Source organism: Demequina lignilytica, from assembly GCF_030418375.1.
Lineage (GTDB): Bacteria > Actinomycetota > Actinomycetes > Actinomycetales > Demequinaceae > Demequina > Demequina lignilytica.
In genome coordinates, this window is sequence record NZ_JAUHPZ010000003.1 from 112,933 (window position 1) to 169,252 (window position 56,320).

A 56,320-nucleotide genomic window follows, 5' to 3' on the forward strand; every position below is an offset into this window, starting at 1 on the left:
CTGTCGCACACCCGGATCGGACGGGTCCTGGACCCGGTGGGCCTGGGCGGCGCCACTCTCACGCGCCAGCAGGCCCTGGAGCTGGGGCCGGACCTCGCGGAGCACCTGGGCGCCACGCTCGTCGACTAGCGACGACGGCGACGAAGGCGCCTCAGCCCTTGGTGTGGAACCTCATCTGCGCCGCCTCGAGCCCGGAGGCGAGGATCGCCTCCACGGCGTCCGCCGCATCGTCCACCAGGAACGGCAGCTCCTTGCGCTCGACCGAGGAGAACGGCTTGAGCACGAACGCGGCGGCCTCCATGCGACCCGGCGGGCGGCCGATCCCGACGCGCACCCGCACGTAGTCGGGGGTGCCGAGCGCCTTGGTGACGTCCTTGAGGCCGTTGTGGCCGCCGGAGCCGCCGCCGCGCTTGATCTTCACGGTGCCGAACGGGATGTCGAGCTCGTCGTGGACCACGACCACGTCGGTGGGGGCGACCGAGTGGTACTTCGCCAGCGACGAGGTGGGGCCGCCGGAGACGTTCATGTAGGACATCGGCACGCCGATCACGACCGCCTCGCCCGCGAGGCGGACCGTCGCGGTGCGGGTATGGGTCTTCTTCGACACGGAGAGGGACGATGCGCCGCGGCGCGCGAGCTCCTCGACCACCATCTGGCCGACGTTGTGGCGCGTCTCGGCGTACTCGGGCCCGGGGTTGCCCAGGCCGATCACCAGGCTGGTCACGTGCGCGTCCTCTCCATGGGTCGAGCGGTGAGACGACGACGCCCGGCCCGCCCACAGTCGGGCGAGCCGGGCGAACATCGGTGAGAACCTACTCCGCGTCGGCCTCGGCGGGAGCCTCGGCGGCGGCGGCCTCGGCCTCCTCCTCCTCGGCGCCGGCGCCACGGGGCACCGAGATGACGACGACGGCGGCGTCGGCGTCGGTCACGAGCTCCGAGCCCTTGGGGAGCTCGATGTCGCGGGCGTACACGCGGGCGCCCTCCTCGAGGCCCTCGATGGAGACCTCGAGCGACTCGGGCAGGTGGGTCGCCTCGGCGAGGATCTGCACGGTGGCGTGCTCGACCACGTGGATGGTGCCGGCGAAGGACTCGCCGACGACGTGCACGGGCACGTCCACGGTGATCTTCTCGCCCTTCTTCACGAGCAGCAGGTCGACGTGCTCGATGATGCGGCGGACCGGCTCGACCTGGACGTCCTTCGCGATCGCCATCTCGGAGCTGCCGTCGAGCTCGATGGTAAGGAGGGCGTTCGAGTGCTTGAGCGCCATCATCGTGTCGTGGCCGGGGAGCAGGATGTGCACCGGGTCCGAGCCGTGGCCGTAGATCACGGCGGGGATCTTGTGGGCGGCGCGGGCGCGACGGGCGGCACCCTTGCCGAACTCGGTGCGCTTCTCGGCGGCGAGCGTGAGCTTGTCGGACATTGCGTACTCCTCTTGCGTCAGATGGGGGGCCAGGGCAAGGCAGGGCGACTCGCATCTGCCGCGTCGATCACGCCAAGACGTCGAAGTCCCAGCCTCGCCGAGGAACCGGACAACTATACCTGCCGCGCGGGCCCGAGCGCCACTCCGCCGGCACCGCGGCGAGGCGGCGCGGAATATCCCCCGGCGCGTCCGCAGTTGGACCTGGCATGGATACCGCATCGGCGAGCAGCGCCCGCGCCGGAACCTCGGGCGACATCTGGGAGACCGCGGCACGGGCAGGCTTCTTCGTGTCGGGGCTCCTCCACCTCATCCTCGGCTACGTGATCGTGCGCATCGGGCTCGGCTCGGGCGGGGAGGCCGACTCCTCCTCCGCCCTGTCGCGCCTCCGCGACGCCCCGGCGGGCCCCGTCATCCTCTGGGGCTCGGCGCTGGCGTTCCTCGCCCTCGCGCTCTGGCAGCTGTTCGACTCGCTGCGCGGGCGCCAGGAGGCGATGGACAGGGCCAAGGCGGGCGGCAAGTTCGTCATGTACGCGGCGCTCGCGGTCTCGGCGGCGTCGATCGCCATGGGCGGCGGCGACTCGAGCGGTGACCAGCAGGCGAGCGGCCTCGCGGCCACGCTCATGGGCGCGCCCGGCGGTCCGATCATCGTGGGCGCGATCGGTCTCGGGATCCTGGCCGGCGGCGTCTACCACGTGATCAAGGGCGCACGGAAGAAGTTCCTCGACGACCTCAAGCCGATGCCCGGCAAGGAGCTCGGCACGGGCGTGAAGACCGTCGGCACGGTCGGCTACATCGCCAAGGGCATCGCGCTCGGCGCGGTCGGCGTGCTGTTCGTGACCGCGGCCATGACGGCCGACCCCGACCAGGCCAAGGGGATCGACGGCGGCATCGAGGCGCTGCTCGGCATGCCGGGCGGCCCGGTGATCGTGATCCTCATCGGCGTCGGCTTCGCGGCGTACGGCCTGTACTCGTTCGCCCGCGCCCGCTACGCGAGGATGCACTCGTGATCGCCGGACCGCGGGCCACCGCGCCCGCTCCGTCCGAGGTCGGCGCGGCCGCCCTCCGGCGCGTCCTGCTGCCCGCCGCGATCCTCTGGGTCACGATCGTGGGCGTGGGCTTCCTGCTGGTCGACGTCGTGCAGATCGATGAGCACGCGATCAGCCAGGCCTTCGTCGAGCTCCGCACCCCCGGGCTCGACTCGATCTCCGCCGTGGTCTCGGAGATGGCGAACACCCAGGTCATCATGGCGACCACCGTGGTGGTGGTCGCGATCGTGTGGTGGCAGTCGCGACAGTGGTGGTTCGCGGTGGTCCCCGCCACCGCGCTCGGGGTCGAGGCGGCCGTGTTCCTCACCAGCTCGCTGGTCGTGGGGCGCGAGCGGCCCGACGTCGACCAGCTGGACCACGCACCTCCCACCTCGAGCTTCCCGAGCGGCCACACCGGCGCGTCGACCGCCGTCTACGTGTCCTTCGCCCTGATGGCGACCCGGATCAGGAACGGCGCGGTTCGCATCACCGTGATCGTCGTGTGCGCGCTGTTCCCCGTCGCCGTCGCGCTGTCGCGCGTGTACCGCGGCATGCACCATCCGACGGACGTGATCGCCGGCCTCGCCGTCGGCACCACGTGCGCCCTGATCGGCTGGACATGGCTGCGGGACGATGCGCGGGTCGCCTCCCGCGAGGAGGTCGCGGCGACCGCCTAGGCACCGCACCGACGCGCCGGGGCCCCCGCATCGTGACGATGCGGGGGCCATGCGTCGCCCGTCGCGCCGAGGTAGCGTGGTCGTATGGGCCTGGGGGCACGGACCATCACAGTCCTCGCGTGCGCGACGTGGGCCATCGCCGCGTGCGCATCCGCCACCGAGCCGGTGGCGACTGCGTCGCCGACGGAGCCGGTGATCGCGTCGCCGATGCCGTCGGCCACACCGACGCTGGTCGTGTACGAGGGTCGCAACCCCGACATGACCGACGATGAGGCCGTCGCCCGTGCCGCGCACCCCGGCACCGGGGAGGTCTGGCTCGACGAGCCGGTGAAGGTCGAGCCGCCCGCAGGACTCGACCTCGCGTACCGTGAGAACGCCTCGTGGTACCACGTGGGGGATCGCGGCTCGACCGAGATCCTGGTGATGGACGACTTCGTGCTGAACGCCGTGGTCGAGGTCGATGACGATGGCGCGCTGAGCGAGGTGACCTCGCCGTGGCCCCACGCGGACGCCGTCGCCGAACCCAGCATTCCGCTCCCCGTGAGCGACGTCTACTATGACTCGCTCGCGCTCCCCCGCACGTGGACCAGTCCCGACGGGGTCACGCTGGAGCTTCGCCCGGATCACATGCTCTCGTGGGACTCCCCTTCAGAGAGCTGGGGTCCGCTGGCGGCCTCGGCCCGGGTGGCGACCGCCGAGGTGGTGCGGTTGACCGACGGTGGCAGCGGTTGGGCCGTCATGGCCGCCGGGCCGCTCGACCCGGCCACGGTCACCGTGCTCGAGTCCGTGGTGCCGGGGCGGGTCGAGGACGTCTCCTACGGGCTCAGGCTGCCCCTCGGCTTCGTCGTGCACCTCGTCATGGATCCCTTCACGGGCATGCGACCCGACGCGGGTTCCGATTCCACCGGCTACACCAGCCTCCTCGACCAGGCCTGCGGCGACACCCCCGACTGGCGCAGCTTCGGTTCCGACGAGGACACGTCGGACTGGGAGCTCGTCGACCCGGGCGACGAGGTCCCTCTGTACCGTGCGCTCGACTCAAATCCACTCGTCCAGGCGTTCCACGCAGCGAGAGTCGACATGGCGGAGCATGGGTTCGTGGAGGCGTCGGATGCGAACGTGAGCGTCGCGGACTTCGCGGCTCTGCCCGCGATCATCGGGACCCCGGCTCCGGACGGCTCGGGGTGGTGGATCGAGATCCGCTCCGATCTCAGCCTGCGGTACGGCTGCTGAAAGCGCCGGGGCCCCCGCATCGTGACGATGCGGGGGCCCCGGCGCGTGGTCGCGGAGGGCTCAGACGTTGCCGTCGAACAGCGACGTGACCGAGCCGTCGTCGAAGACCTCGCGGACCGCGCGGGCGATCAGCGGCGCGATCGAGAGCACGGTGAGCTTGGGGAACTGCTTGTCGTCCGAGATCGGCAGCGTGTCGGTGATGACCACCTCGGACACGCCCGAGCTCTGCAGCCGCTCGACTGCGGGGCCGGACAGGAGGCCGTGGGTCGAGGCCACGATCACGTCCTTGGCGCCGTTCTCGAACAGCGCCTCGGCGGCCTGGACGATCGTGCCGCCGGTGTCGATCATGTCGTCGACCAGCACACACGTGCGGCCCTCGACCTCACCGACCAGCTCGTGGACCTTGACCTGGTTCGGGACCGACGGGTCGCGGCGCTTGTGGATGATGGCGAGCGGCGCGCCCAGGTGGTCCGACCACTGGTCCGCGAGGCGCACGCGGCCCGCGTCGGGCGAGACGATGGTGAGGTTGCCGGGCGAGACGCGGCTCTTCACGTAGTCCGCGAGCATCGGCATGGCCCACAGGTGGTCCACCGGCCCGTCGAAGAAGCCCTGGATCTGCGCGGTGTGCAGGTCGACGGACATGACGCGGTCGGCGCCGGCGGTCTTGAACAGGTCCGCCATGAGGCGGGCCGAGATCGGCTCGCGGCCCTTGTGCTTCTTGTCCTGCCGCGCGTATCCGTAGGACGGGATGATCACCGTGATGCGCTTCGCGGAGGCCCGCTTCATGGCGTCGACCATGATGAGGTGCTCCATGATCGCCTCGTTGATGGGCGCCGCGTGCGACTGCAGGACGAAGGCGTCCGCGCCGCGCACCGACTCGCCGAAGCGCACGTACAGCTCGCCGTTCGCGAACGTGTACGCGGTGGTGGGCAGCAGGTCGATCCCGAGGCTCTCCGCGACCTTCTCGGCGAGCTCCGGGTGAGCCCGGCCGCCCGCGAGGACCAGCCTGCGCTCGCCCGGGTTCGAGATGAACGCGTTCATGCTTCTCCCTTGTCCTGTGCGGTGATCTGCGCGTCCGCGGCGGCGCGCTCCTCCTGTGCCCCCGACGATAGTGCGCCGAGGGTGGCTCCGTCCTGCGCTGCCCGTGCGGCTGCGGCAGAGGGCGTGCCGGGGCGGCGGCGCTCGACCCAGCCCTCGACCACCTGCTGCGGCACCGAGTTGAGGGCGAGCGCGCCTGCGGGCACGTCGTGTCGGATGATCGCGCCCGCGCCGGTGTAGGCGCCGTCGCCGATGTGGACGGGGGCGATGAGCGTGTTGTCGGAGCCGATGCGCACGTGGTCGCCCACGTCGGAGCGCGACTTGGAGACGCCGTCGTAGTTGACGAAGATGGTGCCGGCGCCGACGTTCGAGTGCTCGCCGACGGTCGCGTCGCCCACGTAGGACAGGTGCGGGACCTTCGAGTGCGCGCCGATGGTGGCGTTCTTGGTCTCGACGTAGGCGCCGATCTTGCCCTTCTCCCCCAGCACGGTGCCGGGCCGGAGGAACGTGAACGGGCCGACGGTCGCGCCGGCGCCGATGCGGGAATCGGCGCCGTGGGTCCGGGTGACGGTCGCGCCCTCGCCGACCTCGACGTCGGTGAGGGTCGTGTCGGGTCCGACGGTCGCGCCGGCGCCGATGCGGGTGACGCCCTGGAGCTGGGTGCCGGGCAGGACGGTGGCGTCCTGGCTGAGCGACGCGTCCGCGTCGATCCACGTGGTCGCGGGGTCGACCACGGTCACCCCGGCGCGCATCCATCCCTCGACGATGCGCCGGTTGAGGCTCGCGCCCGCCGCGGCGAGCTGGACGCGGTCGTTGACACCCTCGACGGCGGCCGCGTCGGGGGCGACCATGGCACCGACCCGACCGCCGGCCTCGCGGGCGAGGGCAAGCACGTCGGTCAGGTAGAGCTCGCCCTGCGCGTTGTCGGCGGTGAGGCGGGCGAGCGCGTCGCGGAGGTGCGCGGCGTCGAAGACGTAGATGCCGGCGTTGATCTCGCGGATCGCGCGCTCCGCGTCGGTGGCGTCCTTGTGCTCGACGATCCGGAGCACCGCGCCGGAGGAGTCGCGGACGATCCGGCCGTAGCCCCCCGCGTCGGGCACCTCGGCGGTGAGGACCGTGACGGCGTTCCCGCCGTCGTGGTGCGCCTCGACAAGCGCGCCGAGCAGCGCGCCGTCCACGAGCGGCACGTCGCCGCTGGTGACCACGACCGGGCCGCTGACCTCGGTGTCGAGGTGGTGCTCCCCCGCACCGTCCGCGGCGACCGCGGCCGCGACGGCCGTCGCGTCGAGCACCGACAGGCCGCAGCGCACCGCGCTGCCGGTGCCCGGCACCTCGTCCTGATCCGCGATCAGGGCTCCCGGCGCGACCGCGCCGATGTGCGCCACCACCGCGTCGCGCTCGTGCCGCACCACGACGGCGATGCGACCCGGATCCAGCTCGGCCGCCGCGACGAGCGCGTGATGGAGCAGGGTGCGACCGGCGATGCGGTGAAGGACCTTGGGGGTGGTGGAACGCATGCGGGTCCCGGCACCTGCGGCCAGGATCATCACGGCTGCGGGTGGAGTCGGGCTCACCTGATCCCCTCACGAAGCGGCCCCGGTGGGGGCACGTGGCTGGTTTCGCCCCAGTCTAACGAAGCGCGGACGTCCCGCCGCGCGCGGAACGTCCCGGCGACGCGGCTCCGCCCAGAGGATTCGAACCTCTACCGCAGGGCTCCAAAGGCCCGCATGCTGCCATTACACCAGGGCGGAACGGGACCGCACGGCCCCGCGCGGCGTCCAGTCTGCCAGGATTCACGGCACACTGGTCCCGTGACCGCTGAGCCTCGCCGTGCGCCGCGCGCCCGGATGACCGCCAAGGAGCGCCGTGAGCAGCTCCTCACCGTCGGCCGCGCGCTGTTCGCGGAGAAGGGCTTCGAGGGCACCTCGGTCGAGGAGATCGCGACGCGGGCGGACGTGTCCAAGCCGGTGGTGTACGAGCACTTCGGCGGCAAGGAGGGCATGTACGCGGTGATCGTCGACCGCGAGGTGCAGGCCCTGCTCGGCGCGCTCACCGACGCGCTGTCCGTCCGCGCGCACCCGCGTCAGCTGGTGGAGCGCGCGGCGCTCGCGCTGCTCGGGTACATCGAGGACTCCCCCGACGGCTTCCGGATCCTGTCGCGCGACTCGCCGGTCGCGCAGACGGCCGGCACGTTCAGCAACCTGCTCGGCGACGTCTCGCAGCAGGTCGAGGGCCTCCTGGGTGCGCAGTTCCGCAAGCGCGGCCTCGACCCGTCGGTGGCACCGTTCTACTCGCAGATGCTCGTCGGCATGGTCGCGCTGGCAGGTCAGCACTGGGCGGAGGTTCGCGAGCCGTCGAAGCAGGTGGTGGCCGCGCACATGGTGAACCTCGCGTGGAACGGCCTGTCGACGCTCGAGCGCGACCCCGGCCTGCCCGGCGACTGAGGCACCGTCGCTGCGACGCCGCGTCGGGACTAGGAACCGGCGGGACGACGTTGTAGGTTTCCACCGGGCGCCGCGCGGGCGCCCTCGGACCCAGGGGGGACAGTCGTGATCAAGGGCTTCAAAGAGTTCATCATGCGAGGCAACGTCGTCGATCTCGCGGTCGCCGTCGTCATCGGCGCCGCATTCGGCGCGGTGGTCACGTCGCTGGTCGACAACATCATCAACCCGCTGATCGCCGCGATCTTCGGCAAGCCCGACCTGTCGGGGATCCTGCTGTGGACCTTGAACGACGGCGGCACGCCCGGCGACCCGGCCGACGACGCGGTGCTCGCGATCGGCACGTTCCTCACGGCGATCCTCAACTTCCTCATCATCGCCGCCGCGATCTACTTCGCGATCGTGCTGCCGCTGAACAAGCTCGCCGAGCGGAAGGCGAAGGACGAGCCCGCGCCGGACGAGGCCGTGTCCCCGACCGAGATCGAGATCCTCACCGAGATCCGCGACGCCATCAAGGCGCAGTCCGACCGGTAGCGGCGGCCACGGCCCGGCGAACGGGACGATGCGGGGCCCGGGTCAGTCCTGGACCAGGACCGTGCCGGCGGTGGGGCCGGTCGCCGTCAGCACGGCATCCGCGACGCGCGCCGCCTTGAGGTGGGCCGCGATCGCGAGCGCGTGCTGGCGCGAGCGTGCGAGCGCGACCACGGTAGGCCCGGATCCGGAGACCATCGCGGCGCAGGCCTCGGCCTCCTCGGCCACGTCGAGCACCTTCTCGAGCCGCGGCATGAGGGAGAGCGCCGGGCCCTCGAGGTCGTTGATGACGGCGCGTCCGAGCGCGACCGGGTCACCGGCCATCAGCGCGGTCATGACGGGGGCCTCCACGGCCAGGTCGTTCTGCACCTGCTCGCGTGCGGCGATGCGGCGGTCGTACTCCGCGTAGACGCGGGGCGTCGACAGCCCTTCCGCCTGGGTCGCGACCACCCAGTGGAACTGCCCGTGGCTCATCACCGGCGTCAGCTGGTCCCCGCGCCCGACACCCATGGCCGTGTGGCCGTGGAGGCTGAACGGCACGTCGGACCCCAGCCTCGCCGCTAGCCGCGCCAGCTCGCCGCGGGTCGCGCCCACGTCCCAGGCCTCGGCGCACGCGACCAGCGCCGCTGCGGCGTCGGCCGAGCCGCCTGCCATCCCGCCCGCGACCGGCACGCCCTTGACGATCCGGAGGTCGACCCCGTCCGCGATCCCGTACGACGACGCGACCAGCTCGGCCGCGCGCCACGCGAGGTTCGACTCGTCCACGGGCACCCCGGACGCGTCGACGGGCGAGCCCGCGGCGGCGTCGACGGTCAGCGTGATGCGACCGTCGGTGCGCGCCGTGGCCTCGACGGTCTCGAACAGGTCGACGGCCTGGAACACCGTCACCAGCGGGTGGAAGCCGTCCTCGGCGACCGGGCCCACGGTGAGCTGCAGGTTCACCTTGGCGGGCGCCTTCGCTCGGACGGTCCGGGTCATGGCCCTAGCCTGCCAGACAGTCCCGGTCAGGTGCGGGCGGCGGCGAGCGCCTCGGCGATGCGCACGAAGTCGTCGATGCCCAGCTGCTCGCCGCGGGTGAGCGGATCGATGCCGGCCGCCCGCAGGGCGTCCTCGGAGGCCGCCGGGGAGCCGGCGAGCGTCGCCAACGCGCCCCGCAGCGCCTTCCGCCGCTGCGCGAACGCGTGGTCGATCACCGCGAAGACGTCCTCGCGCGCGACGGCGGTCTCCGGAACGGCGCGCCGGTCCATGAGCACCAGCGCGCTGTCGACGCGCGGGACGGGCCAGAAGACCGCGCGCTTCACGTCGCCCGCGCGACGCGTCGCGCAGTACCACGCGGCCTTCGCCGACGGCACGCCGTACGTGCGGGAGCCCGGCGGCGCCGCGAGCCTGTCGGCGACCTCGGCCTGGACCATCACGAGCACCCGCTCGAGGGTGGGGAAGGTCTCGAGGAAGTGGAGGATCACCGGCACCGACACGTTGTAGGGCAGGTTCGCGACCAGCGCACGGGGCGGCGACGGAAGGGTCTCGACGCGCAGGGCGTCGGCATGGACCACGTCGAAGCGGTCGACGGCCTCGGGCGCGCGCTCGGCGACGGTCGCGGGCAGCGCGCCGGCCAGCACCGGGTCGATCTCGACGGCGGTGACCTCCGCGCCGGTGGCGAGCAGCGCGAGGGTGAGCGACCCGAGCCCGGGACCCACCTCGACCACGCGGTCGCCCTCGCCCACCTCGGACAGGCGCGCGATGCGCTGCACCGTGCCGGCGTCGACCACGAAGTTCTGGCCCCACTTCTTGTGGGGCGCCGTGTTCAGCGACTCGGCGAGTCCGCGGATGTCGGATGGGCCCAGCAGCCGAGCCACCGGTTCAGTACCAGCCCTTGGTCTGCGAGTGGTTCCACGCCCCGCAGGGCGTGCCGTAGCGGCCGGCGATGTAGCCCAGGCCCCACCGGATCTGGGTGGCCGGGTTCGTCGCCCAGTCGGCGCCCGCGGTGGACATCTTCGAGCCCGGCAGCGCCTGCGGGATGCCGTACGCGCTCGAGTACGGGTTGTCCGCGTACTGGTTCCAGCCGGACTCCTTGGTGAACAGCGCCTCGAGGCAGTACCACTGGTCGCCCGTCCAGCCGTACATGTCGGCCGCCATCTGCTGGCCGAGCGCACGGTTGCCGGTCGGGTTCGCCGCGGCGGTGCTGCGCGGCACCGACGGCGCCTCCTTGGTGCCCACCGCGATGACCTCGTCCTGAGCCTCGCTCACCGTGACCGTCATCGACTGCACGCGGGAGACCTCGACGCCGCCGACGGTGGTGACGTCGTAGGTGGTGATCGTCTGGCCGGCGACACCCTCGGTGACGACCTTCTCGGTGCCCTTCGCGAGGTTCGGGTCCTCGGACTTCACCGTCTTCGGCTCGACGGTGCTCTCCTCGGTCTCCGTGGTGACCACGGCGCCGGCCTCGGCGTCGGACTGGATCTCCGGCAGGCTCGCGACGTCGGCCGACACGGTCAGCGGCGCGTCGGCGGTGAGGGCGGGAACGGCGGCCGCGGCGATCGAGCCGACGGCGAACGATGCGGTGGCGAGCCCGATGCCGACCTGCGTCAGCACACGGTTCCGCGTGCCGCGCCGGGCGCGGCGCTCACGGCGGCCTCCCGGCATCGGGGTGGTGCGGCGGTAGCTCACTGAGGTCCTCTCGGTTCGCGCCTCCGAGGGGGTGGAGGCGTGATGTCTGACGACTTTTATCTCATATTGATAACGGTCTGCGCCAACCGCACTTGAGCCCTTGGTCCTGTGAGATCGCCCACATGAGGCGGTCTACCAGGGACCGTACAGGTTCTCCGACGTCTCCGAGATCGTGGTGCAGACGGCCTCCGGATCGGCCTGAAGCACCTCCGCGACCGTCCTGAGGGTGAGCGGCACCAGGTACGGGGCGTTGGGCGCGCCCCGGTGCGGGTGGGGCGTGAGGTAGGGCGCGTCGGTCTCGACCAGGACGCGCCCGAGAGGCGTGACGGCGAGGGCGGCGCGCAGGCCCGCGGCGTTCTTGAACGTCACCGTCCCGGCGAAGCTCAGGAAGTACCCGCGGTCGACGCACAGGCGCGCCATGCCGGCGTCGCCGGAGAAGCAATGGAAGACCGTGCGCTCCGGCGCCCCGTCGCGCTCGAGCACCTCGAGCACCTCGGCGTGCGCGTCGCGGTCGTGGATCTGCAGCGGGAGGCCGAGCTCCTTCGCCAGCGCGATGTGGTCGCGGAAGGAGCGGATCTGCGCGTCGCGTCCGTCCTCCGAGGTCCGGAAGAAGTCGAGCCCGGTCTCGCCGATCACCCGGATCCGCGGATGCCGCGCGAGCGACGCGATCTCGGCGAGCGCATCCTCGTAGCCGACGCCCGACTCGTGGGTCCCGTCCGCGTGCAGCGGGGCCTCGTTGGGGTGCAGCGCGATACCGCCCACCATGGCGGGGTACCGGTCCAGGGCGTCGACCGTCCACCGCGCGGTCTCCAGCTCGCAGCCGATCTGGACCACCCGGTCGACGCCGACCGCGGCGGCGTCGGCCAGGCGCTGGTCGACGCTGCGGCGGTCGTCGCCGGCGTGGTAGTCGAGGTGCGTGTGGTTGTCGACCACCGGCGCGGGCAGCGGCGCGGGCGCCGGCGGCCAGGCTCCGTCGCGCATCGGCTACTCGTCCGCCATCCGTTCGAGCTCGGCGGCGACGATCTCGTCGTCGAGCTTGGTGAACAAGGGCGACGGGGCGGGCACCGGCGTACCGGCGACCAGCGGGCGCCGGGCCCAGGTGCCCTTCACCGCGGTGTAGTCGCCGGTGATGATCGGGTACTTGCGGCCCTCGAGGTCGAGGTCCGCGACGTCGGTCATCTCGGGCATGGGGGCCAGGACGCCCTCGCCGCCGAGCGCCTCATGCACCCGCTGCGACGAATGCGGCAGGAAGGGCGCCATCAGGGTGTTCGCGTCCGAGACCAGCTGTGCGGCGACGCCGAGCACGGTCCGCATGCGCTCCGGGTCCTCGTTCTTCAGCTTCCAGGGAGCCGTGTCCGCCAGGTACTTGTTCGCCTCGCCGACCACGCGCATCGTCTCCGTGATCGCCGCCCGCTGGCGGTGCGAACGGACCAGATCGCCCACGGTGGCGAACGCCGCCTCGGAGGACGCGAGCGCGGCACGGTCGACGTCGGCGAGCTCCCCGAGCTCCGGGATCGATCCGACGTTCTTGTGCAGCAGGGACGCGGTGCGGTTGACCAGGTTGCCCCAGCCGGCCACCAGTTCGTCGTTGGTGCGGCGCTTGAACTCGGACCAGGTGAAGTCGGCGTCCGAGGTCTCGGGACCGGCGACCGCGATGAAGTAGCGCAGGGCGTCGGGCTGGTAGCGCGAGAGCATGTCGCGCACGTAGATGACGTGGCCGCGCGACGACGAGAACTTGGCAGACTCCATGGTGAGGAACTCGCTCGAGACCACCTCGGTCGGCAGCTGCAGGTCCCCGAACGGGCTCAGCTCGCCCCCACGCGCGCCGCGGCCGTTGGCGGCGATGAGCTCACCCGGCCAGATCTGCGAGTGGAAGGTGATGTTGTCCTTGCCCATGAAGTAGTAGGACAGGGCGGCCGGGTCGTTCCACCACTGGCGCCACGCGTCCGCGTCGCCGGTGCGGCGCGCCCACTCGATGGACGCGCTGAGGTAGCCGATGACGGCGTCGAACCACACGTACAGTCGCTTCGACGGGTTCTCCTCCCAGCCCGCCAGCGGCACGGGGATGCCCCAGTCGATGTCGCGGGTCATCGCGCGCGGGCGCACGTCGACCAGCAGGTTCTTCGAGAAGTTGAGGACGTTGGGGCGCCAGCCGTGTCGCGACCCGAGCCAGTCGGTGAGCGGCTGCACCAGGGCCGGCAGGTCGAGGAAGAAGTGCTCGGTCTCGACGAATCTCGGCGTCTCGCCGTTGATGCGGCTCACCGGGTTCTTGAGGTCGATCGCGTCGAGCTGGTTGCCGCAGTTGTCGCACTGGTCCCCGCGCGCGCCGTCGTAGCCGCAGATCGGGCAGGTGCCCTCGATGTAGCGGTCGGGCAGGGTGCGACCGGTCGAGGGCGAGATCGCGCCGCGCGTGGTCTGCTCGATCATGTAGCCGTTCCTGTGCACGGCCTTGAACAGCGTCTGCGCCACCTGGTAGTGGTTGCCGGTCGTGGTCCGGGTGAAGAGGTCGTAGCTGAGGCCCAGCTGGGTGAGGTCCTCGACGATCACGCGGTTGTAGCGGTCCGCGAGCTCCTGCGGGGTGACGCCCTCCTGGTCGGCCTGCACCAGGATCGGCGTGCCGTGCTCGTCGGTGCCGGAGACCATCAGGACGTCGTGGCCGGCCATGCGCATGTAGCGGGAGAAGACGTCCGAGGGGACGCCGAAGCCGGCGACGTGACCGATGTGGCGGGGACCGTTGGCGTAGGGCCAGGCGACCGCGGACAGGATGCGAGACATGCGGACCATCCTAGTGACGCCGGAGGGGGCCCACGGGGCGGGCAGCCGCTCAGGAGTAGTCGGGAGCGGCCGGCAGGCCGAACAGCTCCTCGAGGGTGGTGACGTCCGACTCGTGGAGCACGGTCGCGAGCTCCACGCCCACGTAGCGCAGGTGCCAGGGCTCGTAGATGTAGCCCGTCACCTCCTGCTTGCCCTCGGGATAGCGGATCACGAAGCCGTGCTCCCACGCGTGCTCGGCGACGTAGCGACCGGCGGCGGTGGTGCCGAAGCACGCCTTGAGGTCGCACACGCCGTTGTGGATGTCGGCCGCGAGTCCCGTCTGGTGCTCGGAGAAGCCGGGGCGGGCCGAGTACCGGTCCGCGCTCGCCTGACCCGAGCGGTTCACGTATCCGTAGTAGAGGGAGGACTGGGTCGCGTGGTCGCGGTAGGCGGTCGACACGGTGAACGGGGCCCCCGCCGCCACCGCCGCCTCGTGCAGCGCCGACATCGCCGCCGCGGCCTCCGCGCGCATCGTCGCCGCCGAGCTCATCCCCGCGATCCGGGTGAGGTCCTCCGGCGCGTACTCGGCCGGGTCGATCGGGTTGAGCTTGTTGACGATCACCCACGGCGAGTCCGGGTCGGTCAGCGAGTACGCGGTCATGTCGAACGTGGGTGAGGGCGAGGGCGAGGGCGTCGGGCTGGCGGACGGCGACGATGCGGGGGTCGCGCTCGGCGTGGGGGTGGACGACGCCTCGGGCGTCTCCGTCGGCGTGGGCGACGGGGCCGGCGTCACGGCCGCCTCCGCCTCCGCTCGCGGCCAGACGAGGGCGCCCGTGCCGTAGCCCAGCCCCAGTCCGACGATCGCGACGAGCACGGCGAGCACCACGCGGCGCCGACGCCGGTAGACCGGCGCGTGGGAGACCCTCACCCGCCGCTCCGCGCGGCGAGCACCGCCGCGTACAGCTCGCGGCTCGGCACCCCCGCCGCCGCCGCGACATCGGCGACCGCCGCCTTCGCCCGCTCACCCGCCTCGACCCGCGCGAGCACCTCGGCGACCAGCGCCTGCGTCCCGAGCCGCTCGGCCGGCCGGCCGGCCACCGTGACCACGATCTCCCCGCGAGGCTCCCCTCCCGTGGCCCAGGCGTGCAGCTCCGCGAGGGTGCCCCGGCGCGTCTCCTCGTACGTCTTGGTGAGCTCGCGCGACACGGCCGCAGGCCGGTCCGCGCCGAACGCGCCCGCCATCGCCTCCAGCGTCGCCGCGAGGCGGTGGGGCGCCTCGAAGAACAGCATCGTCCGCTCCTCGAGCGCGAGCGACGCGAGCCGGCCGGCCCTCTCACCCGCCTTGCGCGGGAGGAACCCCTCGAAGCAGAACCGGTCGGTCGGCAGCCCCGACAGCGCGAGCGCGGTGAGGGCCGCGGATGGCCCCGGCAGCACCGTGACGTCGACGCCGGCGCGGGCAGCCGCCTCGACCACGCGGAAGCCCGGGTCCGAGACGGCGGGCATGCCGGCGTCGGACACGACGAGCACGGTGTCGCCCGCCGCCGCCCTCTCCACGAGCCCCGCGGCCGAGGCGGCCTCGTTGTGGTCGTGGTGGGCCACCACCTCGCCGACGGTCCGGATGCCGAGGCGCGCGGTCAGGTCACGAAGGCGACGGGTGTCCTCGGCCGCGATCACGTCCGCGGTGGCGAGCGCGTCCCTGAGGCGCTGCGACGAGTCGTCCACGTTGCCGATGGGGGTGGCGGCGAGCACGATCCGGCCGGTCATGCGCCCACTCTCCCACACGGGTTCGGCGCGGCCGGAGCCCCGCAGGCGCCCATTAGGCTTCGGCTGTGACTCTCGCGACCCTGTGGCGCTGGCGCGCCGCGCTGATGGCGACGGGCGTGGGCATGCTCGCCGCGCTCCTGCGGCTCGGCTCCCTGTCGCAGCCGCACGCGCTGGTGTTCGACGAGGTCTTCTACGCGCGCGGCGCGTACTCGCTCACGGTGCTCGGCTTCGAGGGCGACTGGACCGGCGACGACTCTGCCTTCGTCGACGGCGACTACTCGGGCCTCACCACCGAGGGTGACTTCGTGGTCCACCCCATGGTCGGCAAGCTGCTGATCGCGCTCGGCATCGAGCTGGTCGGCGTCACCCCGGTCGGCTGGCGCATCGTCGGCGCCGTGCTCGGCGTCGCGCTCGCGGTCATGGTCGCCCTGATCGCGCGCCGCCTGTTCCGCTCGACCGTGTGGGGCGCCGTCGCGGGCATCCTGATCGCCGTCGACGGCGAGGCGATCGTGCTCGCCCGCACCGCGCTGCTCGACGGCTTCCTCGCCTTCTTCGTGGTCGCCGGCTTCGGGCTGCTGGTGATCGACCGCGACCGGACGCGCGCCCTGCTCGAACGGGAGGCGGCGGCCGACCGCGCGGCGCTCGGCATGGGGCCCGAGGGCTTCCTGCCGGGAGGCGGGCCGCGGACGGGGATCCGCTGGTGGCGCCTCGCGGCGATCGTCGCGTTCGCGCTCGCCGCCTCCACCAAGTGGTCGGGGCTCTACTTCGCCGCGGCCTTCCTGGTGCTGTCCGTGGTCTGGGACGCGGTCGCTCGGCGCGAGCTCGGCTACGACCGGTGGCTCGCCGGCGCGTTCGTCCGCGCCGTGCCCGCAGCCGTCGCGACGGTCGTCACGACGCTGGTGGTCTACGTCGCCAGCTGGGCGAACTGGTTCCTCACGGACGGCTCGTACGCGCGCCGCTGGGCGGAGGAGCATCCGGGCGAGGGGGCGACCTGGCTGCCCGACGCGCTCAACTCGCTCCTGCACTACCACCAGCAGATGTGGACGTTCCACACCGGGCTCACCACCGAGCACAACTACATGTCGAACCCGTGGCTGTGGCTGATCCAATGGCGGCCCACGGCGTTCTACTTCGAGGACGTGCCCGACGCCGACTGCGGGGCGGAGCGGTGCGTGAGCGCGATCCATGCGCTGGGCAACCCGCTCATCTGGTGGCTCGCCACCGCCGCGCTGGTCTGGGCGCTGTGGCGCGTGCTCCGTCACCGCGACATGCTCGCGCTCACCGTGTCGATGGGAGTCCTGGCGGGCTGGGTCCCGTGGCTGCCCTACGCGTACCGCACCATCTTCACGTTCTACTCGGTCGCCTTCGCGCCGTTCATGGTGCTCACGCTCGTGTGGGCGCTGCGCAGGATCGCGCAGCCGGAGCGGCTCGCGGGCGGGTGGTCGCGCCGCGGCGTGCTGATCGTGGGCATCACGCTCGCGGCGATCCTGGTGGTCGCCGCGTTCTTCGTCCCGCTCTGGGTCGGGTCACCCGTGCCGTTCCGCTACTGGCAGCTGCACATGTGGCTGCCGACCTGGGTGTGAGACGCCGCGCGGACGCTGCTCAGGGCTCGCGGTGCTCGACCAGTCGGGTGAGCACGATCGCGCTGCGGGTCTTGTCGACCTGCGGCGCCAGCCGCACCTTCTCGAGAGCGATCTCCAGGTCCGGCATGGTCGCGGCGCGCAGGCGCACGATCGCGTCGGCCTGCCCGGTCACCGTGAACGCCTCGACCACGTTGGGGATGTCGGCCAGCAGCCGCCGGAGCTCCTCGGGCGCGACGGTGCCGCGGCAGAACAGCTCGACGTACGCCTCGGTCGCCGCGCCGTCGAGCTCCGGGTCGATGCGCACGCCGAACCCGCGGATCACGCGCTCGGCCACCATCCGGTCGACGCGACGCTTCACCGCCGAGGGCGACAGGCCGATCCGTTCCCCCATCTCCGCGTAGCTCGCGCGTCCGTCGATGCGGAGCTCGTCAAGAATCCGTCGGTCCAGGTCGTCCAACGACACATTCCACCCCCGTGCGTGCACGCAACCTGCGTGAACGAAGTTATTCTTGCATGTTTCGAGCGCCTCTTGGACACCTGTCGTCGCGAATCGCCTTCGACCGCGGCCACAGCAGCCGCATCGGAGGCGCGAGCGAGCCGCGGGGGGACACTCGGCGCGCACCCCGTGTCACCAGGCATGTCGCGCGGTAGTGTGCGGATCGGGGGCAACCCCGCATCGACATCCTCGACCAGGGAGCACCACCATGTCCACGCCCTCCGCAGGCTTCGACAGCCTCGGCATCGACCTCGACTCCGTCCCCGAGAAGCTCATCCGCGCCGTCCGGATCGGCCTGGGCCTCGCGAGCGCCGTGGCGCTCATCATCGGCGTCGCGCTGCTGGTCTGGCCCGGGCGCACGCTCATGGTCGGCGGTGCGCTGATCGGCATCAACCTGCTGATCACGGGCCTGGTCCGCACGGCGATCGGCGTCTTCGGCTCGGCCTACTCGGCCGGCATGAGGGTGCTGTCGATCGTGCTCGGCCTGCTGGTGATCCTCGGCGGCATCGTCCTGCTGCGCAACCTCGCGGCCGGCACCGCGATCCTGGTGCTGATCATGACGATCGTGGTCGGGATCGGATGGATCATCGACGGCGTGATGGCCCTCGTCGACTCCGACAAGGCGAGCTCCCGTGGGTGGGCCATCGCGCTGGGCATCATCTCGATCCTCGCCGGCATCGCCGTGGTCGCCGCACCGGCCTGGAGCGCGACCTTCTTCTTCACGTTCGTCGCGATCATCCTCATCGTGCTGGGCATCGTCGGGCTGGTGCGAGCCTTCCGCTTCGGTTCCGGCCGGTCCACGGTCATCGACGCATGAGCCTCGGTCCGATGTCGACGCCGCCCCCTCCCGCCAACCCGCCGAGCGACGTCCTCGCGGCCGCGCGCACCGATGCGGCGCGGCCCACGGGCCCCGAGCGGCCCGCCTGGGTCGACCGGTTCGTCTGGAGCGTGCTCGCCAAGGCTCTCGCCGCGGCCGCCTTCGCAGCCCTCGCGGTCTACTCCTTCAGCGCGCTGGGACACCTGCTCGGCGTCCTCGCGATCGCCCTGTTCTTCGCCCTGGCGATGATCCCGGGCGTCGAGGCGCTCGTGCGTCGCTTCCACATGCGGCGCGGCGCCGCCGTCGGCATCATCTACCTCGCGGCCCTGGTCGCGGTGGTGCTCATGATCGCGGTGCTGATCCCCGGCATCGTCCGCTTCGCGAACGCGGTCGCCGCCCAGGCGTCCGGCTGGTTCGACCATCTCGACTCGTGGGTCAACTCGACGTTCGGCACCTCCGCCTTCGACACCGGTGGCGCGGCCGATGGCACGAGCGCGGTGGCGCGCGTGCTGGGCGAGTGGGGGGACGACGTCCTCGGCTTCGTCACCTCGGGCGTCGGGATGGCGTTCGACCTGCTCACGATCGCGGCCTTCGCCTTCTACTTCGCCGCCGGCTTCCCCGGCCTCATGCGCGCCGTGATGCGCCGCATGCCTCCCGAGCGCCAGCGCGTCTTCAAGTGGATCGCGCTCACCTCGATCGAGCAGACGGGCGGGTACTTCTACTCGCGGCTGCTGATCATGGCGGTGAACGGCGGGCTCGCGTTCGTCGTGATGGCGGCCGTCGGGCTCGACCTGGTCTACGCCGCGCCGCTCGCCCTCTTCATGGGGTTCGTGTCGACCTTCATCCCGTTCATCGGCACCTACCTGGGCGCGATCGTGCCCATCCTCGTGGTGCTCGCGGTGGAGGGCCTCGCGCAGGCGATCATCCTGCTGGTGTGGGTGCTCGTCTACCAGCAGATCGAGAACTACGTGCTGAGCCCGCGGCTGTCCTCCAAGACCATGGAGCTCAACGGGGCCGTCGCGTTCGGCGGCGCGCTCGCCGGCGGCGCACTGGCCGGACCGATGGGCGCGTTCATGGCGCTGCCCGTCGCCGCCCTCATCACCGCGATCGTCAAGAACACGGGCCACACCTACGCGCTCATCGACGAGGAGACGGCGGAAGACGCGGAGCCGGCCGAGGCCGGCGAGACCACCGAGGAGTAGCCCCGCCGCGCCCCGGGCCGGACCTGAGCGTCACGAACGTCGAGCGCTCGCGCACCCATGTCCGGCCACGGTACGGGGGGCGGGCGCGGTCTCCGGGAGCCGGGGCCGGGGCCGGGGTCAGGACAGCTGAAGCGGGCCCTCGGCGGCGGGCGGCGCGCCGTCCACCTGGGCGTCGACCCGCATCGCGGTCAGCTCGACCGCGTCGCCGATCGTGGTGAGGAACGCGGTGTCGGCGGCGTCCCGGCCGGTCGCGATGCGCACCATGGTCTCGCGCGGCGCGAGCCCGGTCGCGTCCACCACCCACCAGCGCCCGTCGACCAGCGCCTCGACGACCGCGTGGAAGTCCATGGGCTCGAGACCGGGCGCGTAGACGGCGACCACCCGCGCGGGCACGTCGCTCGCGCGCAGCGCCGCGACCACCAGGTGCGCGAAGTCGCGGCACACCCCCTGGCGGGACAGGATCGTGGCGGTCGCGCCGTCGGTGGGCTGGCTCGAGCCCGGCGTGTACGCGACGTGGTCGTGCACCCAGGCGCGCACGGCCTCGACCAGCGCGTGCCCCTCGAGGCCCCCGAACTGGTCGGCCACGGTGGGCGCGATCACGTCGGACTCGGCGTACCGGCTCGGGCGCAGGTAGCGCACCGGGTCGGCTCCCGCGACGGCGGGCTCCTCCACCGCTCCGCGCACCGTGGCGCGGTACCGCACGGTCGCCGGTCCCTCCTCGAAGTCGACGGCGTGGAGGCGGGTGCCGTGGTCATCCTCGACCTCGGTCACGGCGAGGGCGCGGCCGCCCTGCTCGACGACGAGCTCCTCGTCGACGGCGGCGCCGCGTGCGACCGTGACGGCGAGGATGGCGCGGGCGGGGCCGGAGGCGTCGAGGTCGAGCTCGGCGAGGACGGTGCGGATCACAGGAGGAATGCTCTCATCCCGGCACCTGCCCGGGAGACGCCGACGGCGCCGACCCCGCGAGGAGATCGGCGCCGTCGGACGGTGCGAGCGCTAGGACGCCGCGAGGATGTCGACCACGAACACCAGGGTCGACCCGGCCGGGATCGAGCCGGAGTCCGTGTCGCCGTAGCCGAGGTCCGGCGGGATCACCAGCAGCACCTGGCTGCCGACGGTCTGGCCCGCGAGGCCCTGGGTCCAGCCCGCGATCACGCTGGCGAGGCTGAACGTCGACGGCGCGCCACGGTCCCATGACGAGTCGAACTGCTCGCCGTCCCACAGCCAGCCGGTGTAGTGGACGGTGACCTGCGACTCGGAGGACACGGTCGCGCCGTCGCCCTCGATGAGCGGCTGGACCACCAGCTCGGTCGGCATCTCGCCGGCGGAGGAGAAGTCGATCGACGGCATGCCGTCCTCGGCGAGGGTGACCGTCGGAAGCCCGTCCGCGGGCTCGACGGTGGTGCCGGTGGCCCGGTCGAGCGGCATGCTCGCGTCCGAGGCGGTGACCGCCATGATCACCGAGCTGCCGTCGGTGGACGTGGTGTCGGGGTACGCGTAGATGAGGGTGGTGCCCACGCCGTTGCCGACCAGGGCGTCGTACAGGTCCTGCAGGACCTGGCCCTCGGTCATCGACACGACCTCGGGGGTGCCCTCGTCGTAGGTCGAGTACATGACCTCCGCGTCGGCGCCTGAGTACACCACGTAGTCGAGCGACACGTTCATGCCGTCCTCGATCGCGTCGCCGTCGCCGTCCGCGATCGGACGCAGCGCGGACGCGCCCACCGACAGCGGCGCCTCGAACTCGAGCACCGGGACGCCGTCGGCGTCGGTCCAGGTGATGGACTCGAGCGCGGCGAGGTCGGCGGCCGAGGTGTCGACCGCGGCGCTGGCCGAGGGCGAGGGGCTCGCGTCCCCGGCGGAGGTGCAGGCCGTCAGGCCCATCAGCGCGACGGCGCCGATCACGGCGGCCGTGAGCACGTTCTTCTTCATGGATCTCCCTGGAGTGGTCCCGCGGTCGTCGCGGCAAGGCTCGGCCGCGGGGCTTGTCCCCCCACCAACCGACGGACGTCCGCGAAGGTTCCCGATCGGGACGCATTCCCAGCGAACTGTGAGCATTGCGCGCGGATGTGCCCCCAGGGTACCTCTCCGCCCACGGGCGCCGACGCGGCCGTCAGGGCTCCCGGTGCACCACCGAGGCGCCGGCCTGCGACCGCGGCATGATCATCATCGTGTCGATGTTCACGTGGGTAGGGAGGCTCGCGACCCACCGGATCGCCTCGGCGACGTCCTCGGCCGACAGCGGCGTGATGCCCTCGTAGACCTTGGCCGCGCGCTCGGCGTCGCCCGCGAAGCGCACCAGCGAGAACTCGGTCTCGACCATGCCCGGGTCGATCTCGCACACGCGCAGCGGCTGCTCGAGCAGCTCGAGGCGGAGCACGCGGGTGAGGGCCGCCTCGGCATGCTTGGCGGCGTTGTATCCGGCGCCGCCCTTGTAGGGCTCGCGGGCGGCGATCGAGCCGATGGTGACGACCAGCCCGTCACCCGACGCGACCAGCTTCGGCAGGAGCGCCTTGGTGACCCGCACCGTGCCGAGCACGTTGACGTCGTACATCCACCGCCACTCGTCGAGGTCGGCCTCGGCCAGCGGCGTGGTCCCGACGGCTCCGCCGGCGTTGTTCACCAGCAGGTCGCAGCGCTCGACCGCGGCGGCGAAGGCGTCCACCGACGCATCGTCCGTCACGTCGAGCGCGAGGGCGGTGCCGCCGATCTCCGCCGCGAGCGTCTCGAGGCGGTCGAGCCGCCGGGCGCCGACCACCACATGCCAGCCGTCGGCGGCGAGGGCGCGGGCTGCCGCGGCTCCGATCCCGCTGCTGGCTCCGGTGACGACGGCGACACGCTGGGTCATGGCTCCTCCGATGGGGAGGGGCTACGGTGTCTCCCCTGCGTCGACAGTAGCGCGCTCCGGAGCCGCCACCGCACCGCGGGGAAGCCCGACCATCGCCTCGACGGCCCGCGCCGCGAGCGCAACCCGCGCATCGTCCTGGCGCCAGCGCACCAGCGCCTGGGCGTTGAGGCCGTCGATCATGCCCAGGACGTGCCAGGCGACCGCATCGGGGTCGGCCACCGTCAGGGAGCCGTCGGCCGCGCCCCGGGCGAGGAGCTCCACGAGCGCGACGTGCCACGCGTCCATCTGGTCGCGCACGGCCGCCGCGAGCTCGGCGTTGCGCCGACCGAGCGCCCACGCCTCGACCCACACGGCGGTGACGTCCTCGCGGCCGCCGCCCAGGAGGGTCCGGAGCAGCGCGCCCAGCGCGTCGGGTGCGTCCCCACCCGCGAGGTGCCGCACCTCGTCGAGCTCGGCGGCGACGATGCCGGCGAAGGTCTCGGCGACCAGCGCCTCCATGCTCGGGCTGTAGTGGGCGACCAGCGCGGGCGCGACGGCGGCCTCCGCGGCCACGCCGCGCAACGTGACCGCGGCGAGCCCGTCGCGCAGGGCCACGGCACGCGCCGCCCCGGCGATCTGGGCGCGCCGCTCGGCGGCGGGGAGTCGGCGACGATCCGTTGACGGCATGGAGGCGATTCTGTACCGTCGAGCGCTAGTTGATCAAGCGATCAACTATTGACCGACCCGCGATCGGAGCGCCATGGCCTGGACGATGCCCCCCGAGACCGCGCCGCACGCGCGGACGTGGATGGCGTTCCCCCGCGAGGGGCTGACGCTCGGCGCGACCGCGATGGAGCGCGACGCCGGATACGCGGCCTGGACGGCGGTCGCGCTCGCCGTGGCCGAGCTCGAGCCGGTGACCATGGTGGTCGACCCCTCGGAGATGTCGCGCGCGCGCCGCATGCTCGGCGGGGCGATCGACCTGCTCGAGGCACCGCTCGACGAGTTCTGGATGCGCGACGTGGGGCCCACGTTCGTGCTGGACGACGCGCGGCCCGGGGTCCTCGGCGCCGTCGACTGGGTCTTCAACGGCTGGGGCGCGCCCGCGTGGGCGGAGTGGGAGAAGTCGGCGCGGCTCGGGAGGGTGGTCGCCGAGGCGGCGGGCGCCGAGCTGGTGCCGTCCGCGCTGGTCAACGAGGGCGGCGGGATCCACGTCGACGGTGACGGGCTGGTGCTCCTGACGGAGACGGTGCAGCTCGACCCCCGCCGCAACCCCGGGCTGGATCGCGCGGCGGTCGAGGCGGAGATGGCGCGGGCGATCGGCGCGACCCGCGCCGTGTGGCTGCCGCGCGGCCTCACCCGCGACTACGACGACCTGGGCACCAACGGCCACGTGGACATCGTCGCCGCGCCGGTCGGCGGAGGCCGCGTGCTCCTGCATGCCCAGACCGACCCGGAGCACCCCGACTACGAGGTGAGCGCCGCGCTGCGCGACCTGCTGAAGACCGAGGTCGACGCCGCCGGGCGTCCGCTGGAGGTGATCGACCTGCCCGCGCCGCGCACGCTGCGGGACGGCCACGGCCCGGTCGACTGGAGCTACGTCAACCACTACGCGGTCAACGGCGGCGTGATCGCCTGCGGCTTCGGGGAGGACGATGCGGACGCCGCCGCCCGCGAGGTGCTCGCCGAGGCGTACCCGGGCCGCACGGTGGTGACGGTCGACGCCCGCGAGATCTTCGCCCGCGGGGGCGGCATCCACTGCATCACCCAGCAGGAGCCGGCGCGATGACCGTCGACGTGGTCGAGGCCTCGATCGCCTCGCTCGCCGCCTCCCTCTCGGCGGGTGAGACGACCGCGGTCGCACTGGTCGAGGCGTACCTCGCACGCATCGCGGCCTACGACGGCCCCGATACCCCGACCGCGCTCAACGCGGTCCCGGTGCTGGACCCGACCGCGCTCGACCAGGCGCGCGAGTCCGACGCGCGCCGCGCCCGCGGCGAGGCGCGCGGCCCCCTCGACGGCATCCCGTACACGGCCAAGGACTCGTACCTGGTGCGGGGGCTCCCGTGCGCCGCCGGCAGCCCCGCGTTCGCCGACCTGATCGCGCAGGACGATGCGTTCACCATCGCGCGCCTGCGCGCGGCCGGCGCCATCTGCCTCGGGCTCACCACGATGCCGCCGATGGCGAACGGCGGCATGCAGCGCGGCCTCCACGGCCGAGCCGAGAGCCCGTATCGCGCCGACTTCCTCACCGCCCCCTTCGCGTCGGGCTCCTCGAACGGGTCCGGCACGGCGACCGCCGCATCGTTCGGCGCCTTCGGCCTGGGCGAGGAGACCTGGTCGAGCGGCCGGGGGCCCGCCTCGAACAACGCGCTGTGCGCGTACACGCCGTCGCGGGGCGTGATCTCCGTGCGCGGCAACTGGCCGCTGGTGCCGACCATGGACGTCGTGGTGCCGCAGACGCGCACCATGGCGGACCTGCTCGCGGTGCTCGACACGATCGTCGCGCCCGACCCCGAGGTCGACGGCGACCTGTGGCGCGCCCAGCCCTGGGTGGACCTGCCCGTTGTCGCGCGGGTGCGGCCCGAGTCGTTCCCCACCCTGGCCGACGGCGCGCGCGAGTCGCTCGCGGGCCTGCGGATCGGAGCCCCGCGCCTCTACCTCGGCACGGATGCCGAGGCCGGGACCAACCCCCAGGGCGGCGTCGGCGGCCCGACCGGCACCCGCATCGTCCCTCGCCCGTCCTCGCTCGAGCTGTGGGAGGCGGCGCGCGCCGACCTCGAGGCCGCCGGCGCGACCGTGGTCGACGTCGACCTGCCGATGATCAGCAACTACGAGGGCGACCGGCCCGGCGCGCCCACCATCGCAACTCGCGGGCTGGTGCCGGCGGAGTTCCTGCACACCGAGGTGCGGGGGCTGTCGGCCTGGGCGTGGGACACCTTCCTGCGCCTCAACGGCGACCCCGGCCTGTCGCGTCTCGACGAGGTCGACGGCACGCGCATCTTCCCCCACCCCGCAGGCGCGCTACCGGACCGGTACACCGGCTTCGAGGACGACATCGCCGAGTACCCGGCGCTGGCGCGCGCGGGGCTGCCCGCGACGCTGGACGGCTTCCCCGCCATGGAGGCCGGGCTGCGTGGGCTCGAGGAGACGCGGCGTCTGGACCTCGAGGAGTGGATGGACTCCCGGGGTCTCGACGCGATCGCCTTCCCCGCCGTCGCCGACGTGGGCCCCGCGGACATGGACGTGAACCCTGACTCCGCGGACCTCGGCTGGCGCAACGGCGTGTGGGTCGCGAACGGCAACCTCGCGATCCGCCACCTGGGCGTGCCGACGGTGACGGTCCCGATGGGGACGATGCGCGACATCGGCATGCCGGTCGGCCTCACCTTCGCGGGGCGCGCCTACGACGATGTGGCCCTGCTGCGGATCGGCGCGGGCTTCGAGGCGCTCGGCCGGCGCCGCACCGAGCCGCCGCGGACGCCGCGGCTCGGATGACGCGCACCGCCCGTCAGGACATCAGCGGCACGTCGAGGTCGTAGGCGAGGACCACTGCGCGCGCCAGCGCGCGCTCCTGGGCTGTCGTGAGGAAGCCGACGGTCCGGCCGAGCGCGCTCGCCGGCACCGTGAGGACGTTGTCGAGGGAGACCGCCGACTCGTGGTCCAGGCCGTTGGCACGCCCGACCGGCAGCTCGCTCGACAGACCTGTGACGGTGCTCGTGATCGGAGCGACGGTCACCTTGGTCATGGCACCCCGCGCCGCCTCGCGCGTCAGGATCAGCGCCGGGCGGGTCTTGTCGAGCCGCACGAGCCTGATCTCACGCGGCCGCTCAGTCATCGATCCCGGCGTGCTCGACCGTCCACGCCACCACGGGGTCGAGGTCGTCGCCCGGCCCCGCGTCGCGCAGGATCACTGCATCGCGCTGGGCGAGCGTGCGCCTCATCTCCCGCTCGAGCGCGGACGCCACCAGCGCGGCCCGGCTGGGCGCCTCCCCGGCCGCGACCGCCTCGTCGAGGAAGGCGACCATCTCGTCCGGAAGCCGGACCGCGATCTGGGTGCTCATGGTCGCCATCGTACGCCGCTGCATCCCACAATGGGATGCAGTTCGCGCGCGTGTGGACAGGCGGGCCGACGGCACCCACGCGCGCACGGGATCCCACCAGCGGACATGACGAAAGGGGCCCGCCGGACGGCGGGCCCCTTCTCACTCGTGGAGCTGAGGGGATTCGAACCCCTGACCTTCTCATTGCGAACGAGACGCGCTACCAACTGCGCCACAGCCCCAAGTGCTGGAATAGATTAGCACCTCCGCGCGGGGCGACGCGACCACCGTGCGGCTCGTCGACGGTCAGTCGCGCGGGTCCTCCGCGTACGCCATCCGCCGCACGGTGGCCGCGCCGCCGAGGGCCTCGATCGCGAGCATCCGGCCCGTGAAGCCGCCTGCGACCTCCGTCGACACGTAGCGTCCGTCGACCGAGCCGAGCGCCACGAACGCCCCGTCGCGGACGATCCCAGGCTCGAGCAGATCGGGGCCCAGGCGGCCGTAGAGCTCGCGCGACGGCGACGAGCGGACCGCGAGCAGGTCGCCGTCGCGCAGGTCCAGCTCCGACAGGGCCTGGTCGAACGGCCCGGACACGGCGCGCCCGCGGACCCGGTCGCCCACGCGCTCGACTCCGACCCAGCTGCGCGCGTCCATGCGCACGCTCAGGCACGCGTCGCCCGCCGCGACCTCGGCCGTCGCCAGGAACCCGATCGCGGGGATGCGGGCGCACAGCAGGTCGAGCTGCTCCCCCGCGTCCGCGTCGCGACCGACGGAGAGCTCCAGGCCAGCGGCGGTCACCGTCGCGATCTGCGCCGGCGCCTTGCCGGGAGCGAGCCAGCGCGCGTCGAGCGTGTGGCTGACGAACGGCTCGTCCCACGAGCCGTCGCGGTCGGGCACGTCGAATCGGCCCTCGTCGACAACGGGCCAGCCGTCGATCCAGTCGACGCCCGCGATGAACGTCTCGCGGCCGTTCACATGGAAGCCGGGGTAGGCGCCGGTCGGGCGCATGCCGAGGTACACCATCGCCCAGGAGCCGTCGGACAGCTCGACCAGGTCGGGGTGCCCGGTCGCCTGCACCGGATGCGGCAGGCTGCGGTGGGTCAGGATCGGGTTCGCGGGGTTCGACTCGAACGGCCCGTGGGGGCTGCGCGACCGCGCGATCGACGCGCCGTGGCCCACGTGGGTGCCACCCTCGGCGACCGAGAGGTACCACCAGCCGTCCCGCTCGAACAGGTGGGGGCCCTCGGTGTCCTTCATCTCGGTGCCTCGCCACAGCTCGATGCGGTCGGTGAGCCGCTCGCCGGTGCGCGGGTCGACCTCGACCTGGTAGATCGCGGGAGGGTTGTGGCCGCACCAGGTGAGCAGGCACGTGCCGTCCTCGAGCCAGGCGAGGTCGGGATCGATCCCGTCGGTGCCCTCGACGTACACGGGTGCCGACCATGGCCCCGAAGGGTCCTCCGCGTGCACGATCAGCTGCCCGCGGCCCGCGTCGCGGATCGAGGTGGTGATCATCCAGAACAGGCCGTCGTGGTGGCGCAGGGTGGGGGCGAAGATCCCGGAGCTCGCCGCGTCGTGGCCCTCGCCGCCGTTGATGGCGGCGGGATCGGTGAGCGCGTGGCCCACGAGCTCCCAGTCCACCAGGTTCCGGGACCGGTGGATCGGCACCCCGGGCACGTACTCGAAGGTCGAGCTCGCGAGGTAGCACCACTCGCCCACCCGGCAGATCGAGGGGTCCGGGTAGAAGCCGGCGAGGATCGGCATCGTCATTGTTGTCTCTCCAAACTTAATGGCGGGATCACTCTATACGCTCCATCGGGCCGCCACACGCCCCCGTTCCACCGCCGCATGCCTCGCGGCCGCCGGACGTGCACCCCGCCCACGCGACGGCCGGACAGAAAGTTAAAGAGTTCGTCACATGACGGCAACGGACCAGACACGGCCCCCGCCTACCGTCATGCCAAGGACGCCCGAGGATGCGCGTCCCCTCGTTTCGCACCGGAGCCACTCAGCGCGACCCCGGGAAGGAGGTGCCGCCGTGTACGACGACGTCGACCCGTTCATCGGGACGGAGGCCACCGTCCTGCCCGAGCCCTCCGGGATCGCGGCCACCTGGTGGTGGCCCAAGCCCCAGGTGGGCAACACGCACCCGGGTGCCTGCTACCCGCTCGGCATGGTCTCGGCCTGCGCCTACTCGGGCGGCTACCCCACGGGCTACGGCCTCTACGACCTCAGCACCGAGGGCGTCCCCACACGCCTGCACGACCGCGCCGTCACCTCCGGCTTCACGCACTTCCAGCAGTCCGGCACCGGCGCGATCCGCAAGTACTACAACTACTTCCGCGTCACGCCCATGATCGAGCCGCTGGACGAGCTCGACCGCACCTGGGACCTCGTCTCGGAGGAGGCCGCGCCCGGCTGGTACGCGGCCACGCTCGACAACGGCATCGAGGCGGAGATCACGGTCGGCCCGAAGTCCGCCGTCCACCGCTACCGCTTCCCGGAGCACCCGTCCGCCCGCGTGGTGGTCGACTTCTCGGTCGGCGGTCTGGAGATCCCTTACGGCGCGACGCTCCCGCTGCGGGCGCGGCTCGAGGCGGTCGAGCCCGGCGTGGTGCAGGGCGAGATCGTGGTCGAGGGCGTGCCGCTGTCCGTGTACATCGAGTGCGACGCCGACGACTGGCGCCAGATGCTCTGGTACGACCGCCGGCTCATGCCCGCCGGTCAGCGCCTCGACCTCGACTCGATCCGCCCGTCGACGCTGCGCCCGTTCGGCCTCATGTGGATGGGCACCGCGTCGCAGGGCCAGTCGGTCGAGGTGCGCATGGGCTTCTCGCTGCGCGGCGTCGACCAGGCACGCCGCAACCTGCACAAGGACCTGGGCGAGCTCGGCTCCTTCTCGACCCGCCTGGCGGGGACCCGGGAGACCTGGCGCGGCCTGCTCGACGCGATCACGGTCGACACCGAGGACGACGTCCGGCGCGAGGTGTTCGCGACCGCCGTGTACCACTCGCTCCTGAAGCCCTGCTTCGCGGCGGATGAGAGCCCGTTCTGGTCCCACAAGGGGCCGTTCGTGTTCGACGTCTCGACCATGTGGGACATCTACCGCACCCAGCTGCCGCTGCTGACGGCGCTGATGCCGCACCGCGTGGTCGAGTTCGCCAACGCGATGCTCACCATCGCCGAGGAGGAGGGCAACCTCCCGATCGGCTACCGCATGGCGCGCGGCTCCGACCGTTTCAGCCGCCAGGGCAGCGCGCTCGTGCACACGCTGCTGGCGGACCTCGCGCACCTCGGGCTGCACGGCATCGACTGGGACTGGGCGATGGTGCACATGCAGACCGACCTGCGACGCAGCTACGGCGAGGAGTTCCTGCTGCAGGGCTACGCCCAGCCCATGAGCCACACGCTGGACCTGGCGTACGGCTACTGGTGCGCCGGCGTGATCGCGCAGCTGCTCGGCGACACCGCCCAGCTCCGGGAGAACGTCGAGATGGCCGCTCGCTGGCGCAACGCCTTCGACGAGGAGACGGGCCTGCTGCGCGACTCGACCTACTACGAGGGCACCAAGTTCAACTACTCCTTCCGGATCCTCCACGACATGGCTGCCCGCATCGAGCTCGCCGGCGGGGACGAGGCGTTCGTCGCGCTGCTCGACGCCTTCTTCGGGTTCGGCGCGGAGCCGGTGGTCCAGCCGGGCGAGCGACCGGGTTTGGAGGAGATGCGCGCGGGCTACGCGCTCGGCCGCTTCGAGGGCCTCAACAACGAGCCCGACATGGAGGCCCCCTGGGCCTACCACTACGCCGGCCGGCCGGACCGGACCGCCGAGGTGGTCCACGGCATCGTCCACCAGATGTTCGGCCCCGGCCGCGGCGGGCTGCCGGGCAACGACGACTCCGGCGGCCTCTCGTCCTGGTTCGTGTGGGCCTGCCTGGGACTGTTCCCGGTCGCCGGCCAGAACCTGTTCCTGCTCCACCCGCCCGCCTTCGCCTCCGCGCGGATGCGCATGGCGCGCGGGGAGCTCACGATCGTGGCGGACGGCTTCATCGAGCCCACGCCCGGCGGACCGGTGCAGTACATCCGGTCCGTCACCCTCGACGGGGCCCCCGTCGAGTCCTCCTGGATCGCCGGCTCCGAGCTCCATCAGGGCGGAGAGCTGCGCTTCACGCTGGCGGACACCCCAGGCGACTGGGGCCGCACGCATCGTCCCCCCTCAACCCCACGCCCCACCCAGGGGCTGCTTCCGTGAAGGAGGTGTCATGAACACCGAGGTCAACCGCAGGCTCGTCATCATCGTCCGGGCCGACCCCGTCATCTGCGGCCACTCCGGCGAGGCCCGCAACCTCGCCGAGGTCGCGCTCACCCGTGGCTTCGACGACGTCCGGATCGTCACCTGGCCCCTCGATCGGCTCGAGGAGACCGGCCTGCCCCTCAAGCCCATGGACACCGTCCTGCCCTACTCCCCCGGCATCACCGTCGAACGCCCGGGGCCCGTGGGCGGCTACAAGATCCCCGACGGCCGCTACCTCGCCGGCATGGTCGGGCGCCTGGTGGAGCTCTTCACGGACGGCGTCCCGACCGTCGCGATGAGCCTGTACCTCCACCCGCACACCACCGCCGTCGCGGAGGCGCTGCGCATCGCGCGGTCGACCGGCCTGCCGGTCAACGTCACCACCATCGCGGAGGCGGTCGGCTCCGACATCACGGACGTGGTGCGGTCGGCCGTCGACCACGGCGAGTTCGGAGCGGCCGCCGCGGTGCTGTCGAACTACCTGTCCCAGGACCTGTGCGTCGCGGTCTCCGAGTACACCAAGCAGGTGATCGTGGAGTCCGCGGCGGAGCTCGACGCCGTGTACGGCACGGCGTTCGCCCCGCAGTGCGACGCCCGGGTGAAGATCTCGTACCCCGCGATCGACACCTCGGCGTACCTCGCCCTGGACGAGGAGGAGACGGCGCGGGTGCTCGCGGACCGCGGCCTCGAGCGCGGACGCTACGTGCTGTACCTGTCCCGCCTCCAGAAGGCCAAGGGCGTGGACGACCTGATCCGCGGGTTCGCCGCCTCCGAGGCCTGCGAGACGCAGACCCTGGTGATCGCGGGACGCGGGCCGGACCTGGGGTACTTCCAGGAGGTCGCCGCGCGCACCACCGCCGCGTCACGCATCATCTTCCTGCAGGACGTGGGCGACGAGGAGAAGCCGCATCTGATGGCGGCGTGCTCCGCGTACGCGCTCCCGTCGAAGCCCGCGCCGGAGTTCACCGAGACGTTCGGCATCGCGCTGGTCGAGAAGATGCTCGCCGGCGGCGGACCCGTCATCACCTGCGACACCGGCGGCATCCTCGAGGCGGTGGGCGACACCGCGGTGGTGGTGCCGTCCGGCGACCCGTCGGCGCTGACCGTGGCGCTCAACGTGTGCGCCGGCGGGATCGACGACGCCGAGGCGGAGTGGTGGCAGCACCGCGCCCGTGAGCACGCGATGCAGTTCGACCGCGTCAACGTGTTCGACCGCCTGTTCGGCTACCTGCACACCGAGCCGTCCCTGGTGGCCAGCCCCAGCCGCGTCCGGATCTGACACCGACGACGATGCCCGCCGCGTCCGCGCGGCGGGCATCGTGGCGTCCGGGGGCGCACAGCCGTCGGGACGATGCGACGGTCGGGCGAGGAGCCCGCGCTCAGGCCGAGCGGGAGGTGCGGCGCGCGAGGATCTGCTCGAGCGACGTCGTGGTGGTCGCCGCCGGCTCGTCCGTCGCGGACGCGGCGGGCGCCTCGGCGGGGCGGTACGACGCCGCGGCGATGTCCTCGTCCGCCAGCGGTCGCGCCTGGGCCTGACGCACCTCGGGCTTGAGCGTGTAGCTCGGCGCGGGCATCTCGCGCGGGCTCCAGGCGGCAGACTCCTCCGCCGCGGGGGCCGACGAGGCGGCAGGCGCCTGCACGGCGGCGGGCGCCGGCACCGAGAGCGGCTTGAGGTCGGCCGACGTGACCACACGGATCGCCTGCGTCTCGACATCCGACGGCTGGGCGTCGCGACCGGCCGCACGCTCGCGCGTCACCTTGCGCAGGGCCTGGGTGGCGGTGGCGGCCGCGGAGACCTCACGGGCGACCATCGCGATCCGCGCGTCGGCGCGACGCTGCGCGGAGGCGGCGCGTGCGCCCTGCACCATCACGCCCGCGAGCAGCGCCGTCGCTCCCGCACCGACGGCGACATGAGCGGCGCCCAGGGCGACCAGGACCCACGCGGTCAGCGTGAGCGCGGTGACGCCCAGCGCGACGCGGGCGCGGCGGCGGGCGCGTGCCTTGCGCTCGGCGACGACCGCGGCACGGTCCTTGCGCATCGCGACCAGCTGGCGCTGGGCGGCGGTCGCGGCGCGGTCGATCGGGCCCGACGGACGGGACATCTGGTCCGCGCCGAGCTTCGCGATCGAGGCGCGCGCGGCACCCGTGACGAGCAGCGGGACCTCGCCCGAGTCGGAGCTGGGACGGTCGGCAGGGCGCTCGACGCGCTCGGCGGCGGTCTTCACCACGCGCATCTCCGCGGAGAAGCGGTCCTCCGTGCGCACGAGCGCGTAGTCGGAGCGCTCCTTGATCCGCTGGGGGATCACATAGGCGAGCACCATGCCGAGGGCGATGATCGCGAGCAGTCCAGCGGGAGGCATGTGACGACGCTACGGCGGACGCCACCGCAACCGCGGGAGGCGCGCGGCGTGTCAGCCCTCAGGCTCCCAATATCGGCCGGTGCGCGGCTGATCTTGAGTTCGCGAGTAGACGATGTGGTCGCGCCACCCGCCGTCGATGTAGAGGAACGAGCGGCGCGGCCCGTCCAGGGTGAACCCGAGCTTCTCCGCCACCCGGCGGCTCGCCTGGTTCTCGGGACGCATCGCGACCTCGACCCGGTGCAGCCCCTGCGCGAAGGCGTGCTCGACCAGCATCGCGGCCGCCGTGGGCACGATCCCGAGGCCAGCATGCTCCCGGTCGAGCCAGTAGCCGAGCGAGCCCGAGCGCTGCGCACCCCACTCGACACCGGCCACCACCACGCGGCCCACCAGCGCGCCGTCGAGCTCGATCGCCATCGGCCATCCGGTCCCGAGCCTCCGCGCGCGGCGCTCGGAACGGATGAACTGCCGGAAGGAGACCGCCGGGATGGGCGCCTCGGGCGGCGCGGTCGCCTCCCAGGGCCGGAGCCAGTCGCGGTTGGCGCTGCGCAGCGCCGCCCACTCGTCCGCGTCGCGGACCCTCAGGGGTCGCACCCTGAGCGTGCCGCGGACCAGCTCCGGCTCCCCCACGTCAGTCGTCCCAGACGGTGCAGCGCACGAGGTCGCCGGGGTGGACCTCCGTGGTGCGGGCGTCGATCCACGCGATGCCGTCGGCCGCACCGAGCGACGCGAGCGTCGCCGCGCCGCCCTGCCCGGCGGGCGTCGCCGTCACGGAGCCCTGCCCGTCGACCCCCAGGCGCACCGGCACGGCATGCGCCGCAGCGTCCGGCGAGGCGAAGCCGGCGGTGAGACGGGCTCGCACGCCGGGACGCAGATACTCGGCGAAGCCGCACATGCGCCGGAGCGCGGGCCTCACATAGGCCTCGAAAGCGAGCGCGGCGGCGGCGGGCGCACCCGGCAGCGCGATCACCGGCACATGCCGGCCCAGGTCCTCGCCCACGACCGCGAGCGCGTGCCGCGAGCCCGGTCGGAAGGCCAGGTCCACGTCCTCGACCCGGCCGAGCTGACGGAGGACGGCGACCACCGCATCGTCCCGGCCGTCGCTGAGGCCGCCGGTGGTGATCACCAGGTCGGCGCGCACCAGCTGATCCTCGATCGCGGTGCGCAGCGTCCGGCGATCGTCGTCGACGGCGGGGATCCGCACCGCGTGGGTGCCGGCGGACCTCGCGGCGACGGCGACCAGGCGCCCCGTCGCCTCCGGCACGCCGAGGAGACCGCCCGCGGTCTCGACCAGCTCGCCTCCCGTCGGGATCACCACCACGCGCGGCACCGGCCGGACCGCGAGCCGCGACAACCCGAGCGACGCCGCGAGCGCGAGCTCGCGCCCACCCAGGCGGCGTCCCGCGGGCACCAGCACGGTCCCCGCCCGGGCGTCGGACCCGACCTCGCGGACCCCGGAGCCCGCGCGCACCCGCTCCCGGATCTCAACGCGGGCCGCTCCCCCGTCGGTCGACGCGAGCGGGACCACCGCATCGGCCCCGCTCGGCAGCAGCATCCCGGACGACACGCGCGCCGCCGTCCCCGGCAGAAGCCGGCGCGGGCCGCGGTCGGAGAACGCGACGTCGTGCGACAGGGGCAGCGAGACGGGCGCCGCCTCGACGTCCTGCGCGAGCACCGCGAAGCCGTCGTGGGCGGCGCGCGGCGCGTCGGGAAGCGGGTGGTCCGCCACGAGCGGCTCGAGGAGCGTGGCCCCCGCGGCGTCGCCGACGAGGACCGTCAGCGGCTCGATGGGGGCGAGCGCGGCGGCGACCGCCGCGCGGTGCTCGTCGAGGCTGCGGCTGACCCGGCCGTCCATGCCGGTCAGCATGCGCGGTGCTCCTGGCGGGATTCCATGCGACGAGCCTAGGGACATGCCCCGAAGTGGAACAAAGATTTACCGAACTTTGGCACAATGGCTCCCATGACGCCGATGTCCGAAGGCCACCTGCGTGCCCCCGAGCCGGACGAGGCGAAGGCGCACCTGCGAGCCGTGATCCGACGCGAGAGGCTCCAGCGGAGCGAGCGCCGCCGCCATGAGGCGGCGGCGGCCTTCCGCGACCACGTGCTCGCCCTGCCGGCGGTGCAGGCGGCCTCCTGCGTGTCCGTCTACGCGTCGCGGCCCCACGAGCCCAGCACCGGGCCCCTGATCGAGGCGCTGCATGTGCGCGGGGTCAGGGTGCTGATCCCGCTGCTCGGCGACGGCCTCCAGCGAGGCTGGGGCGTCTATCGCGGCGTGGACGACCTGGTCGAGCGTGCCCCGGGACGCCCTCCGGAGCCGTCCGGGGACTTCCTCGGCTCGGTGACCCTCGCGGAGGCCGACGTGATCGTGGTCCCGGCGCTCGCGGTCGACACGTCGGGCACCCGCCTCGGCCAGGGCGGAGGGTGGTACGACCGCGCCCTGGTCGACGCGAAGCCGGACGCGCCGGTGGTGGCGCTGACGTTCTCGGGCGAGGTGCGCGACGCCGCGACGGACCCGCTGCCGAGGGAGCCGCACGACCTGGGCGTGGACATGGTCATCACACCCGAGGGGGCATTCGAGCTCGGGGCGTAGAATACGCCCATGCCTACCTACTCCTACGCGTGCACCGCGTGCTCACACGCGTTCGACGCGGTGCAGTCGATCCACGACTCAGCCCTGACCGAGTGCCCCGAGTGCACCGGTCCCGTCCGGAAGCAGTTCGGCTCGGTCGGCGTGACCTTCAAGGGCTCGGGCTTCTACCGCACGGACTCCCGCTCCGAGTCGAAGACCGCGTCCAGCTCCTCCTGATCGCGGCGTCCCCGCTCACCAGTGCGGGGGACGCTCCCGCTTGATCTCGTCGTCGCGGCTCGAGCCGCCGGAGCCGCCCCACCCCTCGTCGATGTCCTCGCGCGCCCGCGTCGGGATGAGCGGACGGTCCGTGCCGCGCCACGCCGGGCGGATCGGCGGCGGGGAGGGCAGCGCGTCCTCGGCCTCGCCCTCGTCCTCCGGCTCCTCGGTCTCCTCCTCGGGGGCCGATGCGGGGGTCGAGTCGTCGTCGGATGAGGACTCAGCGTCCCGGGGCGGTGTCACAGGGGCCTCCTCGGAGGACTGAGCGTCCCGAGCGGGCTCGGGCTCGGGCTCGGGGGACGGTTCCGGTTCGGGGTCGGGCTCCGGCTCGGGCTCGGGCTCGGGGAGGTCGAGCGCGGGCTGGGTCTCCTGCGCGCGCGTGTGCCGGTCCACCAGCAGGTGCTCGGCGAGCATCACCGAGATCCCCAGGGTGACGTCGGGCGCCTCGACCACGGGCTCGGGCTCCGGGTCGGGCTCCGGCTCGGCGGCGACCAGGTGCTCGTCGCGCAGCGCGGGGATCGCCCCGGTGACGTCCTCGAGCGCGGCGACGTCGAACACCTCCTGCGCGGGCACGCGGATCGCCGAGGTCTCGACGCCGAGGTCGAGCGTCGGCTGCTCCCACACCAGCGGTCCGCGCCGGCCCTCGACGGCGTCGACGATCGCCGCTACGGCGGCGTCGGGGTCCATGAAGACGTCGAGCGTCCACAGCGAGACGACCGTCCAGCCGAGCGCCTCCAGCCCGCCGTACTGGTGCCGCATCCGGTCCCGCACGCTCGCGGCGCCGGCCTGCCCCGCATCGTCCGTCACCACGGCGACCGTGTAGCCCCGGTCATGGCGCCCGCCCACGACGAGCGGGATCGCGTCGGCGCCCGCCCCGTAGCGCACGTGGACGGCGTAGCCCTGGGCGCGCAGCCGCGACGCGATGTCGGCCAGCAACCAGTCGCCGGGCGCGGGCTCGGGACGTTCGGCGGGCACGGGCGCGCCGTCGGCGGCGAGCAGGAGCTCGCGCAGCCCGTCGACCGCCTCCGACTCGGGGCCCTCGGCGATCGCGGCGAGCTGCTCCGCGTCGAGGGCCGTCACCACGGTGAGGCTCTCGTGAGTCGCGGCCAGCGCCTGGACCAGCGCCGGGACCCCGTGCGGCTCCGAGAGCGCGCCCAGGCGAGCCGGCAGCGTCCCCTCGGCGTCGCGCGCATAGCCGAGACTGAGGATGACCTCGTCCACGTCGAGGCCCGCCGCGTTCGCGAGGGACACCACGGGCACCGTGTCGGCGAGCCGTGCGCCGCGCTCCTCGAGCGCGTCGCGCAGCCGCATCGCGTGCAGCTCGTTGCCCGCGACCACGGCGAGGCTGCGGCGCGGCATCTCGTGGACCAGCCGGTCGGCGCGCTCGATCACCGCCGCGACCTCGGCCCGGGTCGACTCGACGGTGCGGGAGCCGGCGACGGCGTGACCCACGGCGTCGACGTGCTGCACCCGGAGCCGGTCGGCCTCGCCCGCGGCCGGCAGGGAGCTGAGCGCGCGGCCGTAGGCCAGCGAGCCCAGCAGGGACGTGACGCGCGGGTCGCGCGGCTGCGGCGCGGCGTGCAGCGCGACGCGCGGCAGGAGGTCGGCGAACGTGGCCACCGCGGAACGGGTCGCCGACTCGGCGTCGGCGACCACGACCACCTGGCGGGCGCGCGCGAGCGTCGGCACGGTCTCCGCGAGCGCCAGCGACTCCGAGGCGAACACCACCGCGAGGTCGACGCAGCGGGTCGGCGGGGCGAGCCGCGACACCTGCTCGGCGGTCGCGAGGGTGACGGGTCGCAGCGCGGTCACGAGCGGGCCGTGGTCTCGCCACAGCTCTCGGTACGGCGCGTCGGCACCCTCGACGAGGGTCGCGAACAGGTCGCGCGCGAGGTCGGGGTGCTTGGCGATCGCGATGCGGCGGCGCTCCGCCACCGCTCGCATGAGCGGGCCCACCCGCGCAGCCGCGAAGTCATGGTCGCGGCGCAGGAACTCCTCGACCACGCGGCCGACGGCGCCCTCCTCGGTCAGGCGGGGGTCCGCCGAGACGATCGCGTCGAACGCCGCCGCCCACCACGCGAACTCGAGGTCGCGGCGCACCTGCTCGGGCGTGGCCTCGCGGGCGCGGAGGTCCTCGAGCAGCGGCCCGAGCCCGGCCTGCACCAGGTCGCGATCGACGGGGATCTCCTCGACGGCCTCGAGGGTGCCGGGCACCCCCTCCGCGAGGTGCTCGAGCACCTCGCGCACGCGCTCCCAGGGCTGATCCATGAGGTCGGTCTCGCCGGACACCTGGGCGACGGGCTGCGCGATGCGCTCCCAGAGCCGCTGCGCGCTCTCGACGCGATCGGCGAACAGGTCGAAGTCGGCGGGCACGAGCGGCCAGCCGCCGGCGCTGCAGTGCGCACGCCACCGCAGCGCCTGGGCGTGCGCGGCGACCAGGTGCTCGTGGATCTCGTCCTTGCTGCGCCCGGGCCGCAGCAGCTCCACCGCGCGACGGCGCAGCGCGCGCCGGTCGCGACGCGCCAGCTCCCCCGACTGCGCGGTGCCGGCGGGCGCGGTCGCGGCCACCAGGTCGTGCAGCGAACGGTGGAACACGGCCGGGGAGAAGATCTCGAGGGTGTCGCGCACGTCGGTGAACAGCGTGACCTGATCCGCCCAGGCCGCGACCGTCGGCGCCTCGTCCATGCCGGTCTCGTGCGCGGCCAGGCGGGCCTCGGCACGCATCTTCGGCAGGTGACGGACCACCAGGGTGGCCAGCGCCTCGTCGAGCCGCGCGCCCTCCGCGGGGTCCGACGTCACCTCCGACCACCACGGGACCAGGGTGATCTCCGGCGTCTCCGGCGCCTCCTGCGCCTCCGGCTCGGGCTCGGGCGGCGCGATCGCCTCGACCAGCGCGTGCGTGACCGAGGCGAAGCCGTGCTCCGCGACCAGCGCCGCGGCGTCCGCCCCCAGGCGGATCGGGGTCGCGGGCGCGGGTGCCGTCGAGATGAGCCGCACGACCGCCTGGACCGCCTCGTAGGCGCTCACGTCCCACGGGCGGTACGAGCGGTGCAGGGCGTCCATCCGCCCCTGCAGCTCGTGACGCGCCGCGAGGAGGCGCTCGCCGGCCTCGCGGATCGAGTCGTCCTCGACCTCGTCCACCCCCATGGTCATCGAGGTGAGCAGCCGGCGGCGGGCCACCTGGTTCCACGACGCCATCGCCCCCGAGACGTACGTGTCACCCACGCCGAGCCGGTCGAGCCGCCTCGCGACCGCGCGGACGGCCTGCTCGCCACCGCCGACGGCCATGACGGCGCGGCCCGAGGCCGCCGCATCGGCGACGATCGCGGCGACCGCCCCGAGCGGGTCGGCGCCCGGCGGCGCCTGCACCAGCACCGACCGGCCGGTGGCGATCAGGTCGAGCGCGGCGAAGCCCGCATCGTCGAGGTCGCCCACGCCGCGCTCCGCGAAGGGGTCGCGGTCGCCCAGCGGGAACGCGGGAAGCGGCTGCGCGAGGACCGCGCGGGCGTCGCCGTCGCCGGCGCTCGCCGCGAGCACGTCGGAGGCGCCGATCACGGCGTCCATGTCGTCGAGGTCGTCGAGCAGGCGCTGCTCCGGGTCGTCGAACGCGCCGACGAACAGCCGGTCGCCCACCTCGATGTCGGGGAACGCGTCGCCCAGCTCGCTGACGTGGCTCCACAGCGGCCGCGGGTCGAACTCCACGCCCGGCCCGGCCGACGGGTGCAGGCCGGCGAGCCCCTCGCCTGCGCCGCGGGCCCGCGCCTCGGTGAGGAACACCGGGTTCACCACCACCTGGTCGAGCATGGTGAGCAGGACGTCGCCCTGGCGCGCCGGCTCGAAGTGCACCGGCCGCATGACGAGCGGCATCTCGCGGCGGCGGCCGTCCTCGGTCCACGACACCGTGCCGATCACCATCGCCGCGGTCCACACTCCGGTCGCCGCCTTGACCCGGTCGGCGTCCTCGCGGATCAGCCGGACGCGGTGCAGGGCCTGCGCGTAGACGTCGGGATCGCGCAGCAGGGACTGGAGGGACGTGGGCCGCCCGGCGAACAGGGGCGCGAGGCCGCCCGGATGCGAGCCGCGCAGGTCGACCACCGTCGACTCGCTCAGCGCGAGGTCCCGCAGCGGCGAGACGGTCGCGAGCTCCTGCAGCTGCTCCCGCCACTCCTCGAGGGCCTCCGCCACGAGGGCGCGCCCGATATAGTCCACCACCGTCCTACGGTAACCGCCGGGAACCGGGCCTCTCGCGCACCACGCCGCCTCCCGATCCGGGACCCTGCCCCGCATCGTCGCGACGCGCACCAACACCCCGGGGAACGGCAGACAGTGCGCGCCGACTTGTACAGACGACGCGCACTGTTGAAGGGATTGTGCGGCCCCGGGTACCGCCGCGTCAATTCCGTGCGCGGGGCCTCGGATGCGCGCGCGTCAGCGGCGTCGGTACCGCTGGATGACGTCCCTGATCGGGGGCACGTGGACGCCCTCCGCGGCCATGTCCAGGCGTGCGAGGCGCCGGTTCCGGAGGACCCCGGCGACGCCCATGACCCACGGGATCAGCAGGGTCGCGAACGCGATGCGGTACTCGCCCAGCGTGTAGGCCGTCGCCCCCTCCGGCGACACGGCCTGGAGGGTCACGCCGACCAGCACGATCCCCAGGATGGTGGAGGCGAATCCGCCCACGTTCACGAACCCGGTGGCGGTGCCCATCGCCTCCTCGGGACCGAACGTGCGGGCGTAGTCGAGCGCGATCAGCGAGACCGGTCCGCCCGCGCCGATCACGGCCATCAGCACGCCGAGCTCCCACACCGGACGGGGCGTGTCCGGCACGAGGATCGCGACCCAGGCCACGGCGGTCGCCACGGCGGAGCCGAGCACCAGCCAGCTCCGGCGCAGCGGATGGCGGGCGGTGAACGCCCCTGCGAGCGGGCCGGCGGCCATCTTGGTCAGCGTGATCACCATCAGCAGCGCGCTCGCCTCGGGCAGCGTGAGGCCCTGCGTGGTGACGAAGAACGGCACGCCCCACAGCAGCGCGACGGTGTTCGCCGAGCACAGCGACAGGAAGTGGGTCCAGAACCCGAGCCGGGTGCCGGCAGGGCGCGAGGCGAGGCGGATCGAGGCGCGGAGGGACGATGCGGGGGCCCGGGGCGCCGCGCGCTCGCCGGTCGTCGCGGGCACCCGGATGCCGCGGGACGCGAGGGCCGCCGTGGCGAGCGTGACCGCCGCCAGGACCGCGAACGTGGCGCTCCAGCCGTGGCCCTTGAGCATCCATGCGACGGGGATAGAGGTGGCGAGCTGGCCGGCCTGGCCCACGAGCCCGGTCACCTGCACCAGCACCGGCACGCGGCGGGCCGGGAACCACAGCGGGATGAGGCGGCACGCGGAGATGAAGATGGGAGCGTCGCCGGCGCCGATCAGGACGCGCGCGAGGATCGCCAGCGGGAGGCTGGTGGTGAACGCGAGAAGCACGGTGCCGGCGGTCATCAGCAGCGCGCCGCCGATCATCAGCCGGCGTGCGCCCCAGCGGTCGAGGAGGGCGCCGGCCGGCAGCTGCAGCGCCGCGTAGGTGGCGACCTGGGCGATCGCGAGGATCGACAGCCAGGCCGCCTCGATGCCGAACCGGTCGAGCGCCTCGACCCCGGCGACGCCGAGCGCGGTGCGGTTGACGATCGCGACGAAGTACAGCGCCATGCCCGAGACGAGCATCAGCCACGCGGCGCGCGGGGCGCGCACGTGCGGGGTCGGCGTCGCGGTCAGGGTCCCTCCCGGGTTCGCCTCACCGTACGGGAGCGCCGCCGGGGATTCCTCGGACCTCGGACCCAGGCCGGTCCCTCACCCCCCTCCCCGGACGCTCCGCACGGATCTGGGCCCGACACGCCGTGCTGGACACGTTCACACGCGGTTCCGGACGGCGTGTCGCGCGTGAAACCGTGCGGAGCAATCTGGGGGGAGGGGGTGCCAGCGGGCGCGTCAGCGGGTGCGGGGCGGCCGCCGCGACGGGATCTCGACGCCCGCCGCGGCCAGGTCGGCGCGCGCCCGCCTCCGCGAGGCGAGCACGCCGATCACCCCCGCGATCCACGGCACGATCAGCACCGCGAAGGCGAGACGGTACTCGTCGAGCGTGTAGACCGTCGCGCCGGGCTCGGACGTGAGCTGCAGCACCGCGCCCACCGCGAGCACGCCGATGATGGTCGCCGCGAACCCTCCGACGTTGACGAAGCCGCTCGCGGTCCCGAGCCGGTGCCGCTCGGAGAACGTGCGCGCGAGGTCGAGGCCGACCACCGAGGTGGGCCCGCCGATCCCGACGGCGATCACGAACACCACCAGCTGCCACATGGGCCGCGGCGTGTCGAACGCCAGCAGCGCGGCGAAGGCCGCCAGCGTGAGGACCGCCGAGCCGAGCACGAGCCAGCTCCGGCGGAACGGGTGACGGCCCGAGTACCACCCGATCAGCGGGCCGGAGGCGATCGCGGACAGCGTCAGGCAGGTGAGCAGGAGGCTCGCCTGCGCGGGCGACTTCTCCTGCGCGGTCACGAAGAAGGGCACGCCCCACAGCAGTGTCAGCACGTTGGCGCCGAACGGGGTGACGAAGTGCGACCAGAATCCGAGCCGCGTGCCCGCGACCCGGGTGGTGGCGCGCAGCGCGGGCCACATGCGCTCGGCGACCACCACCGCCGACTCGTCGGTGGGCGCCCGCAGGCCGAACCCGGCGACCAGGCCCACGGCCACGGTGACCGCGCCGAGCGTCGCGAACGCCACGCTCCACCCGGCGGCGTGCAGGAGCGCGGCGACGGGGATCGCGGACGCGAGCTGGCCGGTCTGACCGATGAGGCCGGTGACCTGGATCATCATGGGCGCCCGCCGCGGCGGGAACCACAGCCCGACCACCCGCGTCGCGCCGATGAAGATCGGGGCGTCGCCCGCGCCGATCAGGACGCGCGCGAGCAGCACCAGCGCCGGCTCGTGGACGAACGCCAGCATCGTCTGCCCGAGCGCCATCACCGCGAGACCCGCGGTCATCACGGTGCGCGCCCCGAACCGGTCCATCAGCCGCCCGCCGGGGATCTGCAGCGCCGCGTAGGCGGCGATCTGCGCGACCGAGAGCATCGCGAGCCCCGTGGCCTCGAGCCCGAAGCGCTCGGAGGCCTGCACCCCGGCGACGCCGAGCGCGGTGCGGTTGACCACCGCCATGAAGTAGGCGGACGCGGCCGCGATGTAGATCACCCACGCGGCGCGCGGGGTTCGCTGGTCGAGCACGCGGCTCCTGTTCAGTTCGAGCGGGGAGGTTGCCGTCCCCAGTATCTCCCCGCGCGGGAGGGACGATGCGCGGGAGCCATCGCGCGCATCGTCCCTCCCCCGGGTCCTAGAGGGCGAGCGCCGCCTCGAAGCCCGCGTTGATCGCGTCGCCCACCTTGGCGGGACGCACGCAGTCGCCGACCGCCACCACCGAGTCGCGGTCAGCGAGCGCCTCGACCAGCGCCGTCGCGGGCCGCACGCCGAAGGCGCTCACCACCGTGTCGGCGGCGATGTGCACCGGACCGTCGGGGCCCTCGACCTTGACGCCGGTCGCGTCGACCTCGGTGACGCGGCGGCCCGTGATGAGGGTCACGCCCGCCTCCGCGAGGTCACGCAGCAGGGTGATGCGGTTGATCATCAGGAGGTCCTCCGCGATGCCCTCCTTCATCTCGATCATGGTGACGTCGTGGCCCTCGAGGGCCTTCTCGAGCGCGAAGTCGGCGCCTGAGAGGCCGCCGCCGCAGACCACGAGGCGCTTGCCGAGGTCGGCGCCCAGGTGCGCGTCGATGACCTCGACCACCGACGGGCCGTCGAGGCCCGGGATCGGCGGGGTGAGGGGGGTCGACCCGGTCGCGAGGATCACCGCGTCGGCCGCGGCGAGTTCGGGCGAGTCGGGCGAGATCTCGGTGCCGAGGTGGACCGTGACGGGCAGCGTGGCGAGCTGGCGCTCCCACCAGAAGATCATCGAGCGCAGCTCGCGCTTGAACTCCGGGGTCGCGGCGGGCCAGAGCACGCCGCCCAGCTGGGTGCCCTTGTCGTACACGTCGACGGTGTGGCCGCGCAGGGCGGCGACGCGGGCGGCCTCGAGGCCGGCCGGGCCGGCGCCGACGATCGCGACGCGCTTCGGGGTCGCGGCGGGGGTCAGCTCGCGGCGCTCGAGCTCGAGCCCGACCACGGGGTTGACGGCGCAGCCGAGCGGCTTGCCCACGAACGCGTTGCCGACGCACAGCTGGTTGCAGCGGATGCAGGGGCGGATGTCGTCGCGGCGGCCCTCGGCGAGCTTGAGCGCCCACTCCGGGTCCGCGATGAGCGCCCGGCCGATCCCGGCGAAGTCCATCTCGCCGCTCGCGATCGCGGCCTCGGCGCGCTCGGGCGTCAGGTTGCCGCACCCGAGCACCGGGATGGTGAGCGCGTCCTTGAACATCTGGACGGAGCCCATCATGCAGTTGTCGCCCAGGTAGTAGGGCGGGAACACGTAGTCCATCGCCTCGTAGGAGCCCTCGTCGATCATCAGGAGGTCCAGCCCGGCGGCCTCGAGCTGCTGGGCGATCTCGATGGACTCGGCCGGTGTGCGCCCGCCCTCGAAGTGGTGGTCGACGGAGAGGCGGAAGCTCACGGGGAGCCCGGGGGCGCCCTCCTTCACGGCGGCGATGATCTCGGCGGCGAAGCGGCAGCGGTTCTCGACGGAGCCGCCGTACTCGTCGGTGCGACGGTTCCACACGGGCGACAGGAACTGGTCGATCACGTAGCCGGTGTGGCCGTGGATGTCGATCGCGTCGATGCCCGCCTTCGCGCAGCGCTCGGCCGCCTCCTTGAAGCGCTGGACGATCACCTTGATCTCGTGAGTCTCGAGCGGGCGGCACCGCACGCTCGGGTCGAGCCAGTGGCTGTTGTCCGAGGCGGAGATGGGCAGGCGGTCCGGGTCGATGTTGTTGATGTTGCGGCCCAGTCCCGCGGTGAGCTGGACGGAGACGGCGCCGCCGCGGGCGTGGAAGGCCTCGGCGAGCTTGGTGAGGCCGGGGATCGCGGCGTCCGTGTCGACGCGGCCGAGGCCCTCGTTGATCACCTCGTAGTCGTCGGTGACGGCGTTGATGCCGGTGCAGACCAGGCCGGCGCCCGCGGCACGCTCGGCGTAGTAGGCGACCTCGCGGTCGGTGAGGTGACCGTCGTGGTCACCCATCTCGGTGCCCATCGGCACCATCACGACGCGGTTGCGCAGCTTCAGGCCCGCGAGCTCGACGGGCTCGAGGACGTGGGAGTACAGGGTGGACACGGGGGCCTCCTAGAACGGTCAGGATCGTCGACTACGACGCTATTGACCATATGTTCAGTAGAGGCGGGTTCCGAGGGACCAAGGTCACCGGCTGCCGCTGGCGTCCCACGGGCCCGGACGGTCCGCACGGAGCTCGTCCCGGGTCTGCGGCGTGTCGCGGCCTGGTCGGGCCCGTTCCGCGGCGTGTCGCGGCGAGATCCGTGCGGACTGTCCAGGGGGTGGGGGGCGGTGGTCGCGGTGGGGGGCGGCGGGACCGCTCAGGCGCTCAGGCCCACCGCCGCCGCGAGCCGCGGGTACACCCGCATCGCGTTGCCCGCGAAGATCGCCTCCCGCTGCTCGTCGCTGATCGCGGCGGCGTCGACGTAGCGCTTCGTGTCGTCGAAGTACTGGCCGGTCTCCGGGTCGATGCCGCGCACCGCGCCCACCATCTCCGAGCCGAACAGGATGTTCTCCGTCGGGATCACCGTGGTGAGCAGGTCGATCCCGGGCTGGTGGTAGACACAGGTGTCGAAGAACACGTTGTTCATCAGGTGCGAGGACACCGGCGGCTGGCCCAGCATGTCGGCCAGCCCGCGGTACCGGCCCCAGTGGTACGGCACCGCCCCGCCGCCGTGCGGGATCACCAGGCGCAGCGTCGGGAAGTCGCGGAACAGGTCGCCCTGGAGCAGCTGCATGAAGGCGGTCGTGTCGGCGTTCATGTAGTGCGCGCCGGTCGCGTGGAACGCCGGGTTCGCCGAGGCGGAGACGTGGACCATGCCCGGCACGTCGTGCTCGACCATCCGCTCCCACAGCGGGTACCAGTAGCGGTCCGTCAGCGGCGGCGACGTCCAGTGGCCGCCCGACGGGTCGGGGTTGACGTTGCAGCCGATGAAGCCCATCGCGACGCAGCGGTCGAGCTCCGCGATGGACGCCTCGAGGCCCTCGCCCGGGGACTGCGGCAGCTGGCACACGGGCGCGAACACCCCGGGGAACAGGTCCGCGACGCGCGCGATCAGGTTGTTGCAGGCCTCGGACCACGCGATCGACGTCGACAGGTCGCCCTGGTGGTGGCCCATGACGGACGCGCGCGGCGAGAAGATCGTGACGTCGGCGCCGCGCTCGCGGATCAGCCGCAGCTGGTTCTTCTCGATGGTCTCGCGGATCTCATCGTCGGAGATCTCCGGGTACTCCGGCGCCGGCTCGCCCGCCGCGAAGGCCGCCAGTTGCGCCGCGCGCCAGTCGCTGTGGGCCGCGGGGGCGGTGGTGTAGTGGCCGTGGCAGTCGATGATCATGCCTGCTCCTTGGGGTCGAGGCCGGCGGCCGCGCGCACGGCGTCCACCAGCGAGATCGTGTCCTCCTGCCCCAGCGCGTCGCGCCACTGCGCGGCCCATCGCTGACGCTCGACCGTGGCGGACGCCATCCACGGCGTCACCCCGGCCTCGGCGACCGTCGCGGCCGCCTCCTCCATCTCCTCCGCCCGGCGCACGCCGTGCTGGAGCGAGCGCGACATGAAGTACCCCGCGATCGCGTCCCAGTCCGCCTCGGGGAGGATGTTCGACAGCGAGTCGAGCACCTCCCGCTCGACGCCGTAGTGCCGCGCGGACAGCAACGACTCCGACAGCAGCGCCTCGAGGCCCTTCACCACGACGGACCGGCACAGCTTGGTGGCCGCGGCGACGCCCACCGTGTCCGCCCCGACCCGAGCGGCGCCCAGGCCCAGGGCGTCGGCGGCCTCCGCGCGGAACGCCGCCGCGTGGGGTCCGCCCAGCAGGAAGGGGGACGTCAGCCGGCGCGAATCGATGGGTGACATCAGCGCCGCCTCGACGTAGCGCCCCCCGGCGGCGTCCACGAGCGCCGCGGACTCCCGCTTGTGCCCGGGCGAGCTCGAGTTGAGGTCGAAGAACCAGGCACCTGGGTCGATCGCCGTCGCGGCGGACGATGCGGCGGGCACCGAGTTCATCGCGGTCACCGCGCTCAGCACGAAGGTCGCGCCCGTCACGGCCTCGGCGGCCGACGACGAGGGCGCGAGGCCGAGCTCCGCGGCGTTGACGCTCGCGCGCGAGCCCGGGTCCGCGAACGCGGTGTCCCACGCCCGGATCCGCGTGACGCCGAGCGCGCGCAGGTCCTCGGCGAACACGCGTCCGACCTCGCCGAGGCCGATCAGCGCGACCGTCGCGTCCGCAGCCTCCCCGGTCACTTGCGCGCGTCCCCGCTCGGCCGCCTCCCGAGCATGCCGGTGGGCCGGTACACCCGGGTGTCCTGGCCCTCGGTGGGCGGCGTGCCGTGGGTGTGGAACGTCTCGATGGTGCCGAGCCCCCAGGCCTGGCCGCGGAGCCGCTCGGTCTGGGTCCACGTGACCACCGGCCAGTCCGGCGCCATGACCAGGCGCGTGAGCGGGTTGCAGATCTCGATGCGGTTGCCGCCCGGCTCGAACAGGTAGAGGAAGAACGTCTGCTGGATCGCGTGCTTGTGCGGCCCGGTCTCGATGTGGACGCCCATGTCGAGGCAGAGGTCCGCCGCCCGCAGGATGTCCTCGCGCGTGTCGGAGGCGAAGGCGAGGTGGTGGAGGCGGCCGCTCGACCCGGTCCAGTCGTGCGTGTAGACCACGTCGTACGACTTCTGCCCGAACGTGACCCACTTCGCGGCGATGGTGCCGTCGTCGAGGCGGATCTGCTCGGTCGCCCGTCCGCCGAGCACGTCGACGTGCCACGAGGCGGCCTGGTCGGGGTGGGCGGCGAGGAAGTTGATGTGGTCGAAGCGGCGCACCCCGATCCCGCGGTTGGGCTTGGCCTGCGCCTGGTTCTTGAGCCCCGCCGCGAGGTTCTCCGGCGCCTCGTACCAGACCGTGTCGTAGTACAGGGCGATCTCGTGCCCGTCCGGATCGGTGGTGACGAACGTGCGGCCGCGGCCCGCGATGCCGTCCTCCCAGCGCCCCTCGCGCCCCGCGTCCTGGATGGCGACCGCCCGCTCCTCGAGGTCGCGCTCGGACGCCGCGCGCAGCGCCGTGCGACGGATGCCCGACGTGGGCGCCTGGCACGCGATGATCGAGCACTCCTCGTAGTCGTCGTACGCCCGCAGGAACGACATGCCGGGGACGCGACGCGTCTCCGTCATGCCGAGGATCTGCTCGAAGAACCACACGGTGGCGTCGAGGTCGGGCGTGTCGAGCATGGCGTATCCGAGGTGGGACACGTAGCCCTGCGGGGCGGTCATGAGGTCTCCTAGATCAGAGGTGGTCGGGCGGGACGATGCGGTGGCTCAGGACTCCTCGGCGGCCGCCAAGGGGTGGCGCCGGTAGGTGACGCCGAGCCGCTCGAGGACCGGCCGCATGCCGTAGCGGTCGAGGCCGAGCTCGCCGCCGAGGAAGGACTGCCGGGTCGCCTCCTCCTTGGCGAGGCGGGCGCGGGAGGCGGCCAGGGCATCGTCCCCCCCCTCCCGGGGCACCACGACCAGGCCGTCGTCGTCGGCGACGATGATGTCGCCCGCGTCGATCACCTGGCCGCCGACCACGATCGGCACGTTGATCGCGCCCGGCGTGTTCTTCACGGTGCCCATGACGTTCACGTGGCGCGCCCACACCGGGAAGCCCATGTCGCGCAGCTCCTGGGTGTCGCGCACGCCGCCGTCGATGATCGCGCCCACCACGCCGCGCTGCTGCAGCCCGGTGGCGAACAGCTCGCCGAACATGCCGTGCTCGGACGGCGACCGGGTGGTGACCACCAGGATGTCGCCCGGTCCGCACTGCTCGATCGCGGCGTGGATCATGAGGTTGTCGCCCGGCCAGCTCATCACGGTGACCGCGGTGCCCGCGACGCGGGCCCCCTGCTGGATCGGGCGGAGGTCGGAACCGCAGGAGCCCGTGCGGCCCATCGCCTCGCCGACCGTGGCGACGCCGATGGTCGAGAAGGCCTCGACGGTCGCGCGCGCCGGCCGTGGCGGGTCGGTGAGGATCACGGTCTCCATGTCAGAACCCCGCCCCCTCGGGCTGGGGGGCGTCCGGACGGTCGCCGCGCTTGGCGCGCTGGATCAGCTCGTAGACGTGGCCACGGAGCTCGCCGAAGCGGCGGTCCGAGCGGGTGGTGAGCTGGTCGCGCTCGGCGGGAAGGTCGACCTTGACGTCCTCCATGAGGACGGTGGGCCGGTTCGACAGCACGATCACGCGCTCGCCCAGGTAGACGGCCTCGTCGATGTCGTGGGTGACGAACAGCACGGTCACGCCCAGGTGCTTCCACAGCGAGCGGACCAGGTCCTCGAGCTCGGCGCGGGTCTGCGCGTCGACGGCGGCGAACGGCTCATCCATGAGCAGGACCGACGGCTCGAAGGCGATCGCGCGGGCGATCGCGACGCGCTGCTGCATGCCTCCCGAGAGCTGCCACGGGTGCTGCTCGGCCGCCTCGGTGAGGCTGACCTCCTTGAGGGCGCGGTCGATCTTCTCCTGCCGCTCCGCCTTGGGGATGCCCTTCTCCTTGAGCGGGAGCTCGATGTTCTGGCGGACGGTCATCCAGGGGAACAGCGAGCGGCCGTACTCCTGGAACACGACCGCCATGCCCTCGGGCGGCCCGGTGACGGCCTTGCCGTCGAGGACCACCTCGCCGGCGGTGACGTCGAGCAGGCCCGCGATCGAGCGGAGCAGGGTGGTCTTGCCGGCGCCCGAGGGCCCCACGACGCAGACCAGCTCTCCGCGACGGATCTGGAAGTCGAGGTGGCGGATCGCCTCCACCTCGGGACGGCCGGGGGTGTCGTAGGTCTTCTGGACGCCGCGCAGGTCGAGCGCGATGTCGGTCGCCGGGGCGGCCGGCGTCTGCGCCGCGCGGCCCGAGAGCATGGTGGTGATGGACATCTAGACTCCTCGTTCGATCTGACGCTGCCCGACGTACCACGCGAGCATCCGGTTCTCGACCACCTTGAAGATGGCCGCCAGCAGCACGCCGATGAGGCCGAGCAGGATGATGCCCGTCCACATCTGCGGGATGGCGAAGCTCCTCTGGAACTGGACGATCGCGGCGCCGAGGCCGCGGTTGGCCCCGAACAGCTCCGAGATGACCATGAGGATCACGCCGATGGACAGCGCCTGGCGGGCGCCGGTGAAGATGCGAGGGCTCGCCCCGGGAAGGACCACGAACAGCAGGCGTCGCCAGCGGCTCAGCTGATAGCTCTTCGCGGTGTCGCCGAGCACAGGCTCGAGGCCGCGGACGCCCTCGACGGTGTTGAGCAGGATGGGCCACAGGCAGCCCAGCGCGATGGTGACGATCTTGCCGAGCCAGCCGGTGTAGCCCGCGAACAGCGCGATGATCGGCACCAGCACCGGGGGCGGGACGGCGCGGAAGAACTCGAGCACGGGCTCCGCGAGCGCCCGCAGGGTGGGCGACAGACCGATCGCCGTGCCAGCCACGATGCCGACGAGCACGGCGAGCGCGAAGCCGATGCCGAGCCGGGCGAGCGACGGGAAGACGTCTCCGACGATCCTGTCCATGGTCCAGGTGGTGGGGAACGCCTCGAGGATGGTGCTGAGCGGCGGCCAGAACGGGCTGGTCGAGCCCGCGGAGGCGAACCACCACGCGGCGACCAGGATGATCGGCAGGCCCAGCAGCATGAAGGCCCTCTTGAGAAGAGTGGTCATGAGTGCTCCCCCCTCACGGACGAGTGCCACCAGAGCGCCTTGCGCTCCACGAACCGCGCCATCAGGTTGACCGCGACGCCGATGAGGCCGACCACGATCACGAGCGCGTAGGTCTCCGGCACGTTCGCCGAGCTCTGGGCGATGCCGATCTGCTTGCCCAGCCCCGGCACGCCGATGACGAGCTCGGCGGTGATCTCCAGGATCAGTGCGACCGCGGCGGCGAGGCGGAACGCGGTCATGATGTACGGCAGGGCCGTCGGGTAGATCACGGAACGCGCGATCCGCAGGGGCCCGAACTGGTAGGACCGCGCCGTGTCGCGAGCCACCGGGTCGACGTCCGCGACGCCGTACAGGACCTGCACGAGCACGGGCCAGAACGCCGCGTAGAGCACCAGCAGGAAGGCCGAGGCCGGCTTGGTGCCGAACAGCAGCACCACCAGCGGGATGAGCGCGACGGAGGGGATCGGGCGCAGGAACTCGATGGTCGAGTTGGTGAAGGCCCGCAGGAACGGCACCGAGCCGATGATGAAGCCGACGACGATGCCGAGCGCCATGGCGGCCGCGAGGCCGATGGCCCAGCCGCGGACGGTCAGCCAGAGGTTCTCCCAGAACCATCCCTCGCCGAGCATCTGGAACAGCGAGGCGTACATCTCGGTGACGGGCGGGAGGAAGGCGGGATTGACGATGCCGGTGCGGGACAGGATCTCCGCTCCGACCAGGACGATGAGCACGCCCAGGATGCCGAGCCAGACGTCGCGGCTGCGGCGGGCTCTCCTGGATCGCGTGCGGGGCCGGGTCCCGCCCGAGGCGGGCGGCGCCAGCGTGGCTGGGCTCGAGCTCACGGCTGCTCTCCGATGCGATGAGGGGGTGGGGCCCGGGGCCGCGGCGGGGTGGTGGTCGCCGCGGCCCCGGACGGCTACTTGAGGACCGAGAGGTCCGGGACCTCGGTGAGGAAGCCGTCGGTGACGGCCAGCTCGGCGAGCAGGTCCACCGTGGCGGTGTCGATCTCCGTCGGCCACGCGGGGAGCGTGACGGCCTGGGTGGTCGCCTCGTCCATCGAGGTGTAGGTCAGCAGGATCGCGCGGACCGCGTCGGGGTTGTCCGAGGCGTACTCGAAGGACTTGGTGATGGCCGACTCGAAGCGCTCGACGATGTCCGGGTTGTCGGCCGCGTACTGGCTCGCGGTGAAGTACTGCGCGACCATGAACGTCGGGCTCATCGCCGCGTAGTTCGAGCCGACGTTGACCAGGTCCTGGCCCTTGCCGACGGTGAGGAACGGCTCGACGACCTGGCCCGCGTCGACGTCGCCCGAGACGACGGCAGGGACGATGTCCGGGAAGGCGAGCTCGACGTAGGTGATGGTCGACGGGTCGCCGCCGGCATCGCGGACCATCTTGTTGATGGTGGACGTGTTGACGTTGTTGAGGGTGTTGACCGCCACCTTCTTGCCCTCGAGGTCCGCGGGGCCGGTGATGCCCGAGTCGGCCGTGGTGAGCACGCCGCCCATGTCGGTCTCGAGATCGCCCGTGGTCGACGTGCCGGGGGCGACCGCCTCGATGCCGAGGTCGTTGGAGACGGCGAGGATCAGCGACGTGGTGTTGCTGAAGCCGAACTGGAACTGGCCGCTCACGACGCCGGGGACGATCGCGGCGCCACCCTGGGCGAGCTCCATGGTCAGGTTGAGGCCCTCCTCCTCGAAGAAGCCCTGGTCGACTCCGAGGTAGATGGGCGCGACGTCCAGGATCGGGATGACGCCGACGGTGATGTCGACCGTCTCCATGACGTCCTCCGTCATGGTGTCGCTCGGCTCGGGTGCCGCCGAGGTCTCGGCCGGCTCGGATCCGCCCGAGCTGCAGGCGGCGAGGGTGAGCGCGCTGACCGCGGTCAGCGCGCCGAGGGCGACCCGCATCCGGGTCGACGGGGACGTGAACTTCATGGGCTCCTCCTTGAGACCCGCGCACTCGTCATTGAGAGCGTGGCAGGACCACCGTATCAGGATTGTCGACAATGTTGTAGCCGATTTTGGTAACGAACTGATCGCGATCGCCCATGTGAGCCTCGTCACAATGCGACCTGCGTCACAGCGTCCGATTCGTGGCCGATGCGACATTCGAGGAGAACGCCCGCCTGACGCCGCGCGGGCACGATTCCCTCACCCCCCTCGGGAGACCCCATGCCTCGTCGCGCCCAGACCTCCGCACTGCTCGTCGCAGCTGCAGCCGCCGCGCTCATCCTCGGCCCCGCCGCCCAGGCCGCCGCGCCGGTCGGCGGCTCCCCCGCGCGCGCCGTGGCGGCCGCGTCGTTGCGCTCGGTGCTCATCCCCGCGATCGAGGCGTCCGCCGAGGCGGAGTTCGAGGTCGCCGCCGTCGACATCGACGTCACCCCCGCCCCCGTCGCGGCGTCCGCACCCGCCGCGGGAGCCGCCTCGACGGGCGGGACCGGCGCATCGTCCGGCTCGGACTACTCGTTCGGCGTCCACCAGGCCGGCCACCAGGCCGCCCTGGACCGCTGCACCGGCTGGGTCTGGGAGGACTTCGGCGGGTACGGACGCGTGGTCTCCGCCCACAACCACTGCGGCGGCGCGGTCGTGCTCGGGCTGCAGGTGGGCGACACCGTGCACCTGACCGGCTACGGCGCCGGCGACTACGTGGTCACGCGGCTCAAGACGGTGCCGAAGGGGGCACCCGCGACCGTGCTCGAGGGTCGGCTGTGGATGCAGACGTGCACGTGGGACAACGTGACCATGCGCATCGCGGAGCTCACCCGCGTCTGACGTCCGCCTCGGCGATGGTGCGGAGCGCCTCGATCACCGAGGCGATGTGCGCGCGCATCGCGGACTCGGCGGCGTCGGGGTCGCGCGCGGCGATCGCGTCGATGATCGCCTCGTGCTGGACCACCGAGACGCTCGACCGGCCCGGGAGCCGCGACATCGCGAACTGGTGGCGGATCATCTGACCGTGCAGCCGCGCGATGATGCCGGTCGCCTTGGCGTGCGACGCGATCTCCCGAACCGTCTGGTGCAGCCGGACGTTGAGGTCGCCGTACGCGCCGACGTCCCCCGACGCGACCGCCACGCGCATCGCGGCGCCGATCTCGCGCAGCGTGGCGGCCTGTGCGTCGGTGACGCGCTCGGCGGCACGGCGCGCGACCAGGCCCTCGACCACCATGCGCACCTCGGTGATCTCGACGGCCTCCTCGAGGGAGATCTCGCGGATCCGGGCCCCGCGGTTGCGCTGGCGCTCGACCAGGCCGTCCGCCTCGAGCGACTGGAGCGCCGCTCGCACGGCGAACCGGCTCGCCTCGAACTCCTCGCACAGCTCGGCCTCGACCAGCCGCTGGCGCGGCGAGTAGTCACCCCGCAGGATGTTGGCCTTCAGCTCCTCGTAGACGCGGGCGTCGGCGACCATGACGAGCCTCCCTCCCGGTTCGACCTCGCTGTCGCACCGGCTCCATGCACGACAATATTGTCGACAATCTAGTTGCTGCGTCACGGATCGGCAATCCGCCGCGCCGCGATCGTGCTCGGGGAAGGGATCCGCGGGCGCCTGCTCAGCCCAGCAGCCGCGCCGGAGCGTCCTCGAGGACGGGCACCACCGTCGGGTCGTCGAACAGCACCTCGAGGCCGTACCGCGCGGCGCCGACCAGGCCCGCGCGCGAGCCGAGTCGCGCGGTGGTGATCCGCACGGGAGCGAGGCGCTCGGTGCGGGTCGCGAGCTGCATCTGGACGCCCGGCTCGAGCCAGCGGCGCATCCACGCGAGGTGGCCGCCGAGCACGAGCGCGGCGGGGTTCACCACGTCGTAGACCGACCGCATCGCGGCGCCCAGGATGTCTCCGGCCCGGATCGCGACGTCGACCGCCCGGCGCTCGCCGCGGTCGAGCCGCTCCTGGAGCTCGAGCATCGCGGCGACGGTCCCGCGCATCTGCACGTGGTCGATCAGCCGCGCGGAGGTCAGCAGGGCCTCGGCGCCGATGTACGCGTTGAGGCAGCCGATCGACCCGCACTCGCACGACCGTCCCCGCCAGTCCACCGTCACGTGGCCCAGCGCACCGCCGAATCCGTGCGCCCCGACCAGCACCCGCCCGTCCTGCACCACGCCGCCGCCGATCATCCGGTCGCCGTTGAGGAACAGCATCACCGACGGTCGGGGCGACGGGAGCTCCCAGTACTCGGCGAGTCCCGCGACATCGCCCTCGTTGACCACCTCGACCCTGACGGAGTCGGGGGTCCCGGCCTCCCGCAGGCGCGCCTCGAGGCCGACGTGCCCCCAGCCGAACTCGACAGAGTCCGCGAGCGTGTTGTCCTTGCCGACGGGGCCGGGCATGGCGACCACGACGGCCATCAGCAGCCCGCCGCGGTCGGCCGCCGTGGCAAGGGCGCGCGCCACCAGGTCGGCGACGGCGGCGACCGCCGCGTCGGGGTTGCCCCACTTGAAGGCGACGGCGCGCGAGGCGGAGTCGAGCAGCACCCCGGTGCTGGAGTGCAGCTCGCTCGTGATGCGCTCGCGCGTCACCCGGACCGCGAGCGCGAGGCACCGGTCGCCGACCGCCTCGACCATCACGCGCGGGCGGCCGCGCCCGCGGACCTCTCCCGCCGCGCCGTGCCGCACCTCGCGGACCAGCCCGCGCGACTCGAGGTCGCCGAGCAGGTTGAGCACCGAGGCCGGCACCATGCCGGAGGCCTGCTCGATGTCCTTGCGGGAGACGGTGCCATGCTCGCGCAGGAGCCGCATCACGATCCCGAGGTTGTGGGCCCTCAGCGTCGAGGCGTCCGCGGCGCGGTCGGGCGGGGAGGGCAGGGCGTGCGCGAGCCGCACGTCACCCCTGGCCCCAGCCGCGTCGCCCATGCCGCCTAGGGTACGCGCGCCGGCGCGAGGCTGAACGCACCCTCGTCCTCCTGCGCGTTGTGCAGCTTGAGCACGGCGTAGAGCCCGTAGAGCAGCCGGCGCAGCTCCACGACGTCCTCGGGCGCGGGCACAGGGTCGAGCCCGTCCACCAGCCGCCGGAGCCGCGCGACCTGCCGCTCGATCTCGGCGTGGGTGCGGCTCAGCGCCGCCACCGCCTCGTGCGAGCCCAGCGCCCGCGCGACCAACGGCACCAGCAGCTCCTCGTCGGCGCGCTCGTGCGGCAGCAGGTCGGTCTCGAGAGCGTCGCGCAGGGCGAGGACCGGCGCCAGGTCGGGCGCCTGGGTGCTGAGCCCGTCCGCGACCGCCGCGACGCGCTCGACCAGGGGCGCGAGGCCGTCGTGCTCGACCCGCAGCGCCGCCAGGGTGCGGAGGTCCTCCTCGGGGATCGCGACCGTGTGCAGCCTGCCCGGCAGCACGGCCCGCAGCGCGATGAGGATCGCCAGGAGGTCGATCACCTCCTGCAGCGCCGCTCCGAGCGTCGGCGGGAGCAGTCCCGCGGCGGCCGCGCCCATCGCGACCAG

53 protein-coding genes and 2 tRNA genes (2 of these 55 running past the window's edge) are annotated in these 56,320 nt (G+C 73.0%); 16 read left to right on the forward strand and 39 right to left on the reverse strand.

Translation table 11 applies throughout. The features are described 5' to 3' along the window. Positions 1-129: the final stretch of a hypothetical protein gene (locus QQX13_RS06625; RefSeq protein WP_301118817.1), read on the forward strand. It extends 492 nt beyond the left edge of the window; 129 of the gene's 621 nt are visible here — the last part of the coding sequence; its start codon lies beyond the left edge, outside the window; its stop codon occupies positions 127-129. A 22-nt stretch (positions 130-151) separates the two neighbouring features. Here QQX13_RS06625 and pth read toward each other — a convergent pair whose 3' ends face one another. Further along, positions 152-724, reverse strand: a complete 573-nt coding sequence (gene pth / locus QQX13_RS06630; RefSeq protein ID WP_301118816.1) for an aminoacyl-tRNA hydrolase — start codon at positions 722-724, stop codon at positions 152-154. A gap of 88 nt (positions 725-812) precedes the next feature. After that, a complete protein-coding gene (locus QQX13_RS06635) occupies positions 813-1,421 on the reverse strand; it encodes a 50S ribosomal protein L25/general stress protein Ctc (RefSeq protein WP_301152890.1) in 609 nt (202 codons plus the stop codon). Between the two features lie 206 nt (positions 1,422-1,627). Here QQX13_RS06635 and QQX13_RS06640 point away from each other — a divergent pair, with 206 nt between their 5' ends. The 3 genes from QQX13_RS06640 (at position 1,628) to QQX13_RS06650 (ending at position 4,356) form a co-directional block, all read left to right on the forward strand. Beyond that, positions 1,628-2,428, forward strand: coding sequence for a DUF1206 domain-containing protein (locus tag QQX13_RS06640; RefSeq protein WP_301152892.1), 801 nt, complete (start codon positions 1,628-1,630; stop codon positions 2,426-2,428). After that, positions 2,425-3,123, forward strand: a complete 699-nt coding sequence (locus QQX13_RS06645; RefSeq protein WP_301152894.1) for a phosphatase PAP2 family protein — start codon at positions 2,425-2,427, stop codon at positions 3,121-3,123. Before QQX13_RS06640 ends, QQX13_RS06645 begins: the two co-directional genes overlap by 4 nt. Before the next feature lie 84 nt (positions 3,124-3,207). Further along, positions 3,208-4,356, forward strand: coding sequence for a hypothetical protein (locus tag QQX13_RS06650; RefSeq protein ID WP_301152896.1), 1,149 nt, complete (start codon positions 3,208-3,210; stop codon positions 4,354-4,356). A gap of 60 nt (positions 4,357-4,416) precedes the next feature. On the opposite strand, the gene QQX13_RS06655 is transcribed toward QQX13_RS06650, so the two are convergent. The 3 genes from QQX13_RS06655 to QQX13_RS06665 all read right to left on the reverse strand — a co-directional run bounded on the left by QQX13_RS06655 (position 4,417) and on the right by QQX13_RS06665 (position 7,145). Beyond that, positions 4,417-5,397: a ribose-phosphate diphosphokinase gene (locus QQX13_RS06655; RefSeq protein WP_301118812.1), complete on the reverse strand. Its 981-nt coding sequence runs from the start codon at positions 5,395-5,397 to the stop codon at positions 4,417-4,419. Then, positions 5,394-6,968: a bifunctional UDP-N-acetylglucosamine diphosphorylase/glucosamine-1-phosphate N-acetyltransferase GlmU gene (gene glmU / locus QQX13_RS06660; RefSeq protein WP_301152898.1), complete on the reverse strand. Its 1,575-nt coding sequence runs from the start codon at positions 6,966-6,968 to the stop codon at positions 5,394-5,396. The genes QQX13_RS06655 and glmU overlap by 4 nt, the downstream gene beginning before the upstream one ends. 105 nt (positions 6,969-7,073) lie before the next feature. Further along, positions 7,074-7,145, reverse strand: a tRNA-Gln gene (locus QQX13_RS06665). Positions 7,146-7,241: 96 nt separating this feature from the next. Here QQX13_RS06665 and QQX13_RS06670 point away from each other — a divergent pair. Both QQX13_RS06670 and mscL read left to right on the forward strand, forming a co-directional pair. Continuing rightward, positions 7,242-7,838: a TetR/AcrR family transcriptional regulator gene (locus tag QQX13_RS06670; protein ID WP_301118930.1), complete on the forward strand. Its 597-nt coding sequence runs from the start codon at positions 7,242-7,244 to the stop codon at positions 7,836-7,838. A 132-nt stretch (positions 7,839-7,970) separates the two neighbouring features. Further along, on the forward strand, positions 7,971-8,369 hold the full coding sequence (gene mscL / locus QQX13_RS06675; RefSeq protein ID WP_436968567.1) for a large conductance mechanosensitive channel protein MscL: 399 nt from the start codon (positions 7,971-7,973) through the stop codon (positions 8,367-8,369). Positions 8,370-8,411: 42 nt separating this feature from the next. On the opposite strand, the gene QQX13_RS06680 is transcribed toward mscL, so the two are convergent. The 7 genes from QQX13_RS06680 to rsmI all read right to left on the reverse strand — a co-directional run bounded on the left by QQX13_RS06680 (position 8,412) and on the right by rsmI (position 15,551). After that, the gene (locus tag QQX13_RS06680; RefSeq protein WP_301118809.1) at positions 8,412-9,344 is read right to left on the reverse strand and encodes a 4-(cytidine 5'-diphospho)-2-C-methyl-D-erythritol kinase; all 933 of its coding nucleotides are present in this window, start codon (positions 9,342-9,344) and stop codon (positions 8,412-8,414) included. Between the two features lie 26 nt (positions 9,345-9,370). Next, positions 9,371-10,222, reverse strand: coding sequence for a 16S rRNA (adenine(1518)-N(6)/adenine(1519)-N(6))-dimethyltransferase RsmA (gene rsmA / locus QQX13_RS06685; protein ID WP_301118808.1), 852 nt, complete (start codon positions 10,220-10,222; stop codon positions 9,371-9,373). A gap of 4 nt (positions 10,223-10,226) precedes the next feature. Continuing rightward, positions 10,227-11,033 carry a G5 domain-containing protein gene (locus QQX13_RS06690; RefSeq protein WP_301118807.1) on the reverse strand — a complete coding sequence of 269 codons (807 nt, stop codon included), beginning with the start codon at positions 11,031-11,033 and terminating at the stop codon, positions 10,227-10,229. Between the two features lie 132 nt (positions 11,034-11,165). Beyond that, positions 11,166-12,014 (reverse strand): TatD family hydrolase, encoded by an 849-nt coding sequence (locus tag QQX13_RS06695; RefSeq protein ID WP_301152899.1) that lies wholly within the window; start codon positions 12,012-12,014, stop codon positions 11,166-11,168. A 3-nt stretch (positions 12,015-12,017) separates the two neighbouring features. Next, positions 12,018-13,808, reverse strand: a complete 1,791-nt coding sequence (gene metG, locus QQX13_RS06700) for a methionine--tRNA ligase (protein ID WP_301152901.1) — start codon at positions 13,806-13,808, stop codon at positions 12,018-12,020. Between the two features lie 49 nt (positions 13,809-13,857). Beyond that, the gene (locus QQX13_RS06705; protein ID WP_301152902.1) at positions 13,858-14,715 is read right to left on the reverse strand and encodes a M15 family metallopeptidase; all 858 of its coding nucleotides are present in this window, start codon (positions 14,713-14,715) and stop codon (positions 13,858-13,860) included. After that, positions 14,712-15,551 carry a 16S rRNA (cytidine(1402)-2'-O)-methyltransferase gene (gene rsmI / locus QQX13_RS06710; protein WP_301152903.1) on the reverse strand — a complete coding sequence of 280 codons (840 nt, stop codon included), beginning with the start codon at positions 15,549-15,551 and terminating at the stop codon, positions 14,712-14,714. The genes QQX13_RS06705 and rsmI overlap by 4 nt, the downstream gene beginning before the upstream one ends. Before the next feature lie 65 nt (positions 15,552-15,616). Here rsmI and QQX13_RS06715 point away from each other — a divergent pair, with 65 nt between their 5' ends. Beyond that, positions 15,617-17,134, forward strand: a complete 1,518-nt coding sequence (locus tag QQX13_RS06715; RefSeq protein WP_301152904.1) for a dolichyl-phosphate-mannose--protein mannosyltransferase — start codon at positions 15,617-15,619, stop codon at positions 17,132-17,134. A gap of 19 nt (positions 17,135-17,153) precedes the next feature. Here QQX13_RS06715 and QQX13_RS06720 read toward each other — a convergent pair whose 3' ends face one another. Next, on the reverse strand, positions 17,154-17,591 hold the full coding sequence (locus QQX13_RS06720; RefSeq protein ID WP_301118801.1) for an Lrp/AsnC family transcriptional regulator: 438 nt from the start codon (positions 17,589-17,591) through the stop codon (positions 17,154-17,156). A gap of 247 nt (positions 17,592-17,838) precedes the next feature. On the opposite strand from QQX13_RS06720, the gene QQX13_RS06725 reads away from it, so the two are divergent. Continuing rightward, positions 17,839-18,447: an HdeD family acid-resistance protein gene (locus tag QQX13_RS06725; RefSeq protein WP_301118800.1), complete on the forward strand. Its 609-nt coding sequence runs from the start codon at positions 17,839-17,841 to the stop codon at positions 18,445-18,447. Positions 18,448-18,458: 11 nt separating this feature from the next. Beyond that, entirely contained in the window at positions 18,459-19,649 is a 1,191-nt protein-coding gene (locus QQX13_RS06730; RefSeq protein WP_301118799.1) for an AI-2E family transporter, read from the forward strand. 117 nt (positions 19,650-19,766) lie between these two features. On the opposite strand, the gene QQX13_RS06735 is transcribed toward QQX13_RS06730, so the two are convergent. From QQX13_RS06735 to QQX13_RS06750, 4 genes are all read right to left on the reverse strand, one after another. Beyond that, a complete protein-coding gene (locus QQX13_RS06735; RefSeq protein ID WP_301152905.1) occupies positions 19,767-20,555 on the reverse strand; it encodes a transglutaminase-like domain-containing protein in 789 nt (262 codons plus the stop codon). A 90-nt stretch (positions 20,556-20,645) separates the two neighbouring features. Then, positions 20,646-21,581, reverse strand: a complete 936-nt coding sequence (locus tag QQX13_RS06740) for an FKBP-type peptidyl-prolyl cis-trans isomerase (protein WP_301152906.1) — start codon at positions 21,579-21,581, stop codon at positions 20,646-20,648. A gap of 181 nt (positions 21,582-21,762) precedes the next feature. Beyond that, positions 21,763-22,497: an SDR family NAD(P)-dependent oxidoreductase gene (locus QQX13_RS06745; protein WP_301152907.1), complete on the reverse strand. Its 735-nt coding sequence runs from the start codon at positions 22,495-22,497 to the stop codon at positions 21,763-21,765. A 21-nt stretch (positions 22,498-22,518) separates the two neighbouring features. After that, positions 22,519-23,163 carry a TetR/AcrR family transcriptional regulator gene (locus QQX13_RS06750; protein WP_301152909.1) on the reverse strand — a complete coding sequence of 215 codons (645 nt, stop codon included), beginning with the start codon at positions 23,161-23,163 and terminating at the stop codon, positions 22,519-22,521. A gap of 73 nt (positions 23,164-23,236) precedes the next feature. On the opposite strand from QQX13_RS06750, the gene QQX13_RS06755 reads away from it, so the two are divergent. Both QQX13_RS06755 and QQX13_RS06760 read left to right on the forward strand, forming a co-directional pair. After that, positions 23,237-24,265 (forward strand): agmatine deiminase family protein, encoded by a 1,029-nt coding sequence (locus QQX13_RS06755; protein WP_301152911.1) that lies wholly within the window; start codon positions 23,237-23,239, stop codon positions 24,263-24,265. Then, the gene (locus QQX13_RS06760) at positions 24,262-25,974 is read left to right on the forward strand and encodes an amidase (protein ID WP_301152912.1); all 1,713 of its coding nucleotides are present in this window, start codon (positions 24,262-24,264) and stop codon (positions 25,972-25,974) included. Before QQX13_RS06755 ends, QQX13_RS06760 begins: the two co-directional genes overlap by 4 nt. A gap of 13 nt (positions 25,975-25,987) precedes the next feature. On the opposite strand, the gene QQX13_RS06765 is transcribed toward QQX13_RS06760, so the two are convergent. From QQX13_RS06765 to QQX13_RS06780, 4 genes are all read right to left on the reverse strand, one after another. After that, positions 25,988-26,314, reverse strand: a complete 327-nt coding sequence (locus tag QQX13_RS06765) for a type II toxin-antitoxin system PemK/MazF family toxin (protein ID WP_301118792.1) — start codon at positions 26,312-26,314, stop codon at positions 25,988-25,990. Then, positions 26,307-26,540 carry a YlcI/YnfO family protein gene (locus QQX13_RS06770; RefSeq protein ID WP_301118791.1) on the reverse strand — a complete coding sequence of 78 codons (234 nt, stop codon included), beginning with the start codon at positions 26,538-26,540 and terminating at the stop codon, positions 26,307-26,309. The genes QQX13_RS06765 and QQX13_RS06770 overlap by 8 nt, the downstream gene beginning before the upstream one ends. Positions 26,541-26,688: 148 nt before the next feature. Continuing rightward, positions 26,689-26,761: transfer RNA gene (locus tag QQX13_RS06775), tRNA-Ala, on the reverse strand. Between the two features lie 64 nt (positions 26,762-26,825). Further along, a complete protein-coding gene (locus tag QQX13_RS06780) occupies positions 26,826-28,286 on the reverse strand; it encodes a glycoside hydrolase family 43 protein (protein ID WP_301118790.1) in 1,461 nt (486 codons plus the stop codon). A gap of 268 nt (positions 28,287-28,554) precedes the next feature. Here QQX13_RS06780 and QQX13_RS06785 point away from each other — a divergent pair, with 268 nt between their 5' ends. Then, entirely contained in the window at positions 28,555-30,765 is a 2,211-nt protein-coding gene (locus QQX13_RS06785) for a glycoside hydrolase domain-containing protein (protein WP_301118789.1), read from the forward strand. A 10-nt stretch (positions 30,766-30,775) separates the two neighbouring features. Then, on the forward strand, positions 30,776-32,086 hold the full coding sequence (locus tag QQX13_RS06790; RefSeq protein WP_301118788.1) for a glycosyltransferase: 1,311 nt from the start codon (positions 30,776-30,778) through the stop codon (positions 32,084-32,086). Between the two features lie 100 nt (positions 32,087-32,186). Here QQX13_RS06790 and QQX13_RS06795 read toward each other — a convergent pair whose 3' ends face one another. Genes QQX13_RS06795 through QQX13_RS06805 form a run of 3 tightly spaced genes read right to left on the reverse strand, consistent with a single transcriptional unit; the run spans position 32,187 to position 35,031 of the window. Further along, a complete protein-coding gene (locus QQX13_RS06795; protein WP_301118787.1) occupies positions 32,187-33,167 on the reverse strand; it encodes a hypothetical protein in 981 nt (326 codons plus the stop codon). Between the two features lie 51 nt (positions 33,168-33,218). Continuing rightward, complete coding sequence (locus QQX13_RS06800) at positions 33,219-33,794, reverse strand: GNAT family N-acetyltransferase (protein ID WP_301118786.1); 576 nt, start codon at positions 33,792-33,794, stop codon at positions 33,219-33,221. A gap of 1 nt (position 33,795) precedes the next feature. Then, positions 33,796-35,031, reverse strand: coding sequence for a molybdopterin molybdotransferase MoeA (locus tag QQX13_RS06805; protein WP_301118785.1), 1,236 nt, complete (start codon positions 35,029-35,031; stop codon positions 33,796-33,798). A 93-nt stretch (positions 35,032-35,124) separates the two neighbouring features. On the opposite strand from QQX13_RS06805, the gene QQX13_RS06810 reads away from it, so the two are divergent. Further along, positions 35,125-35,754: a 5-formyltetrahydrofolate cyclo-ligase gene (locus QQX13_RS06810; RefSeq protein ID WP_301118784.1), complete on the forward strand. Its 630-nt coding sequence runs from the start codon at positions 35,125-35,127 to the stop codon at positions 35,752-35,754. Between the two features lie 9 nt (positions 35,755-35,763). Then, positions 35,764-35,970: an FmdB family zinc ribbon protein gene (locus QQX13_RS06815; protein WP_301118783.1), complete on the forward strand. Its 207-nt coding sequence runs from the start codon at positions 35,764-35,766 to the stop codon at positions 35,968-35,970. A gap of 15 nt (positions 35,971-35,985) precedes the next feature. On the opposite strand, the gene QQX13_RS06820 is transcribed toward QQX13_RS06815, so the two are convergent. The 12 genes from QQX13_RS06820 to QQX13_RS06875 form a co-directional block, all read right to left on the reverse strand. Further along, complete coding sequence (locus tag QQX13_RS06820) at positions 35,986-40,221, reverse strand: PDDEXK-like endonuclease domain-containing protein (protein WP_301118782.1); 4,236 nt, start codon at positions 40,219-40,221, stop codon at positions 35,986-35,988. 216 nt (positions 40,222-40,437) lie between these two features. After that, a complete protein-coding gene (locus QQX13_RS06825) occupies positions 40,438-41,739 on the reverse strand; it encodes an MFS transporter (RefSeq protein WP_301118781.1) in 1,302 nt (433 codons plus the stop codon). Positions 41,740-41,976: 237 nt separating this feature from the next. Beyond that, positions 41,977-43,263 carry an MFS transporter gene (locus QQX13_RS06830; protein ID WP_301118780.1) on the reverse strand — a complete coding sequence of 429 codons (1,287 nt, stop codon included), beginning with the start codon at positions 43,261-43,263 and terminating at the stop codon, positions 41,977-41,979. A 106-nt stretch (positions 43,264-43,369) separates the two neighbouring features. Beyond that, the gene (locus tag QQX13_RS06835) at positions 43,370-45,295 is read right to left on the reverse strand and encodes an oxidoreductase (protein ID WP_301152913.1); all 1,926 of its coding nucleotides are present in this window, start codon (positions 45,293-45,295) and stop codon (positions 43,370-43,372) included. Between the two features lie 257 nt (positions 45,296-45,552). Beyond that, positions 45,553-46,566, reverse strand: coding sequence for an amidohydrolase family protein (locus QQX13_RS06840; protein ID WP_301152914.1), 1,014 nt, complete (start codon positions 46,564-46,566; stop codon positions 45,553-45,555). After that, the gene (locus QQX13_RS06845) at positions 46,563-47,471 is read right to left on the reverse strand and encodes an NAD(P)-dependent oxidoreductase (protein WP_301152916.1); all 909 of its coding nucleotides are present in this window, start codon (positions 47,469-47,471) and stop codon (positions 46,563-46,565) included. Before QQX13_RS06845 ends, QQX13_RS06840 begins: the two co-directional genes overlap by 4 nt. Continuing rightward, a complete protein-coding gene (locus tag QQX13_RS06850; RefSeq protein WP_301152917.1) occupies positions 47,468-48,487 on the reverse strand; it encodes a VOC family protein in 1,020 nt (339 codons plus the stop codon). The genes QQX13_RS06845 and QQX13_RS06850 overlap by 4 nt, the downstream gene beginning before the upstream one ends. A gap of 45 nt (positions 48,488-48,532) precedes the next feature. Continuing rightward, a complete protein-coding gene (locus QQX13_RS06855) occupies positions 48,533-49,237 on the reverse strand; it encodes a 4-carboxy-4-hydroxy-2-oxoadipate aldolase/oxaloacetate decarboxylase (protein ID WP_301152918.1) in 705 nt (234 codons plus the stop codon). A gap of 1 nt (position 49,238) precedes the next feature. Further along, entirely contained in the window at positions 49,239-50,114 is an 876-nt protein-coding gene (locus QQX13_RS06860) for an ABC transporter ATP-binding protein (RefSeq protein WP_436968568.1), read from the reverse strand. Further along, complete coding sequence (locus QQX13_RS06865) at positions 50,115-50,894, reverse strand: ABC transporter permease (RefSeq protein WP_301118774.1); 780 nt, start codon at positions 50,892-50,894, stop codon at positions 50,115-50,117. Continuing rightward, complete coding sequence (locus tag QQX13_RS06870) at positions 50,891-51,736, reverse strand: ABC transporter permease (protein ID WP_301118773.1); 846 nt, start codon at positions 51,734-51,736, stop codon at positions 50,891-50,893. The genes QQX13_RS06865 and QQX13_RS06870 overlap by 4 nt, the downstream gene beginning before the upstream one ends. Positions 51,737-51,810: 74 nt before the next feature. Next, positions 51,811-52,830, reverse strand: coding sequence for an ABC transporter substrate-binding protein (locus tag QQX13_RS06875; protein ID WP_301118772.1), 1,020 nt, complete (start codon positions 52,828-52,830; stop codon positions 51,811-51,813). A gap of 237 nt (positions 52,831-53,067) precedes the next feature. Between QQX13_RS06875 and QQX13_RS06880 the strand changes: the two genes are divergently transcribed. Continuing rightward, positions 53,068-53,667: a hypothetical protein gene (locus QQX13_RS06880; RefSeq protein ID WP_301118771.1), complete on the forward strand. Its 600-nt coding sequence runs from the start codon at positions 53,068-53,070 to the stop codon at positions 53,665-53,667. On the opposite strand, the gene QQX13_RS06885 is transcribed toward QQX13_RS06880, so the two are convergent. From QQX13_RS06885 to QQX13_RS06895, 3 genes are all read right to left on the reverse strand, one after another. After that, positions 53,654-54,301 carry a GntR family transcriptional regulator gene (locus tag QQX13_RS06885; RefSeq protein ID WP_301118770.1) on the reverse strand — a complete coding sequence of 216 codons (648 nt, stop codon included), beginning with the start codon at positions 54,299-54,301 and terminating at the stop codon, positions 53,654-53,656. The genes QQX13_RS06880 and QQX13_RS06885 overlap by 14 nt on opposite strands. A 142-nt stretch (positions 54,302-54,443) precedes the next feature. Further along, complete coding sequence (locus tag QQX13_RS06890; RefSeq protein WP_301118769.1) at positions 54,444-55,739, reverse strand: ROK family transcriptional regulator; 1,296 nt, start codon at positions 55,737-55,739, stop codon at positions 54,444-54,446. Between the two features lie 5 nt (positions 55,740-55,744). Beyond that, positions 55,745-56,320 carry the final stretch of a heavy metal translocating P-type ATPase gene (locus tag QQX13_RS06895; RefSeq protein WP_301118768.1) on the reverse strand. Its footprint extends 1,719 nt past the window's final position, so only the last 576 of its 2,295 coding nucleotides appear in the window; its start codon lies off the right edge, out of view; the stop codon is at positions 55,745-55,747.

What these genes read in the sequence shown, in the direction of transcription:
- QQX13_RS06635 (WP_301152890.1), bottom strand. Translation starts at nt 1,421, where the DNA reads ATGTCCGACAAGCTCACGCTCGCCGCCGAGAAGCGCACCGAGTTCGGC.
- QQX13_RS06640 (WP_301152892.1), top strand. Translation starts at nt 1,628, where the DNA reads ATGGATACCGCATCGGCGAGCAGCGCCCGCGCCGGAACCTCGGGCGAC.
- QQX13_RS06650 (WP_301152896.1), top strand. Translation starts at nt 3,208, where the DNA reads ATGGGCCTGGGGGCACGGACCATCACAGTCCTCGCGTGCGCGACGTGG.
- QQX13_RS06655 (WP_301118812.1), bottom strand. Translation starts at nt 5,397, where the DNA reads ATGAACGCGTTCATCTCGAACCCGGGCGAGCGCAGGCTGGTCCTCGCG.
- QQX13_RS06670 (WP_301118930.1), top strand. Translation starts at nt 7,242, where the DNA reads ATGACCGCCAAGGAGCGCCGTGAGCAGCTCCTCACCGTCGGCCGCGCG.
- mscL (WP_436968567.1), top strand. Translation starts at nt 7,971, where the DNA reads ATGCGAGGCAACGTCGTCGATCTCGCGGTCGCCGTCGTCATCGGCGCC.
- QQX13_RS06680 (WP_301118809.1), bottom strand. Translation starts at nt 9,344, where the DNA reads ATGACCCGGACCGTCCGAGCGAAGGCGCCCGCCAAGGTGAACCTGCAG.
- QQX13_RS06695 (WP_301152899.1), bottom strand. Translation starts at nt 12,014, where the DNA reads ATGCGCGACGGAGCCTGGCCGCCGGCGCCCGCGCCGCTGCCCGCGCCG.
- metG (WP_301152901.1), bottom strand. Translation starts at nt 13,808, where the DNA reads ATGTCTCGCATCCTGTCCGCGGTCGCCTGGCCCTACGCCAACGGTCCC.
- rsmI (WP_301152903.1), bottom strand. Translation starts at nt 15,551, where the DNA reads ATGACCGGCCGGATCGTGCTCGCCGCCACCCCCATCGGCAACGTGGAC.
- QQX13_RS06725 (WP_301118800.1), top strand. Translation starts at nt 17,839, where the DNA reads ATGTCCACGCCCTCCGCAGGCTTCGACAGCCTCGGCATCGACCTCGAC.
- QQX13_RS06730 (WP_301118799.1), top strand. Translation starts at nt 18,459, where the DNA reads ATGTCGACGCCGCCCCCTCCCGCCAACCCGCCGAGCGACGTCCTCGCG.
- QQX13_RS06740 (WP_301152906.1), bottom strand. Translation starts at nt 21,581, where the DNA reads ATGAAGAAGAACGTGCTCACGGCCGCCGTGATCGGCGCCGTCGCGCTG.
- QQX13_RS06745 (WP_301152907.1), bottom strand. Translation starts at nt 22,497, where the DNA reads ATGACCCAGCGTGTCGCCGTCGTCACCGGAGCCAGCAGCGGGATCGGA.
- QQX13_RS06750 (WP_301152909.1), bottom strand. Translation starts at nt 23,163, where the DNA reads ATGCCGTCAACGGATCGTCGCCGACTCCCCGCCGCCGAGCGGCGCGCC.
- QQX13_RS06755 (WP_301152911.1), top strand. Translation starts at nt 23,237, where the DNA reads ATGGCCTGGACGATGCCCCCCGAGACCGCGCCGCACGCGCGGACGTGG.
- QQX13_RS06760 (WP_301152912.1), top strand. Translation starts at nt 24,262, where the DNA reads ATGACCGTCGACGTGGTCGAGGCCTCGATCGCCTCGCTCGCCGCCTCC.
- QQX13_RS06765 (WP_301118792.1), bottom strand. Translation starts at nt 26,314, where the DNA reads ATGACTGAGCGGCCGCGTGAGATCAGGCTCGTGCGGCTCGACAAGACC.
- QQX13_RS06770 (WP_301118791.1), bottom strand. Translation starts at nt 26,540, where the DNA reads ATGAGCACCCAGATCGCGGTCCGGCTTCCGGACGAGATGGTCGCCTTC.
- QQX13_RS06780 (WP_301118790.1), bottom strand. Translation starts at nt 28,286, where the DNA reads ATGACGATGCCGATCCTCGCCGGCTTCTACCCGGACCCCTCGATCTGC.
- QQX13_RS06790 (WP_301118788.1), top strand. Translation starts at nt 30,776, where the DNA reads ATGAACACCGAGGTCAACCGCAGGCTCGTCATCATCGTCCGGGCCGAC.
- QQX13_RS06795 (WP_301118787.1), bottom strand. Translation starts at nt 33,167, where the DNA reads ATGCCTCCCGCTGGACTGCTCGCGATCATCGCCCTCGGCATGGTGCTC.
- QQX13_RS06805 (WP_301118785.1), bottom strand. Translation starts at nt 35,031, where the DNA reads ATGCTGACCGGCATGGACGGCCGGGTCAGCCGCAGCCTCGACGAGCAC.
- QQX13_RS06810 (WP_301118784.1), top strand. Translation starts at nt 35,125, where the DNA reads ATGACGCCGATGTCCGAAGGCCACCTGCGTGCCCCCGAGCCGGACGAG.
- QQX13_RS06815 (WP_301118783.1), top strand. Translation starts at nt 35,764, where the DNA reads ATGCCTACCTACTCCTACGCGTGCACCGCGTGCTCACACGCGTTCGAC.
- QQX13_RS06840 (WP_301152914.1), bottom strand. Translation starts at nt 46,566, where the DNA reads ATGATCATCGACTGCCACGGCCACTACACCACCGCCCCCGCGGCCCAC.
- QQX13_RS06850 (WP_301152917.1), bottom strand. Translation starts at nt 48,487, where the DNA reads ATGACCGCCCCGCAGGGCTACGTGTCCCACCTCGGATACGCCATGCTC.
- QQX13_RS06855 (WP_301152918.1), bottom strand. Translation starts at nt 49,237, where the DNA reads ATGGAGACCGTGATCCTCACCGACCCGCCACGGCCGGCGCGCGCGACC.
- QQX13_RS06860 (WP_436968568.1), bottom strand. Translation starts at nt 50,114, where the DNA reads ATGTCCATCACCACCATGCTCTCGGGCCGCGCGGCGCAGACGCCGGCC.
- QQX13_RS06865 (WP_301118774.1), bottom strand. Translation starts at nt 50,894, where the DNA reads ATGACCACTCTTCTCAAGAGGGCCTTCATGCTGCTGGGCCTGCCGATC.
- QQX13_RS06875 (WP_301118772.1), bottom strand. Translation starts at nt 52,830, where the DNA reads ATGAAGTTCACGTCCCCGTCGACCCGGATGCGGGTCGCCCTCGGCGCG.
- QQX13_RS06880 (WP_301118771.1), top strand. Translation starts at nt 53,068, where the DNA reads ATGCCTCGTCGCGCCCAGACCTCCGCACTGCTCGTCGCAGCTGCAGCC.
- QQX13_RS06885 (WP_301118770.1), bottom strand. Translation starts at nt 54,301, where the DNA reads ATGGTCGCCGACGCCCGCGTCTACGAGGAGCTGAAGGCCAACATCCTG.
- QQX13_RS06890 (WP_301118769.1), bottom strand. Translation starts at nt 55,739, where the DNA reads ATGGGCGACGCGGCTGGGGCCAGGGGTGACGTGCGGCTCGCGCACGCC.